The sequence below is a fragment of the Exiguobacterium sp. Helios genome (genome assembly GCF_014524545.1).
In the GTDB taxonomy this organism is placed as follows: domain Bacteria; phylum Bacillota; class Bacilli; order Exiguobacteriales; family Exiguobacteriaceae; genus Exiguobacterium_A.
Genome location: NZ_CP053557.1, coordinates 743,529 through 801,199, shown reverse-complemented (window position 1 = coordinate 801,199; position 57,671 = coordinate 743,529). Strand labels below are relative to the sequence as shown.

Annotated in this window: 51 protein-coding genes, 2 tRNA genes and 1 riboswitch (1 of these 54 only partly in view); of the genes, 17 read left to right on the top strand and 36 right to left on the bottom strand. The window is 46.4% G+C overall.

Annotation, left to right across the window (positions count from 1 at the left end):
• Positions 1-201: 201 nt before the first annotated feature.
• Positions 202-1,224, top strand: a complete 1,023-nt coding sequence (locus tag HNY42_RS04125) for a PTS sugar transporter subunit IIC (RefSeq protein ID WP_041261459.1) — start codon at positions 202-204, stop codon at positions 1,222-1,224.
• A 92-nt stretch (positions 1,225-1,316) separates the two neighbouring features.
• Here HNY42_RS04125 and HNY42_RS04120 read toward each other — a convergent pair.
• Positions 1,317-1,389 (bottom strand) — tRNA-Val (locus tag HNY42_RS04120).
• 177 nt (positions 1,390-1,566) lie between these two features.
• Between HNY42_RS04120 and HNY42_RS04115 the strand changes: the two genes are divergently transcribed.
• The gene (locus tag HNY42_RS04115; protein WP_188005153.1) at positions 1,567-4,680 is read left to right on the top strand and encodes an efflux RND transporter permease subunit; all 3,114 of its coding nucleotides are present in this window, start codon (positions 1,567-1,569) and stop codon (positions 4,678-4,680) included.
• Between the two features lie 42 nt (positions 4,681-4,722).
• On the opposite strand, the gene HNY42_RS04110 is transcribed toward HNY42_RS04115, so the two are convergent.
• On the bottom strand, positions 4,723-5,199 hold the full coding sequence (locus tag HNY42_RS04110) for a DUF456 domain-containing protein (protein ID WP_131973652.1): 477 nt from the start codon (positions 5,197-5,199) through the stop codon (positions 4,723-4,725).
• 93 nt (positions 5,200-5,292) lie between these two features.
• Positions 5,293-6,105 carry a D-alanyl-D-alanine carboxypeptidase family protein gene (locus HNY42_RS04105; RefSeq protein WP_188005152.1) on the bottom strand — a complete coding sequence of 271 codons (813 nt, stop codon included), beginning with the start codon at positions 6,103-6,105 and terminating at the stop codon, positions 5,293-5,295.
• Between the two features lie 235 nt (positions 6,106-6,340).
• Here HNY42_RS04105 and HNY42_RS04100 point away from each other — a divergent pair, with 235 nt between their 5' ends.
• Positions 6,341-6,886: a methyltransferase family protein gene (locus HNY42_RS04100; RefSeq protein WP_131504282.1), complete on the top strand. Its 546-nt coding sequence runs from the start codon at positions 6,341-6,343 to the stop codon at positions 6,884-6,886.
• A gap of 22 nt (positions 6,887-6,908) precedes the next feature.
• Positions 6,909-8,393 carry a phytoene desaturase family protein gene (locus HNY42_RS04095; protein WP_131504283.1) on the top strand — a complete coding sequence of 495 codons (1,485 nt, stop codon included), beginning with the start codon at positions 6,909-6,911 and terminating at the stop codon, positions 8,391-8,393.
• 47 nt (positions 8,394-8,440) lie between these two features.
• Here the strand turns inward: HNY42_RS04095 and HNY42_RS04090 are convergent, their stop codons facing one another.
• The 3 genes from HNY42_RS04090 to HNY42_RS04080 are packed head-to-tail and all read right to left on the bottom strand — an operon-like array spanning position 8,441 to position 11,061.
• Complete coding sequence (locus HNY42_RS04090) at positions 8,441-9,001, bottom strand: histidine phosphatase family protein (RefSeq protein WP_012369422.1); 561 nt, start codon at positions 8,999-9,001, stop codon at positions 8,441-8,443.
• A gap of 13 nt (positions 9,002-9,014) precedes the next feature.
• Positions 9,015-9,695 (bottom strand): response regulator transcription factor, encoded by a 681-nt coding sequence (locus tag HNY42_RS04085; RefSeq protein WP_131504284.1) that lies wholly within the window; start codon positions 9,693-9,695, stop codon positions 9,015-9,017.
• Positions 9,696-9,699: 4 nt separating this feature from the next.
• Complete coding sequence (locus tag HNY42_RS04080; protein ID WP_131504285.1) at positions 9,700-11,061, bottom strand: sensor histidine kinase; 1,362 nt, start codon at positions 11,059-11,061, stop codon at positions 9,700-9,702.
• Positions 11,062-11,213: 152 nt separating this feature from the next.
• Here HNY42_RS04080 and HNY42_RS04075 point away from each other — a divergent pair, with 152 nt between their 5' ends.
• A complete protein-coding gene (locus HNY42_RS04075) occupies positions 11,214-11,780 on the top strand; it encodes a YdhK family protein (RefSeq protein ID WP_131973656.1) in 567 nt (188 codons plus the stop codon).
• Positions 11,781-11,823: 43 nt separating this feature from the next.
• Here the strand turns inward: HNY42_RS04075 and HNY42_RS04070 are convergent.
• Both HNY42_RS04070 and HNY42_RS04065 read right to left on the bottom strand, forming a co-directional pair.
• Positions 11,824-11,896 (bottom strand) — tRNA-Val (locus HNY42_RS04070).
• A gap of 142 nt (positions 11,897-12,038) precedes the next feature.
• On the bottom strand, positions 12,039-12,665 hold the full coding sequence (locus HNY42_RS04065) for a nitroreductase family protein (RefSeq protein WP_131504287.1): 627 nt from the start codon (positions 12,663-12,665) through the stop codon (positions 12,039-12,041).
• Between the two features lie 194 nt (positions 12,666-12,859).
• Between HNY42_RS04065 and yhfH the strand changes: the two genes are divergently transcribed.
• From yhfH to HNY42_RS04045, 4 genes are all read left to right on the top strand, one after another.
• Positions 12,860-13,006, top strand: a complete 147-nt coding sequence (gene yhfH, locus HNY42_RS04060) for a protein YhfH (RefSeq protein WP_251135546.1) — start codon at positions 12,860-12,862, stop codon at positions 13,004-13,006.
• A gap of 204 nt (positions 13,007-13,210) precedes the next feature.
• Positions 13,211-14,059 carry a polysaccharide deacetylase family protein gene (locus HNY42_RS04055; RefSeq protein WP_188005151.1) on the top strand — a complete coding sequence of 283 codons (849 nt, stop codon included), beginning with the start codon at positions 13,211-13,213 and terminating at the stop codon, positions 14,057-14,059.
• 12 nt (positions 14,060-14,071) lie between these two features.
• A complete protein-coding gene (locus HNY42_RS04050; protein ID WP_188005150.1) occupies positions 14,072-14,722 on the top strand; it encodes a YkyA family protein in 651 nt (216 codons plus the stop codon).
• 93 nt (positions 14,723-14,815) lie between these two features.
• Positions 14,816-15,721 carry an EamA family transporter gene (locus HNY42_RS04045; RefSeq protein ID WP_131504290.1) on the top strand — a complete coding sequence of 302 codons (906 nt, stop codon included), beginning with the start codon at positions 14,816-14,818 and terminating at the stop codon, positions 15,719-15,721.
• Positions 15,722-15,749: 28 nt separating this feature from the next.
• Here the strand turns inward: HNY42_RS04045 and nagE are convergent, their stop codons facing one another.
• From nagE to HNY42_RS04030, 3 genes are all read right to left on the bottom strand, one after another.
• Positions 15,750-17,258 (bottom strand): N-acetylglucosamine-specific PTS transporter subunit IIBC, encoded by a 1,509-nt coding sequence (gene nagE / locus HNY42_RS04040; RefSeq protein ID WP_131973660.1) that lies wholly within the window; start codon positions 17,256-17,258, stop codon positions 15,750-15,752.
• Between the two features lie 160 nt (positions 17,259-17,418).
• Complete coding sequence (locus HNY42_RS04035) at positions 17,419-17,616, bottom strand: CsbD family protein (RefSeq protein ID WP_114596916.1); 198 nt, start codon at positions 17,614-17,616, stop codon at positions 17,419-17,421.
• Between the two features lie 144 nt (positions 17,617-17,760).
• The gene (locus tag HNY42_RS04030) at positions 17,761-18,963 is read right to left on the bottom strand and encodes an ornithine--oxo-acid transaminase (RefSeq protein ID WP_131504292.1); all 1,203 of its coding nucleotides are present in this window, start codon (positions 18,961-18,963) and stop codon (positions 17,761-17,763) included.
• 174 nt (positions 18,964-19,137) lie between these two features.
• Between HNY42_RS04030 and HNY42_RS04025 the strand changes: the two genes are divergently transcribed.
• Positions 19,138-21,177, top strand: coding sequence for a bifunctional diguanylate cyclase/phosphodiesterase (locus HNY42_RS04025; RefSeq protein ID WP_188005149.1), 2,040 nt, complete (start codon positions 19,138-19,140; stop codon positions 21,175-21,177).
• 98 nt (positions 21,178-21,275) lie between these two features.
• Here HNY42_RS04025 and HNY42_RS04020 read toward each other — a convergent pair whose 3' ends face one another.
• Positions 21,276-22,670, bottom strand: coding sequence for a basic amino acid/polyamine antiporter (locus HNY42_RS04020; RefSeq protein WP_188005148.1), 1,395 nt, complete (start codon positions 22,668-22,670; stop codon positions 21,276-21,278).
• A gap of 118 nt (positions 22,671-22,788) precedes the next feature.
• Between HNY42_RS04020 and HNY42_RS04015 the strand changes: the two genes are divergently transcribed.
• A complete protein-coding gene (locus HNY42_RS04015; protein ID WP_131504295.1) occupies positions 22,789-23,472 on the top strand; it encodes an MgtC/SapB family protein in 684 nt (227 codons plus the stop codon).
• Between the two features lie 108 nt (positions 23,473-23,580).
• Entirely contained in the window at positions 23,581-25,215 is a 1,635-nt protein-coding gene (locus HNY42_RS04010) for a peptide ABC transporter substrate-binding protein (RefSeq protein ID WP_131504296.1), read from the top strand.
• An 87-nt stretch (positions 25,216-25,302) separates the two neighbouring features.
• Here the strand turns inward: HNY42_RS04010 and HNY42_RS04005 are convergent, their stop codons facing one another.
• Positions 25,303-25,560, bottom strand: coding sequence for a hypothetical protein (locus HNY42_RS04005; RefSeq protein WP_131504297.1), 258 nt, complete (start codon positions 25,558-25,560; stop codon positions 25,303-25,305).
• A gap of 187 nt (positions 25,561-25,747) precedes the next feature.
• Positions 25,748-27,478 (bottom strand): adenine deaminase, encoded by a 1,731-nt coding sequence (gene ade, locus HNY42_RS04000; protein WP_131504298.1) that lies wholly within the window; start codon positions 27,476-27,478, stop codon positions 25,748-25,750.
• A 124-nt stretch (positions 27,479-27,602) separates the two neighbouring features.
• On the opposite strand from ade, the gene HNY42_RS03995 reads away from it, so the two are divergent.
• Positions 27,603-28,142 carry a gamma carbonic anhydrase family protein gene (locus HNY42_RS03995; protein WP_131504299.1) on the top strand — a complete coding sequence of 180 codons (540 nt, stop codon included), beginning with the start codon at positions 27,603-27,605 and terminating at the stop codon, positions 28,140-28,142.
• Positions 28,143-28,250: 108 nt separating this feature from the next.
• Entirely contained in the window at positions 28,251-28,448 is a 198-nt protein-coding gene (locus tag HNY42_RS03990; protein ID WP_012369402.1) for a hypothetical protein, read from the top strand.
• Between the two features lie 149 nt (positions 28,449-28,597).
• On the opposite strand, the gene HNY42_RS03985 is transcribed toward HNY42_RS03990, so the two are convergent.
• Both HNY42_RS03985 and HNY42_RS03980 read right to left on the bottom strand, forming a co-directional pair.
• Positions 28,598-30,181: an ABC transporter permease/substrate-binding protein gene (locus tag HNY42_RS03985; protein ID WP_131504300.1), complete on the bottom strand. Its 1,584-nt coding sequence runs from the start codon at positions 30,179-30,181 to the stop codon at positions 28,598-28,600.
• Positions 30,178-31,305 carry an ABC transporter ATP-binding protein gene (locus tag HNY42_RS03980; RefSeq protein ID WP_114596923.1) on the bottom strand — a complete coding sequence of 376 codons (1,128 nt, stop codon included), beginning with the start codon at positions 31,303-31,305 and terminating at the stop codon, positions 30,178-30,180. The genes HNY42_RS03985 and HNY42_RS03980 overlap by 4 nt, the downstream gene beginning before the upstream one ends.
• A 206-nt stretch (positions 31,306-31,511) precedes the next feature.
• Between HNY42_RS03980 and HNY42_RS03975 the strand changes: the two genes are divergently transcribed.
• Positions 31,512-32,531, top strand: coding sequence for a LysM peptidoglycan-binding domain-containing protein (locus HNY42_RS03975; RefSeq protein ID WP_188005147.1), 1,020 nt, complete (start codon positions 31,512-31,514; stop codon positions 32,529-32,531).
• 58 nt (positions 32,532-32,589) lie between these two features.
• On the opposite strand, the gene HNY42_RS03970 is transcribed toward HNY42_RS03975, so the two are convergent.
• From HNY42_RS03970 to HNY42_RS03910, 13 genes are all read right to left on the bottom strand, one after another.
• A protein-coding gene (locus HNY42_RS03970) for an IS3 family transposase (RefSeq protein ID WP_370528923.1) occupies positions 32,590-33,935 on the bottom strand; the annotation gives its coding sequence in 2 pieces (ribosomal slippage) (positions 32,590-33,500 and positions 33,500-33,935; 1,347 coding nt in all).
• A 52-nt stretch (positions 33,936-33,987) separates the two neighbouring features.
• On the bottom strand, positions 33,988-35,337 hold the full coding sequence (lysA, locus tag HNY42_RS03965) for a diaminopimelate decarboxylase (RefSeq protein WP_188005146.1): 1,350 nt from the start codon (positions 35,335-35,337) through the stop codon (positions 33,988-33,990).
• Positions 35,338-35,349: 12 nt separating this feature from the next.
• On the bottom strand, positions 35,350-36,408 hold the full coding sequence (gene alr / locus HNY42_RS03960; protein ID WP_131973668.1) for an alanine racemase: 1,059 nt from the start codon (positions 36,406-36,408) through the stop codon (positions 35,350-35,352).
• Positions 36,408-37,340: a branched-chain amino acid transaminase gene (locus HNY42_RS03955; protein WP_131504474.1), complete on the bottom strand. Its 933-nt coding sequence runs from the start codon at positions 37,338-37,340 to the stop codon at positions 36,408-36,410. The genes alr and HNY42_RS03955 overlap by 1 nt, the downstream gene beginning before the upstream one ends.
• A gap of 25 nt (positions 37,341-37,365) precedes the next feature.
• Positions 37,366-38,073 (bottom strand): 2,3,4,5-tetrahydropyridine-2,6-dicarboxylate N-acetyltransferase, encoded by a 708-nt coding sequence (dapD, locus tag HNY42_RS03950; protein WP_188005145.1) that lies wholly within the window; start codon positions 38,071-38,073, stop codon positions 37,366-37,368.
• On the bottom strand, positions 38,060-38,806 hold the full coding sequence (dapB, locus tag HNY42_RS03945; protein WP_131973669.1) for a 4-hydroxy-tetrahydrodipicolinate reductase: 747 nt from the start codon (positions 38,804-38,806) through the stop codon (positions 38,060-38,062). The genes dapD and dapB overlap by 14 nt, the downstream gene beginning before the upstream one ends.
• Complete coding sequence (gene dapA, locus HNY42_RS03940; protein ID WP_131973670.1) at positions 38,803-39,684, bottom strand: 4-hydroxy-tetrahydrodipicolinate synthase; 882 nt, start codon at positions 39,682-39,684, stop codon at positions 38,803-38,805. The genes dapB and dapA overlap by 4 nt, the downstream gene beginning before the upstream one ends.
• Positions 39,685-39,703: 19 nt before the next feature.
• Positions 39,704-40,696: an aspartate-semialdehyde dehydrogenase gene (locus HNY42_RS03935; RefSeq protein ID WP_131973671.1), complete on the bottom strand. Its 993-nt coding sequence runs from the start codon at positions 40,694-40,696 to the stop codon at positions 39,704-39,706.
• A 12-nt stretch (positions 40,697-40,708) separates the two neighbouring features.
• Complete coding sequence (locus HNY42_RS03930) at positions 40,709-41,908, bottom strand: aspartate kinase (RefSeq protein ID WP_026829277.1); 1,200 nt, start codon at positions 41,906-41,908, stop codon at positions 40,709-40,711.
• A gap of 113 nt (positions 41,909-42,021) precedes the next feature.
• Positions 42,022-42,199: riboswitch (Lysine riboswitch) on the bottom strand.
• 70 nt (positions 42,200-42,269) lie between these two features.
• On the bottom strand, positions 42,270-43,640 hold the full coding sequence (gene argH, locus HNY42_RS03925) for an argininosuccinate lyase (RefSeq protein ID WP_131973672.1): 1,371 nt from the start codon (positions 43,638-43,640) through the stop codon (positions 42,270-42,272).
• On the bottom strand, positions 43,637-44,842 hold the full coding sequence (locus tag HNY42_RS03920; RefSeq protein ID WP_026829279.1) for an argininosuccinate synthase: 1,206 nt from the start codon (positions 44,840-44,842) through the stop codon (positions 43,637-43,639). Before HNY42_RS03920 ends, argH begins: the two co-directional genes overlap by 4 nt.
• 120 nt (positions 44,843-44,962) lie before the next feature.
• Positions 44,963-45,391 carry a GNAT family N-acetyltransferase gene (locus HNY42_RS03915; RefSeq protein WP_188005144.1) on the bottom strand — a complete coding sequence of 143 codons (429 nt, stop codon included), beginning with the start codon at positions 45,389-45,391 and terminating at the stop codon, positions 44,963-44,965.
• Positions 45,388-46,539 (bottom strand): alanyl-tRNA editing protein, encoded by a 1,152-nt coding sequence (locus tag HNY42_RS03910; RefSeq protein ID WP_131973673.1) that lies wholly within the window; start codon positions 46,537-46,539, stop codon positions 45,388-45,390. The genes HNY42_RS03915 and HNY42_RS03910 overlap by 4 nt, the downstream gene beginning before the upstream one ends.
• Positions 46,540-46,667: 128 nt before the next feature.
• Between HNY42_RS03910 and phnF the strand changes: the two genes are divergently transcribed.
• Entirely contained in the window at positions 46,668-47,402 is a 735-nt protein-coding gene (phnF, locus tag HNY42_RS03905; protein ID WP_012369386.1) for a phosphonate metabolism transcriptional regulator PhnF, read from the top strand.
• A 123-nt stretch (positions 47,403-47,525) separates the two neighbouring features.
• On the opposite strand, the gene HNY42_RS03900 is transcribed toward phnF, so the two are convergent.
• From HNY42_RS03900 to HNY42_RS03880, 5 genes are all read right to left on the bottom strand, one after another.
• On the bottom strand, positions 47,526-48,623 hold the full coding sequence (locus HNY42_RS03900; protein WP_131973674.1) for an LCP family protein: 1,098 nt from the start codon (positions 48,621-48,623) through the stop codon (positions 47,526-47,528).
• Between the two features lie 212 nt (positions 48,624-48,835).
• The gene (nagB, locus tag HNY42_RS03895; protein ID WP_131504467.1) at positions 48,836-49,594 is read right to left on the bottom strand and encodes a glucosamine-6-phosphate deaminase; all 759 of its coding nucleotides are present in this window, start codon (positions 49,592-49,594) and stop codon (positions 48,836-48,838) included.
• Between the two features lie 6 nt (positions 49,595-49,600).
• Positions 49,601-50,746, bottom strand: coding sequence for an N-acetylglucosamine-6-phosphate deacetylase (gene nagA, locus HNY42_RS03890; protein ID WP_131973675.1), 1,146 nt, complete (start codon positions 50,744-50,746; stop codon positions 49,601-49,603).
• Positions 50,747-50,894: 148 nt separating this feature from the next.
• Complete coding sequence (gene mprF, locus HNY42_RS03885; RefSeq protein ID WP_131504465.1) at positions 50,895-53,453, bottom strand: bifunctional lysylphosphatidylglycerol flippase/synthetase MprF; 2,559 nt, start codon at positions 53,451-53,453, stop codon at positions 50,895-50,897.
• The gene (locus tag HNY42_RS03880; RefSeq protein ID WP_131973676.1) at positions 53,450-54,805 is read right to left on the bottom strand and encodes an MATE family efflux transporter; all 1,356 of its coding nucleotides are present in this window, start codon (positions 54,803-54,805) and stop codon (positions 53,450-53,452) included. Before HNY42_RS03880 ends, mprF begins: the two co-directional genes overlap by 4 nt.
• A gap of 96 nt (positions 54,806-54,901) precedes the next feature.
• On the opposite strand from HNY42_RS03880, the gene HNY42_RS03875 reads away from it, so the two are divergent.
• Positions 54,902-55,684, top strand: coding sequence for a CHAD domain-containing protein (locus tag HNY42_RS03875; protein WP_188005143.1), 783 nt, complete (start codon positions 54,902-54,904; stop codon positions 55,682-55,684).
• Here the strand turns inward: HNY42_RS03875 and glsA are convergent.
• Both glsA and clpB read right to left on the bottom strand, forming a co-directional pair.
• Complete coding sequence (gene glsA / locus HNY42_RS03870) at positions 55,681-56,613, bottom strand: glutaminase A (protein ID WP_012369379.1); 933 nt, start codon at positions 56,611-56,613, stop codon at positions 55,681-55,683. The genes HNY42_RS03875 and glsA overlap by 4 nt on opposite strands.
• Positions 56,614-56,760: 147 nt before the next feature.
• Positions 56,761-57,671, bottom strand: the end of a protein-coding gene (gene clpB, locus HNY42_RS03865) for an ATP-dependent chaperone ClpB (protein ID WP_188005142.1). The gene runs 1,663 nt beyond the window's last position; 911 of the gene's 2,574 nt are visible here — the last part of the coding sequence; its start codon lies off the right edge, out of view — the gene reads right to left on this strand; it ends in the stop codon at positions 56,761-56,763.

The following is a 57,671-nucleotide window of genomic DNA, read 5'->3' as shown; positions in this document are numbered from 1 at the left end:
AGGGGAATCACTTTATGTATGTACACCAACTTGCTGGCCGACTGATTATTCTATGCTCGAGGGACTGAAACCTTTTCCGCTGATTTTCGGAATTGATTTTGGGCCCTCCTTTCGATGCATCGAATGAGGCGCCCGCAGGAATAATGGCGCCTATCCGATACCGGATAGGTTTTTTTAATGGCAAAACGAAATAGAGAGAGGATGAGTGAGTTGAAAGAATATGCGATGGATCGAATGGTGAAAGTATCTGCCGGGATGGCAAATGCAGTGTTAGTGACGTTAGGAGTAGGATTATTGATTGAGACGTTCGGAAACCTCTTACATATTGAAATGTTACTGACAATCGGCGGAGTCGCCAAAGTCTTACTCGCCCCCGCACTCGGAGCCGGAATTGCTTATCAGCTTGGCGGAAACACATTAGTCTTATTCAGTGCAATGATTGCTGCTACGATTGGCGGTGCCGCACTTCAGCCGACGGATGCCGGTCTTGTCCTCGTACCGGGGCAACCAATCAGTGCGTTACTCGCAGCTGCTGTGGCCGTCTTCGTCGGAAAACGAATGACAGGGAAAACAAAATTCGACATGATGGTCATCCCGGTCAGTGCTGTTCTCGCCGGCGGTTTTACAGGTCTTGGTGCCGCTGCCGTCACAACACCTCTCCTCACACGATTCAGCGCAATGGTTACTGCGTCCGTCGAGTCTTCACCGATTGCGACATCACTTGTTATTGCTCTTATCTTTAGTGTCTTATTGATGTCACCCGCTTCATCGGCTGCACTCGCAATCGCCCTTCAACTCGACCCGGTCGCCAGTGCCGCTGCTTTAATCGGTTGTTCGGCTCAGTTTGTCGGCTTTACATTGATGGCATATCGTCAAACGGATCCCGGCGGTTTGATCGCTTCGTTCTTCGTCACACCAAAGGTTCAGTTTCCAAATATCGTTAAAAATCCGCGCCTTGTCGTCGCACCCTTCCTGGCCGCGATGATTTCCGCACCCATCGCCACACTTGTTCTTTCACTTGAAGTCCCTTATGAACTTGCAGGTCTCGGATTAAATTCAATGATTGCCCCACTCAACATCTTCGTTAATCAGGGTTTTAATGCGTTCCTGATCTTTTTTGCAACCGGCGTCGTCCTTCCCGGTGTCTTGACGCTCGTCTTTTACCGCATGACGACGATGGCCGGTTGGACAAAGATGGGCGACCTTCGATTAGAAATTCAATAAGTGCTCACGTTGCTGTTCCCTCATATAATGAAGGAACAGCTTTTTTATACGAAAAAACTCCCGTTCATCGTGTGATGAACGGGAGTTCGGTATGATTCTGACTGGGCTCGAACCAGCGACCTCTACCCTGTCAAGGTAGCGCTCTCCCAGCTGAGCTACAGAATCATGATCGTGTGTCCTGGGTATATGTTTATTATAGCAACATATTGAAAACTGTAAAGACTTTTCTCTGATTTTTTCATTATATTTTTTTGCTTTCTGCTCTACAGTTCAAAGTTGCAGGGTTTCGTTTCGTCCTCTACTATGTAAATAAGCACATATAAAATAAAGGAGGGGTAACTGTTGAATTTTTTAACAAGGTTTAGTTTAAAGAACTCTGTCGCTGTATTTATTATTGCCATTTTATTAGTTTTGGGCGGCGTATATTCGTTTTCTCAGCTTAAAGTGGATCAGTTTCCTGAAATTGAATTTCCTCAAATTTCAGTAGAAGCTGTGTATCCGGGCGCATCTCCGGATGATGTCGATAAACAGGTCGTCTCAAAACTCGAGACAGCATTGAAAGGAATCGAGGGCTCGACAAAAATCACGAGCTCTGCTTATGAAAGTATCGGGATCATCAATATCGAATTCCCATTTGATACCGATATGGACAAGGTCGAACAACAAATCGATGCTGCGATCCAGGATGCTAACCTTCCGGAAGAAGCAACAACGAAGTTGAACCGCTTCTCATTTGGATCGTTCCCGATCTACAACATTTCCTTCTTTAGTAAAGACGGAAAAGAGATTGAGTCCCTTCTAAAAAATGAAATCGAACCGGAACTGAATAAAATTCCGGGCATCAACAGTGTATCGGTTGGTGGCTACAAAGATGACTTGGTCCAAATTACTGTCGACAATAAAAAAGCGACAGCTGCCGGTTTATCTTTATCAAGCATTAAAGAACAAATCAATGCCAAGTATGTTTCCTTCCCGTCTGGTCAACTCGCAGAAGGTGATTCGAAGATTCCAATCCGTGTCGAAGAAAAACTGGAAAACTTGGATAAACTAAAAAATCTCCAACTCACGTCAAATGTTGTTTCAGGCGCTGCTTCCGGCAACCAGGGTCAACCTGCTCAATCAGGACCTCCCGCTGGTGCAACAGGTGCTACCGGTGTTCCGGCAGAAGAAACGCAACCAGCTGAACCGGTTCGTCTTTCAGACATTGCTACCATTGAAGCCGTCTCGAAGCAAAGTGAAAAAACACGTTATGATTTAAAAGATTCTCTCTCGATGGCCATCACAAAAAAACAAGACGCCAATACGGTTGAAATCGCTGACGGCGTCACAAAAATCTTAAACAAATATGATGACCAAATTGATTATACGATTGGCATTGATTCTGCGAAAGATATCGAAGAATCCGTCGCTACGCTTGTCAAAGAAGGATTACTCGGTGCCCTGTTCGCTTCACTGGCTGTCCTTCTGTTCCTAAGGAATATCCGGGCGACGATCATCGCAATCGTCTCGATTCCGCTGTCACTCTTGATTGCGGCCATCTTCTTGAACTGGCAGGATATTTCATTAAATATCATGACACTCGGTGGTATGGCAGTGGCTGTCGGTCGGGTTGTCGATGACAGTATCGTCGTCATTGAAAACATTTTCCGGCGGGTCCGTAAATCAGATGGCGGTATGACAAATGAAATCATCGAACAATCAACGAAAGAGATTTTAAAAGCTATCACGTCTTCGACGCTTACGACCGTCGTCGTCTTCTTGCCGATCGGCTTTGTCGGCGGTATCACAGGTAAATTCTTCTTACCGTTCGCGTTGACCATCATCTTCTCATTACTCGCTTCCCTGCTTGTCGCGATTACGATTGTACCGATCTTAGCGAAATTCGCCTTTAAAAAGGTACCAGCGGAAGAAAAAGAAGGTGTCTTACAACGTTGGTACGGCAAACTGATTGAAAAATCATTGTCACATAAAGCGATCATCTTAGTCGTTTCCTTCTTGTTACTCGGTGGTTCGCTTGCGATCGTACCGCAACTCGGCTTTACGTTCATTCCGAATGAAGCTTCAAAAACATTAACCGCTTCACTCGAACTTCCTGCTGCAACATCGCTTGAGAAAACGAGTGATGTTTCGCTCAACATGGAAAAAATGTTCGATCAGGAAAACGCCATTGCTGATGTCACGACATCCGTCGGAGCACGTGACTTCACGACCGGGTTACGACTCGATAACAAAGCCAGCTACTTCTTGAACTTAAAAGATGGAGCAGATGTCGAAAAAACGATCAAATCCCTTGAAACCAAAATGGATGATATCGCAAAAGAAGATGGTGTCGACGTCAAAATCAGCGTTGCTGAGTTGTCGACAGGGGGTCCACCATCCAATAATAATGTGGATGTTGATTTGTTCTCGACTGATTTAGAAGCGCTCCAAAAAGCAGCTAAACTGGTGGAAGACAATATGAACAAAAACAACGATTTGAAATATGTTACGAATAACTTTAGCGAGAAACAAAAACAATTCCTCGTTGAAATTGATTCTGAAAAAGCCAGTGATCGTGGTTTATCCGGCTTCCAGATTCTTGGTACGGTCAACGACCAAACTAAACCGGTCACGGTCGGTACACTGAATCTCGATGACAAAGATCAGGACGTTCAATTGTCTTACAAGGAAGACTTAACGTCGAAAGCAGACCTTGAAAATGTCCAACTCTTCTCGGCTGCCGGTCCTGTCGCCTTAAAAGATGTCGCAACCGTCAATGAAGTCGATACGTTCACATCGATTCAAAAGCTGGACGGTAAAGTCTACGCTCGCGTTTCGGGTCAAGTCAAAGGCGATAACGTCCAAACGGTCTCAAGTGACGTCAAAGCTGCTGTCGAAAAAATCGATTTGCCGGACGGCGTTTCCTTAACAAGTGGCGGCGGAAATGATGACACGGTTGAAATCTTCCAATCTCTTGGAATCGCCATCGTCGTTGCCATCGGTCTCGTCTACTTGACGATGTTAATCACGTTCGGAAAAGCACGGATTCCGTTCATCATCTTATCATCGCTCATCTTCGTTCCGATCGGTTCGCTCGTTACGCTGTTCCTAGCTAACGAACCATTGTCTGTCAGTGTCATGATCGGATTCCTCATGTTGATCGGAATCGTAACGACCAACGCGATTGTGCTTGTTGACCGGATTGGTCAGAATATCACACGTGGACTTCCGATTCGGGAATCTTTGATTGAAGCCGGTAAGACACGACTTCGTCCAATCCTGATGACGGCATTCGCTACTATCATGGCGCTTGTCCCGCTCGCGCTGACAACGTCATCCGGTACCCTGATTTCAAAAGGTCTCGCCTTGACTGTCATCGGTGGATTGACGACGTCAACACTCTTGACGCTCATCATCGTCCCGGTCGTCTACGAACTCTTCTTCTTCAAAAAAGTAAAAAAAGAACGTCAATCTTAACCTAAAAAATCCTCCCCTCTTGATGAGGGAAGGATTTTTTGATTATTTTTCGAGCAATTCATCTGTCCGATCAATCGTTCCATTATGTTTCGCGACCAGTCCATCCAGTACGGATGGTTCGAATTCTTCCCCGATTGCAATGATTCCTGTCTTGCCGGGTGGAATCACACCAAGTGTCCGTTTGAATGTTTCTTGAACAGCTTGATTCTCTTTTAAGTCTTTCGATCCGCCAATCAGCATCCCGGTCATCGAACCTAATAAAATACCGAACGGTCCCCCGAGAATCCCGACTGCCATACCGATTAAAGAACCTTTAAAGGCTTTGTTGGAACCGCTCAAGTCGACGGCATCTTCAAAGGAAAAGGCTCCGCTTGCATTTCGTTTAATGACAGCGATCTGTTCAAAATCGACTTGACCATTCGCATGGTATTTCTTTAATTCACTGAATACCTGATACGAGGTCGCTTCTTCTTCAAATGTAAAGGTCATGATATGGTGCTTATCTTCTTTTTTCGCCACAACTTTCCACCTCTTTCGAAAAAGACAGACTGCTGCTGCTGACGATGAGGAATACACCATTTATTTACCATTTAAAGCTTGAAGCAAAACCTGTTATGGCGTACTTGGTTTACCCGGTGCTAATTGATAATATTCTTCCATTGTCAATCCGGTCATTTTCAGCTGCGCCGCAAGCGTTGCTCCGACATAACGGTAATGCCAGCTTTCATATGTGTAGCCTGTCCATGATTCTTTTCCGAGCGGGTAACGGAGATGGAATCCGTAACGGTGTGCATTGGCAGCCAGCCATTTTGCTTCTTTTGTACTTGAAAAGCTGAACTTTGCATATTTTGATGAATCGGCGCCTCCGATATCAAAACCCAGTCCTGTTTGATGTTCACTTTTTCCCGGTTGAGCACTGTACGTGCTGGCTTTCTCAAACCCATCCCGTGCCACATATTTTTCAAATAAGGCTTTTTGATACGCGTACGAACGGTATGTACTGAATGCGACCAGCGTAATCTTTTCCGCTTTGGCAGCCCGTTTCATTTTTTCAAATGCGGCTCGCGCAACCGTACTTTCTCCCGGCGCATACGTCGAACGTAACGGAAGATTTGGATTAACGATTAATGTCTTGCCGATGCGTAATCCGCCGATTTGTTGATCCGTCAGTAAATATTTTGTACTGGCATACCCTGTCTGTGTTCCATAACGAACTTTCGACCATGTCCCAAGTCGGCTGATTTCATTGACATAGACAGTAGTCGGGATCACTGCGACGACCGCTTTCGTTGCCGAAGCTCCGCTTCGCAGATTGAGCGGTGTTTTCGCCTGGCGGTAACTGGATGCTTCTGCGGCCAGTGAAAAACTGACGAGTGAGAGGAGAATCGCCAGTAACCCGATCACCGTTTGCTTTATTTTTTTCATATCTCTTAAAACTCCTTTTTTCCAAAACAGGGTAATTAGTCTTTAATTTTAGAATAACATTCATTTCAAAACGCCACCATTTTTTGTACAGGTGTAATCAAAATGAATTAATTGTCCGGTTTCCGAAAGAGGTCATATGGTCAGATATGAGGATTGAACATTTGTTCTTTCGGGTAAACATTTCTTGTATGCGTTTTCTTTAAATAATGATTGGCATTAGTCAGGGGCGAATCTTATGACCATTTTAGACAAAGTGTTCATCGCCGGCTCTCTTCTTTGGTTACTCGAATTGTTTCTGTTCCGAAACCGTAAGAAGGAACCTTCTCCGCTGGAAGAACGGCGAAGTTTTTATTGGATTTTAGCTACGTTAGTCGCCACCATTCTTTTTTCCATTCTCTTCAGTGGTTCAAACTCTTTTTCCTTCTATCGCGAAATTGGATTGCTTCTGTTAAGTGCAGGTGTCGCGCTACGGTACTGGGGAATCTATCATCTTAAGCATCAGTTCACCCGCCATGTCGCTGTCAATCCGGGTGATCAGCTTGTCAGCACGGGTCCTTATCGGTCCTTACGCCACCCTCTCTATACCGGTCTGTTTTTCATCACGTTAGGTTTCCCGTTATACTTCGGGAACTTACTTGTCACGTTATGCGCCGGCGTCCTGATGTTTCTCACCTTGCTTCACCGCATTCGAATCGAGGAGCGGATGTTGACAGAAGGATTTGGTCCTGCTTATACTGCCTGGGCCCGCAGAAGAAAACGTTTGATTCCGTTTATCTACTAAGACATAAGGAGATGTGATTTTTTTGAAGAAACAAGCAGTCGTCATTGGAGCAGGTTTAGCAGGTATGTCAGCCGCAATTCGTCTCGCTGGGGACGGTTATGAAGTCACGATGCTTGAACAAAACGGAAACGTTGGCGGTAAATTAAATCAACGCAGTGGTCAAGGATTTACGTTTGATACCGGCCCCTCGATCTTGACGATGCCTTGGGTACTCGAGCAATTATTTACGAGCGTTCACCGTCGACTCGACGACTATCTAGAAATCGAGCGGATCGAACCGCAATGGCGGACTTTCTTTGAAGACGGTACACAACTTGACGTCAAAGGCGATCTTCCAGGTATGTTGGAAGAATTTAAAAAAGTCTCCGACCAAGCTGACTTCGTCGAATTGTTCAGCTATTCCAAAAAAATGTATGACCTGTGTTTGGACAGTTTCTATAAATACAGTCTCGAAGATTTGAAGGACTTAAAAAAATACCATACGATGTCTGAATTACTTAAAATGGATCCACTCAATACAGTAGCAAGCGGTACAAAAAAACATTTGAACAACAAATACCTGGAGCAACTGTTTAACTATATGGTCATGTATGTCGGATCCAACCCATATGAAGCTCCTGCTGTCTTCAATCAAATGATTTATGTTCAGATGGGTCTCGGCATCTATTATGTCAAAGGTGGTATGTACAATATCGCCCGTGCCATGAAGACTGTGCTTGACGAACTCCGGGTGACCATTCACGTCAACACACCTGTCGAACGTGTCGTCACAGAAGGCAAGCGTGCAATCGGCGTGGAAACGACAGACGGTACATTTTATCCGGCTGATGTCGTCGTCTCGAACCTTGAGGTCATTCCGACCTATCAACATCTCATTTCAGAGAAAAAAGGACCAAAACATGCTAAAAAATTAAATCAGTCATTCGTGCCTTCCGTTTCCGGTCTTGTTCTGTTACTTGGGGTTAACCGTGAATACAAAGACTTGAAACACCATAACTTCTTCTTCTCTGATGATCCGGAACGGGAATTTGCCCAAATGTTCAAGGATGGGGTTCCGCCAGAAGATCCAACGATTTATGTCGGTGTTTCTTCTAAATCCGATGCGTCACAGGCTCCTGAAGGAAAAGATAATTTGTTCGTCTTGACACACGTGCCACCACTGACGAAACAAGATGGAAAAACCGATTGGGATGCGTACCGTGAAGTCGTCCTCGATAAATTGGAACGGATGGGACTGACTGATTTACGCGAATCGATTGAATTTGAATACCGCTTTACACCAGAAGACTTGAAATCCCTATATGGTCCGAACGGTGGCTCGATTTATGGTGTGGCAGCCGATCGGAAAAAGAACGGTGGATTTAAGATTCCATCGAAGAGTGATCTCTACGAAGGTCTCTATTTCGTCGGTGGTTCCACACATCCAGGTGGTGGTGTCCCGATGGTCACCTTATCAGGTCAGCTGACAGCTGATTTAATCCAAAAACATGAAAAGGTAAAAGCATAATCAAAACAGGAGAAGGTCCCTTATCGAAGGGACAATCTCCTGTTTTTTTAGTTATGCTGACAAACTTCTTCAATCTGAAGGAAGGTTTCGTCTTTAAATGTCATTTGATACACAGCCGGCATCTTTAGCGTTTTCCAGAACGCATATCCATATGCCGGATCAAAATGTTGCATTAATAACACCATGATATTCCCGTGTGTTCCGATGACGACGGTTTGATCTTTATGTTTTTCTAGTAATCGTTTGATCTCAGGCACGATACGCCGTTGTGCCGTAACATTTGATTCACCTCCATACGGATTTTCATCCGGATGTTCCCATACATAACCGACAGCCTGTTGAAAATCCGGCAGTTCTTCGGGCGCCAATAACCGTTCTTGAAAAGCCGCTGCTTCTTGAATGACTAATCCGTATTGTTCTGCTAAAGGCTGGACCGTCTCAATCGCTCGCCGATACGGACTCGCGTAAATCTGGTCCGGTTTAATCCCTTCAAAAAGAGTCGTCAGTTGTTCCGCATCGTATCTCCCTTGTTCTGATAAAGGACGCGCTTTTTCGTCTGTAGAATAGGTCGAATGCGCATGACGGACCAAATAAATTGTCGTTGTCATTTCAATTCTCCTTTTAGCTGTCTTTTGTCTGCTCCAGCAAACGATAACCCACACCTCGGACAGTCTCCAAATACTCATCGATTGGAAAACCGGAACGGCGCAATTTCTCACGAAGATGACGCATATGAGAATCAATCGTTCGTGGTTCAATCGATTGATCATCGCCCCACAGCGACAAAACCAATTGTTCTCTTGATAAGACGCCATTCACGGACGTCAAGAGTTTTCCTAAAAGTTGAAACTCTGTTTTCGTCAGTAAGATTTTTTGTCCGTCGAATGTACAATGATATCCTGCGACGTCATACTGTAGTCCATGAAATGCATACTGCTCCCGCTTTTCTCGACCAATCAACAGTTCGATTCGTCCTAATAATTCTCCTTCATGAATCGGCTTTGCCACATAATCATCTGCACCGACTTTGCGCCCCCGTAGCACATCTTCCATTTGATTCCGCGCTGTCACCATAATGATTGGAAAATCAGCCATTCGTCTTATATTTCCACACAACGTCCATCCATCCATATCGGGCATCATGACATCGAGTAAAGCCAAATCGATGGGAACGGTCTTGACGATGGCGAGCGCTTTTTCGGCCGTGTCGGCTAAATGACATGTATGACCATAGGGTACCAGATATAACTTCATTAATTGAAGCATCCGTTGTTCATCATCAACGATTAAAATTCGAGCCATTTCTTCACACCTTCCATTGAATCATCACACTCGTCCCGGCATTCTTTTCACTCTTGATATCTAATGTCGCATCGTGTGCTTGAACGATTGCCAAGGCAATCGTCAAACCAAGCCCTGATCCGCCCCGGCTTCGTGATCGTGACGGTTCACTGCGGTACAGACGTTTTGTCACATGGGGTAAACTTTCTTGGCTGATGCCGCTTCCTGTATCACGTACTTGAAAATACGGTCCTGTTTCATTCCTGCCGTATCGGACGACGATTTCACCGGTTGCTGTATATTTTTTTGCGTTATCCAATACATTTATCAGCACTTGCTTGAGCCGAATTTCATCTCCTGCTATCTCTACCGGTTCCCCTGATACATGCAAATGCAGCCCTTTTTCTTCAATTGCAGGTCGCATTTTCTCTGTCGTCGAGACAATCAATTGATCGAGCGCAAGCGGCACTCGTTCGACTGAGAATGCATTCGTATCGGAACGTGCCAGTAACATCAGCTGTTCAATCAATGTGCTCAAATGATCGCTTTCTTCTTTGATAATCGACAGATAAGCTGTTTTTTCAGATTCCGGCAAGTTTGGACGATGTAATATATCCGCATAACCCTTCATGTAGGTCAGCGGAGTTCGAAGTTCGTGCGAGATATTTGCTAAAAATTCTGTCCGTTCACGATTCAAAAAATCGAGATCTTTTGCCAACTGTGTGATGGAGCGTGCCAGTGCCCCAAGCTCATCCGAGCGGTTTACCGGTAAATCCACGTCAAGGTTTCCTTCTTTCAACTTGGCCGTCGCACGCTCCATCTCAATGAGCGGTCTTGAAATCAATCGTGTACACAGCACGACAGTCGCAAGCGACAGAAGAACGGCAATGATACCAACTTGAATGAATTGTTGTCTTAATGGGTTAACGACTTGTTGAATTAACGTTTCCGGAGCAAACATGAAGACATGCCCACGATGAACACCTGAAATCGTGATTGGACTATCTGTCATTAAAAAATCCTTCGTTTCCGCTTGAGCTCTTAAAATCCGATCTTTTCGTTGTGTTTGAAATTCCGTATGGATAAGCTCTACTTTCATTTTAGGAGTAAGTGGATGCGAAGCCTTTAAAATTTTTCCTTTTTGATCCGTGATAACGACTGTAAATTCGGATGCTGATTCCATCAAACTGACATGTTCCAATGTTTCCGCATGAAATGATTCCTCGAGGACATCGCGGTGCGTGTTCCCTCGGTTCAGCAAACCGAGGACCACTTCATTCGTCCTTTGATTCACAAGGTTTAAATAGAGGGTACTGAACAGAATGCCGCCGATGAAAAGAATGGCAGTCAAAAAAAGTAGACCAATGTAGTACGAAATATGCCGCATGCCCTGCTCCTCCTTTTTCTTCACTATTACGATACACTTTTCCAATGACTCGTTCAGTCAGGTAATTGAATTGTCACTCTTTCTGCACGGTTTCTGCACGAAACACGGGTATAGTAGTCACATAACCAAATTACTACAGGAGGTATTTTTTTATGAAAAAACAACTACTCGTTACATCACTCGCTCTTTCTGCTGTCCTAAGTTTAGGTGCCTGCGGATCTGATTCCAATTCCTCTACTTCACACGATATGCATGATAATAAGAACGATTCCCATGCAGGGATGATGCATTCAAGTGACGGGAAAATTCCCGCTGGACTGAAACAAGCTGAAAATCCGAAGTTTAAAGACGGATCAGACGTCCTTCTGTCCTCTGATCATATGAAAGGGATGGATGGCGCAAAAGCAACAATCGTCGATTCATTTGATACAACAGTATATGAAGTCAGCTATACACCAACGAACGGTGGTAAAAAAGTCAGCAATCATAAATGGGTGATTCAGGAAGAACTTAACCCGGTTCCGGCTTCACCGTTACAAGCAGGTGATGAGGTGACTTTAGCTGCTGATCACATGAAAGGTATGGATGGTGCAAAAGCGACCATTGATCAAGCAGATCAGACAACCGTGTATATGGTCGATTTTAAACCGACAACCGGTGGAAAAACGATTAAAAATCATAAATGGGTGACAGAAGATGAACTTCAAGCCAATGATTAAAACAAAAAAACCCGCTCATCCAAAGATGAACGGGTTTTTGGTATGATTCTGACTGGGCTCGAACCAGCGACCTCTACCCTGTCAAGGTAGCGCTCTCCCAGCTGAGCTACAGAATCATGATGCAGTACGTTATGTACTTGCTAGGACATGTATTAATATAGCAAGAAACTAACCATCTGACAAGTACTTTTCTAAAAAAATATGAAAAATAAAAATGAAGGGGCTGAACTTTATTTTAAGTCAGCCCCTCCCTTTTACTTATAGAATGGTCGTCACTTGATCGACCGGTAAACGGAGCGCCGGACGTTTTTTCGCGTCTTCGACTGCTTTCCCGACAGCAATCAACATGACCGGGACATAACGTTCGTCTGTAATGAACGTTTCTGTAAAGAGTTGATGATTGAATCCGCCCATCGCGAGTGTCGAGAGTCCTTTTGCTTCAGCAACTAGCATCAGTTGCATCGCAGCTAAACTTGCGTTTGACATGGCTGCATCTCTCGCGTAAGCCTCGCTTTGATATGCCCCTTCTACTTGTCCTTTGATCGAGTCAAACAAGTCTTCCGTCATGCCTCCTGCTTCTACGGCTGGTCCATAAACCGGATTATAGTTTCGGTTTGCCTGTAAATCCCCTAGTACGGCAATGACGACGGAAGAAGAACTGATGGCCGGCTGATTGTAAGCGATTGGAGCTAATCGTTGTTTCGCTTCTTCCGAATGGAAGGCAACGAAATGCCAATGTTGCAAGTTCCAGGCACTTGGTGCAGCTGTCGTCAATTCAACCAATTCTTGGACTTCTTCTTGTGAAAGCGTGAATGTCTCATCGTAATGACGAACTGACCGGCGTTCTGTCAAAATTGATAGTGTGTCAGATAGTGTTTGATTCATAATGATCCCCCTCTAAGTACATCTGTTTACTTTGTTATCGTATCATCCTCTACGCTACCTGTCATATGACAAGACTCGCTAAAGACTCTTCTGTTATAAAACAAAGATTGACATATCAAATCTGTACTAGTACAATAAAATAAATTCAGTGTTATTTGCTGGTACATCCATATACTAAGAGGAGGAATACAATCATGGAACAACCCCTTTACCAAGAGACCTCTCCCGAGTTTTACCGTCAACTTCCGGTCAAAACCTGCTCTCATTGCGGAAAAGAAATGGATGAACAATGCGAATCGTATAAAACAGAATGTGATGAGTGTGCTGTTACAGAACACTAATCGTAAAGTTGCTTGAAGAAAGAAGTCTCCGGTAGCGGATGGACTTCTTTTTTGTTTGAAAATATAACACTATTTCTATCTTAATCAACTTTTTTTGAATTATAGGTTCCGTAGTCATCTTTTTGTAATATTTTTGTTACAAATGAAACAGACAAAATGTTACATTTAACTCATAAGATTTTCCGTAAAGGAGCTCAGACATCAATGGATTCATACAACTCAGGCAATCTAATCGGCCTTGGACCAAGACACCGAAAACCAAAACGAAAGTATTTCGCTAAGCTTTTGATCGTACTGGCGATGATTCTTCTTCCGATTGGCGGTTATATCGTTTATCAGTACCTTGCTTCGACACAACAACAAGCGAGCGTAAAACCCGTCCAATCTTTGCGGGAAGTTCCGACTCCGAACCTGGATAAGGCACGCGTCGAGAAATGGAACGGGATTACTAAAAAAGTGGCGTATCTGACATTTGAAGACGGACCGACTGCATTGACTCCGGACATCTTGAAATCGTTACAAGACCAAGAAGTTAAAGCGACTTTCTTTTTGATCGGAAGTAACATCGATGAACAACCGGATGTCGTCCGCTCGATAGCAATGGCTGGACATTATATCGGACCACACAGTGAAACTCATGATTATGACACCCTGTATAAGAAAAAACAGTATGTTCCCGAGATGCTTCAAGTCCAAAAACAAATCAAACAACTGACGAATCACAGTCCGTTGCTGACACGTCCTCCTTATGGATCAACACCTGGTATTAACAAGTCGATTGCAAAAGAAATCGAACAGGCGAAACTTCGGGTGTGGGATTGGTCGATCGATTCGATGGACTGGTACTACAAAGATAGTGCCAAGGAAGTTGCCAAAACTGTCATCAGCCGTGCAGAAGACCCGGTCGAAATCATCCTGTTGCATGAACAACCACAAACATTGCGGGCATTACCGGCAATTGTTGCTGGATTAAAGAAAAAAGGCTATCAGTTTTCCATCTATGATGAAGATTTTCATGTCCCGTATAATTTCGCAAAATTCTCTAATTTATAAGGAGTTCCTTTCATGATTAATAAACGGATGATCCTCACCAGTTGTTTGACCTGTCTCGGCCTCTTGGTTCTCAGTGCCTGCTCGAGTGACCCGGCCGCTTCGATATACGAGCAGTTGGAAGAACAAGCGAAGTCCGAACAAAAAGCAGCAGTCGTCGCCGAGCAACGGACGCGTCAAGATGAAATTTCCGTCAATACCTATCAAGCCGTCCTCGAAGCTGGGGCCGATGATATTAAACGGGCGCAAAATGAACGGGATGAATTGACCGCTCTGAATCAAAATCGTGTCAAATTGTTAAAACAAGAACAAAAAATCCGTACCCGTGCTTTTGATGAGTTAGACCTTGCGGAATTAACGAGTACCTTATCTTCGTTGTCTGCCGCTAAAAAAGACGGCACAGCCCTTATCGATGTCTTTAAAGAGCGTGAGAAGGCTTTTGATACGTTTTTGAAACGTTATGCGGCGACGATTGCTTCAGAAAAGAAAGTGCTTTCCTACTTGACCGAAAAACCGAACTTCGTTAAGATTGATGAAGCAACAGCTGATTTAAACCGGACTTCCCGTCAAGCAACAGAGGCACTCAAAACCTTTAATCAATTGACCGTCCGCTACAATGAATTAAAGCCAACCTTTTACAAAAAGGCTGGACTCAACATTAAATAACTCACACAGGTTGCAACCAAACCCTGTCCAAAAAACCTGGACAAGGCCCCGTTGCAACCTTTTTTGTGCGTTCTAAAACATGGAGGAATCTGTATGAATCGTTCAAAAGCAACACTTTTCGTCTTAATCGGCGCCATTAGTTACGGCGTCCTGTCGACAATCGTCAAACTGGCTTACGAGGCAGGATTTAATTCGGCCGCTGTTTCAGGAAGCCAATTCTTCTTCGGGTGGCTGATGATTTTCATCTTAGCTCTGCTGTCGAAAAATCTTCGTCTTCATCCTAAAACTGCTTTTACTTTGATGGCAATCGGGATTTCAAGCGGAACGACCGGCTACCTGTATTACCAAAGCCTGCAAACTGTTTCTGCTTCTGTCGCCATCATTCTCCTCTTCCAATTCACATGGATTGGTGTCGTGATTGATTCGATTCTTGCAAGAAGATTGCCTTCACGCCCCCATTTTTTATCTGCCATCCTGTTAATTGGTGGTGCTATTTTAGCCAGCGCGGCTTACACCAGCGCTCTTGACGTGCGCGGTACGTTGTTTGGACTTGGAGCAGCCGTCAGTTTCTCGATCTTCCTGCTTGCCAGTGGTCGGGTCGCAAATCATGTACCTGTCATTAAAAAAAGTTTTTATATGATGACGGGTGGACTTCTGTTCGTCATGATCATGTATCCACCTACGACATTCTTGACTGCAGCGAATTTCGAACAAGGACTGATCTGGTATGCCCTTCCGCTTGGTCTGTTTGCCTTAATTTTACCACCGCTGTTGTTCGCAGCAGGAGCTCCACACCTAAGTCCTGCCAGCGTCTCACTGCTTGGTGCAGCAGAACTGCCGACTGCGGTCATCTGTTCGGTCCTCATACTCGGTGAGCATCTTTCCGGTTCACAGTGGATTGGGATCATCATCATACTGATTGGGATTTTCTATCCGATTTATGTCAGCAGTTTGAAACAGTCGACCAGCTCTGCCCCACGTCAAAACGACCTCTCCTGATTAATCAGGAAAGGTCGTTTTTTTGACATTATTTTTGACGTTTCATCGCATCAGCGACAAATTCAACATCCGTCCCAATGATGATTTGGACATTTTTTGCCCCCATCTTCATGACACCTTTTGCGCCTGCCGCTTTAATCGCTGCTTCATCAATGATAGTCGAATCTTTCACTTGGAGACGGAGACGTGTCGCACAGTTATCAATCGATGTGACGTTTTCCGTTCCTTGTAATCCCGCAAAAATCCGGGCTGCTTGTTGCTCATACTTATCGTCCGATACCCCTGTGACCGGTCCTGCATCCGTCACAAGTGTTTCATCTTCACGCCCTGGCGTCTTCAAATCAAATTTCGTGATCATGAAGTAGAACAGGAAGTAATAGATGACCGCGAACACCAGACCGACGACCAGTAAAAGTAACGGTTTTGTCGCGATTCCGAAGTTCAGGACATAATCGATGAATCCGGCCGAGAAGGAGAATCCGTGCAGTATACCGAGCAGGTTGACGACTGCCATGGAAACACCCGTCAATACGGCATGAATAACATATAATACCGGAGATAAGAACATGAACGAAAACTCAATCGGTTCCGTAATTCCCGTCAGGAACGACGTTAATCCCAAACCGATCATCGCTCCCGCGACTGCTTTCCGATTTTCTTTGCGTGCTGCCATGACCATCGCTGCGGCCGCTGCCGGTAAAGCGAACATCATGATTGGGAAAAATCCTGCTTGATAAATACCGGCTGTTGGATCTCCTGCGAAGAACCGTGCGATATCGCCATTCGCAATCGTTCCATCCGCTTTTTCGTATGAACCGAAGACGAACCAGAAAATATTGTTCAAGACATGGTGAAGACCGACAGGAATCAACAGACGGTTGAAGAATCCAAACAGTGCGGCTCCTCCCGCCCCAAGGCTGACCATCCATTCTCCCGCATTATTGATGCCATCTTCAATGAACGGCCATAAGTAACCAAAGATGAATGCCAGGATCAGCATGGCAGCCGAAGTGATGATTGGAACAAAACGGCGTCCACCGAAGAACGCTAACCAATCCGGTAATTTAATATTGTAAAATCGATTGTATAACAAACCGGCGACAATACCGGCAATGATCCCGCCGAACACAGCCATATTGACCATCGAACCTAAAGTTGCCTGATTGGCAATGGAACTTAAGGTCGCCCCATCCACTTTCGTCGAGGAGTCATTGACAATGGCGGCGATTGCATCGTACTTAGCCTGAATTTGAGCGTTCGAATAATCCTTGTTCATGGAGTCGACACCCGTTTTTAAGACCAGATACCCGACTGCCCCTGCCAAGCCGGCAGCGCCACTTGCATCAATCGATAATCCGATCGCGACACCAATCGCAAAAATCAGTGGAAGATTATCAAAAATCGCACCACCTGCTGCCACCATCAATGGAACATCCAACATGTCGGCTGAACCGAGTCGAAGGACAATTCCTGCGGCTGGTAAAACGGCGATCGGTAGCATTAAGGCCTTACCGATTCGTTGAAGAAACTGCAACATATACTTCACCCTTTCTTAAATAAAAACAAATAATGACATGACGATGAAAACGCTTTAACATTTATTATTATTCCACATACACATATAAATGACTAGACCTTTATACATATTTTTTCATAAAAAAAGATCCCTCTACACAAGGGACCTTAATGGGTACAGATTAACGACGATTTGTATCTTCGAGATTCTGTTGAACATTTCCAACCGTTTTTTTAGCATCGCCTTTAAGCTGATCTTTTTTGCCTTCACGTTCTGTTGATTTATCTCCTGTTGCTTTTCCAAGCGCTTCTTTCGCTTTTCCGGCAACTTTATCAACTAAACCATCCGTTTTTTTGCTTAATCCGCTATCGTTTGACATGTTCATTACCCCCTATTTTTTTAACGCATAATAATATGTTCCCACCTGAAACAGATTCAAACATCGTTCTGCTCTCATTTGTCCTAAATCCAAAAATCAGTCGATTAAAAAACTCCCTATCGCTTTCCGATAGGGAGTAGTTTATTACTGTGCAACCGAGACGCCGAGGACTTGTTCAATCCGTTCGAATGCCCAGTCTAATTCTTCTTTTGTGATGACGAGTGGTGGTGCAAAACGAATGACTGTCTCATGTGTTTCCTTGCAGAGCAATCCTTTTTCTTTTAATGCTTCGCAATACGGACGAGCAGCTTCTGTCAATTCGACACCGATGAACAGTCCACGTCCACGAACTTCTTTAATCATCGGATTGTCGATTTCTTTTAGACGGTTCATAAAGTATGTTCCGAGCTCAAGTGAACGTTCTGGCAACTTCTCTTCTTCCAAAACTTCGAGTGAAGCGACAGATACCGCACAGGCCAATGGATTCCCACCGAATGTCGAACCATGCGATCCCGGATTAAAGACACTCAGGATATCGTGGTTGGCAGCCACACAAGAAATCGGGAACACGCCGCCACCCAGTGCTTTTCCTAAGATGTACATATCTGGTGTTACATTGTCCCAGTCCGAAGCAAACCATTTACCCGAACGGCCCAGTCCTGATTGGATTTCATCCGAGACGAGTAGTACGTTTTGTTCCTTACAGACGTCTTGAGCATCTTTCAAGAATCCTTCGTACGGAATCAGGATACCCGCTTCACCTTGGATCGGCTCAACGATGAAGGCAGCTGTATTTTCCGTGATGGCACCTTTCAGTGCTTCCAAATCCCCGTACGGAATCGTTTTGATGCCCGGTAAGAGTGGTCCGAATCCGCGTTGATATTCGGCTTCTGTTGACATCGAAACAGCCGTCATCGTCCGACCATGGAAGTTTCCTTCGCAGACGATGATTTCGGCATCTCCCGGAATTTGTTTGACTTCGTACGCCCAGCGACGTGCTGCCTTGACTGCCGTCTCGACCGCTTCCGCTCCCGTATTCATCGGCAGGACCATATCTTTTCCTGTCAATTGCGCGACCTTTTCATAAAAGAATCCGAGCTGGTCATTGTGAAAGGCGCGGGATGTCAGCGTAATTTTATCCGCTTGCCGTTTTAAGGCTTCGATGATTTTCGGATGACGGTGTCCTTGGTTTACAGCTGAATAGGCACTAAGCATATCCATATACTCGCGGCCTTCCGGATCTTTAACGAAAACCCCTTCTGCCTCCGAGATGACGATTGGGAGTGGATGATAATTGTGTGCCCCGAATTTCTCTGTCTGTGAAATAATTTTCTCTGTTTGATTCATGATAAATCCCCCTTTTTTCGCTTAGAGAACGCTTTCATTCTGATTATAACAGATTCAAACAGATAATCTTCAATCGAAATACAGGATTTATCCGCATGAAAATTGAATATACTGGGAATAGACAAGACAAGTGAACCGTCATCTCTGATCATTTAAAAGGAGTGTGCGTCCGTAATGGATCGTTCGACCATTAATTCCTATGAAACTGTCATGCAAGGATTTCCCTTACCTGCATTTATTCTGCACGTCGATTTAACTGTTCATTCCTGGAATGAGGCTGCCGAATCCTGCTGGGGCTGGTCGGCACAAGAAGTTATCGGACAATTGATTCCGCTCCTTGATCCGGAAGATGCTGCGTTCAGTCGGCAAATCTGGCATTCATTTTTAAAAAAACGACAATCGATCCAATTACCCAATACAACATTTCTGCATAAGTCAGGTGAACATTCAGCAGCGACGTTACTCGTCTCACCGCTCTTTGATGACAAAAATGAGCCGTTTGGTGCTTTTTTCTGTCAGTTGCCTTCTTCTACTCAACAAAATGCAAGCAAACCGTTATTCCAGGGATTGATGGATTTACGATATGCGTTTGATCAAATCGCTTGTGTCGCCATCTTCGACGCACGGGGAACGATTCAATATGCCAATGCCAACTTGACAGACGTTACAGGATTTTGTCCAAATGCGTTGCTTGGTCAAGCTTGGACGATCCTCCTCGATTCGTCGGAAGAGGTTCTTTCGACGATCCGCTCCCAAATCAAAAGAAAAAAGGCCTGGTCCGGAAAACTATCGATTTCGACCCAGGATGATTCTAAAAAAGTCCTTCGTGCCACCCTGATTCCAGTGTATGACGTAAATGGTGTCCGTTTCCAACATATTTTCATTGGTACCGATATTACGGAAACCGAACATCTCGAACAGGAACTTGATTTTTTAGTCCATCATAATGAATTGACCCATCTGCTGAATAAACGAGGCTTCCTTCGTGAAGGTCAGGTCTTATTCTCCAAAGCATCTGATGATTTCCCGATCTCACTCATCTTATTTGATATTGATCGTTTTAAAGTCATCAACGATTCTTTCGGTACACATGTAGGCGACCAACTGTTACAAGCGTTAGCCAAACGTTTGTCTCAACATGCAAAACAGCTGTTAACGTTCCATCCGACGAGTGACTTGTTTGGTTTATTGCTAAAAGTCACCGACCGGAATGCCCTGTTCCAGTATGCCCGGAAACTGCAACAAGTATTGCAACGTCCCTATTATATTAATGGGCATTCCTTAATCATCTCCTGTACGTTCGGAATTACCGTCTATCCTTCGGAAGCCAAATCACTTGAAGATTTGTACCGCCGTTCGGAAATGGCCTTGTATGCCGGAAAATCAATCGGTACAGGAACGATTCAATATTTAACCCATGAAATGGATGAGCAGTTCACCCGGAAATTACAGCTCGAACGCTCATTATTTACGGCTTTAGAGGATCAAGCCCTTCATTTGGTCTATCAACCAATCATCAACTTGAAAACCAAGCATGTCGATGGTTTTGAAGCGCTGTTGCGTTGGAATCATACGGCACTCGGGAGCATTCCTCCTGATGAATTCATTCCACTTGCGGAAGAAGCCGCTTTGATCACACCCATTAACAACTGGGTCGTCATCGAGGCCTGTGAGCGGCTCGCCATTTGGCAGAAACGGATTGCGGCTGATTTGACGATGGCCATCAATATTTCACCGCACCAGTTCCAAAGTGACTCGTTCGTCCGGACGCTGCAACACGTCGTGACCCAGAAAATAATTAATCCGCAATTCGTCACCCTTGAATTGACGGAGAACATCGCAATTTTACAAACACAGCGGACAATTGAACGGATGCAACTGATCAAAGCGCTTGGCTTCCGATTATCGATTGATGATTTTGGAACAGGTTATTCTTCCTTACAATATTTGCGTGCTTTTCCGATTGATGAACTCAAGATCGATAAAGTCTTCATTGACGGCATCGATTTAGGAGAAAACGGGTTGCTCGACTCAATCATTCAACTTGGTCAAAACTTAAAGCTGAACCTCGTCGCAGAAGGTGTCGAAACGGCAACCGCCTTACATTATTTACAAGAGACGCCTTGCCAACAAATGCAAGGATTCATTTTCTCTGAACCACTGTCTGTTGATGCAGTTGAACACCGCTTCGGCTCAGCAAATTCTGAAGACTGAGATAGATACCAGACAACAAAAAAACAGGAGCCGGATGCTGATTCGGTTCCTGTTTTGTCTATCAAGACGGATATTAACGTCCCTCTTGCTTTTTTGTCTTACAATTGAATTTGACCTCCGACCATTCCGTAAATCGCAACGGCAGCTAAGATAATTAAAATTCCGCTTGCAATCATTTCGTAACGCGACATGCCGCCCCGTTTCTGTTCCCGTTCTGCCATCAGGTAGGCAATGATACCCGGTGCATAGACGAGGGCTGCGATGACGATATACCAAATCCCTGAAGCGTAGACGAGCCACAGTGAATAGGCAGCAGCAATCGTCGAGAAGATTAACATCTTCGTATTACGTTCTGCTCGTGAAAAACGGACACTGTATACGGCAGACAACAGATACGGCAACAAAGCACAAATTCCGGCAATACTGGATAAGACTAAATACGTCTGTGCAGAAAATAAGGCGATACCCGCAACGAACTGGGTCGCAATTTGAGTGATCAGCAACGCACCGACCGGCGCCCCTTTACGGTTCGTTTTTGCAAAGAACTTTGGAAACGCACCGTCTTTCGCGACAAGGTAGGAAATTTCAGATGCAAGAATCGTCCATCCGAGCAATGCTCCTGATAACGAAATGATCAATCCGATCATAATCAATGTGGCTCCAAACGGACCAATGGCAGCTTCGAGCACATAAGCCATTGTCGGTTCTTGTAATCCTGCTAATTGCTCCTGGTTCAAAACACCGAGCGATAAGACGGAAATCAGGATGTAGATGACAAGTACTCCGACAAGTCCTACGACTGTCGCCTTCCCGACATCACTCCGTTTGTTGGCGCGTGTCGACAAGACGACAGCCCCTTCAATCCCGACGAAGGCCCAAAGCGTTACAAGCATCGTTCCTTTGACTTGCGTAAAGATACTGCCTAATTCTGTTCCTTCTCCCCAAAAATTGAGGTTAAACGTCTTCACATTAAACGCAATTGCTACCAGTAAAATAAAGATCAAAATCGGAACGAGCTTGGCGATCGTCGTAATCAGGTTGACAAGTGTCGCTTCTTTAATCCCGCTCGAGACGATGAAAAAAAGTCCCCAGACGACGAAAATACTCATTATCAACAAAAATACACGATTTTCTGATGAGAAAATCGGGAAAAAGTAACTGAGTGCATTAAAGACCAACGTTATGTTGGCAACTGTCCCGATCCAGGCCGAGACCCAATATCCCCAGGCGCTGTTAAAACCGACAAATCGTCCGAATCCTTCACGGGCATACGCGTAAATGCCGCCCTCAAGTTCCGGTTTACTGTTTGCTAAGTGCTGAAATACCAGTGCCAGCATAATCATACCAAGACCAGTAATTCCCCATCCGATCAAAATTGGACCTGCACTTGCTTTTTGAGCCATCGCTCCCGGCAGATTAAAGGCACCTCCACCGACCATCGATCCAATGACCATTGCGGCTAAAGCAAAAAAGCCGATCTTTTGTTGATTCATTCTCTAACACGTCCTTTATTTCTTGTATATCTATTCATATCAAACGTATATTCATTCGAAAGACACAAAATTCATTATAACAAAATCAAAGCCGTTGTAAAGAAAGGATTTGATAAACATGAATTGGATCCATTCGTTCCAACTAGAAGATTTTTTAAAATTAATGATTTCTGCTATTTTTGGAATTATTTTAGGATTTGAGCGTGAAATCAAAAACAAACCTGTTGGTATACGTACTAGCCTCGTAATTACCCTGATTAGCTGTCTGTTAACCATTGTTTCCATTAAGTCTGTCCTTCTTTACAGCGAGATTGCGCCAAATATTCAGATGGACCCAATGCGACTTGTCGCTCAAGTCATTGCAGGTATCGGTTTTATTGGAGCCGGTGTCATTTTAAGACGACCTCATGATATCGTCAGCGGCTTGACAACAGCTGCCATCATTTGGAGTTCAAGCGGGATAGGCATAGCAATCGGGGCGGGATTTATTTATGAAGCCGCTTTTCTAGTAATTTTTCTGTTTCTTTCTTTAGAAATAATCACGAGAATAATGAAACGTTTTAACAATAGTCGTTTCGAAGCCAACGTCATGGTTGCTCATTTGATACTATCCAGTGAAACAAACGCTCAATATGTAAAAGAAGCTTTGGAACAACAAGGAGTTCGTATCACTAATATGCGCCTGCATAGTAACGGTCGACAATTAACTTTACGGATGTATTCCCCTCATAAACTGACAATATTCATACTTTATGACTACTTGAAAACACTCGGAATTGAGCATATAGACCTTGATCAATAAGAATTGTCAGAAAATTTATGTTGCATTTTTACTCGCTTTCACTTAAATTTACATTATGTTCACACTTTTCTGAAATCATTTCAATCTAATCGGGGGGTCATCTTTCACATGAAGAAACAAACTAAAATTGCCTTTGCTGGACTATCCAGCATGGCGCTGCTCGCAGTAGCAGCTTGTGGCCAAAGCAATGAATCAGATGGAAACTCTTCTTCCTCAAAAGAAAAGAAACAAGAGGTGACACTCATCTCGACTACGGATGTGCCACAACTTGATCCAACAAAAACAACGGACTCAACATCCATCATCGTTACGAACAACGTCTTTGAAGGTCTCTACCGTCTTGACGGCGACAACAAACCGACTGCCGGAATCGCAGAAAGTGTCGAAGTATCAGATGATAAGAAAACATATACATTTAAACTCCGTAAAGATGCCAAGTGGTCAGATGGTTCAGCTGTTACGGCAGACGACTTCATCTACTCTTGGAAACGTGCACTCGATCCAAAAACAGGAGCAGAGTACGCATACATCCTTCAGGATTTAAAAAATGCTAACAAAATCTTAGCCGGTGAAGCAGAACTCGACTCGCTCGGTGTCAAGAAAGTAGACGATCAAACTCTTGAAGTGCAATTGGAAGCTCCGGCTCCATACTTCCTCGGATTGACAAGTTTCCCTACTTACTTACCACTCAAGCAATCGTTTGTCGAAGAAAAAGGCGACAAGTTTGCGACAAACGTCGACTCGATGCTCTTCAACGGACCATTCATTTTGGATAAGTGGCAATCTAATTCCGGTTGGACATATAAGAAAAACCCGGATTACTGGGATAAAGCAAACGTCAAAATGGAAAAAATCGATGTAAAAGTCGTTAAAGAAATTTCGACTGGTGTCAACTTGTTCGAGTCGAAAGACGTCGACTTCGCACCTATCACATCGGAGTTCGTCTCACAATACGAAAAATCCGACAACTACAAGACACGTCCAGATGCACGGATCAACTTCCTCCGATTCAACCAAAAAAATAAAGCACTTAAAAACGAAAACATCCGTAAAGCGCTTGCACTTGGTTTTGAAAAACAAGGAATTACAGACGTCATCTTAAATGACGGTTCAAAACCGGCTAACTTCATCGTCGCAAAAGACTTTACATTCACACCGGATGGGGAAGATTTCCGTGCCAAATATCCAGATCTCCAAAGCTTTGATGCAACAGAAGCGAAAAAAGCATGGGATGCCGGCCTAAAAGAACTCGGTGTCAAAACAGTAGAACTCGATATGTTGTCACGTGATGAAGATGCCTTCAAGAAAGTTTCTGAATTCTTAAAAGGTGATCTCGAGAAAAACTTACCGGGTCTTACGGTCAACATCAAGCAACAACCGTTCAAAAACTTCCTGGACCTCGAGTCTAAAGGCGATTACGACATCTCTGCTGCCGGTTGGGGCCCTGACTACCAGGATCCAATGACGTTCCTCGATATGTGGTTAACAGGCGGAAGCTTTAACCGTATGGAATACTCGAACAAAGAGTTCGATAAGATGATTAAAGAAGCAAAAGCAGAGCCGGATGAAGCAAAACGTTGGTCGACGCTTCAAGAAGCTGAAAAAATGCTCTTGGCAGAAGACTATGCGATTGCTCCAATCTACCAAAAAGGTGAAGCATACTTGCAACGTGCGAACATCGACAAACTATATCGTCACCCATTCGGAGCAGACATGAGCTTCAAATGGATGGAAGTAAAATAAGTATCCTCCTACCGGTTACCAGGCTTCCCTTGGTGACCGGTTTTTGTATACAACAAAGACCCCTTCTGCCGGAGCCGATCGGGGTCTTTACTGTGCGATTTGTTTATAAAATTCGATTTCTTCCCGCTGTCCTTCTTCGACAGCACGGAAAAATTCAGCAAAAAATGCGTATAAGATGGTTCGTTCCTGATAGGTCGGACCAGCCTGTCGAATCACTGAAAACGCAAGATTTCGTAACTGACGTTTTGTACGCCGGTTGTTTGGTAACTCATGAAACTGGTCGATAAACGAACGGTATACATCAGCAATCAACTTTTCATGACCTTCAAAATATGACTTATCCATTGAATCTGTCCTTTCTGATTGTTCTCTTCTTTTCTACGGAGTATCCTCCTGAAAAGTTTCATTAAGCTACACTTTTCACAAAGATATAAGACCTACTATAACAAGGATCAAATAATGATTCAACCGGAAAACTATTAAGAAAAGGTAAAGTCCACGTCATCACCTTTCGTGGACTTTACCTTTTCATTTAAGCTTGTACTGCAATATGTTGGAACGTTTTAACGTCAAACAATCCGCTGTCCGTTAACTTCAGATTCGGGATGACAGGCAAACAGAGGAACGACATCGTCAAGTACGGATTAAAGGAACGGTCGGCTTCTAATACATCAAGTGCATCATTGAGCGCTTCGAGTGTATCTCCGACTTCCTGGAAAGGACGACTCGTCATCAATCCAGCGATTTCAAGCGGCAACTCCGCCAGAACTTCTGTCCCATTGACCGCAATGACACCTCCACCCGCCTTAATCAGACGCTCTGCCGCAAGTTTCATCTCGGCATCCGATGTTCCGACGATGACAAGGTTATGCGAATCATGGGCGACCGTCGCCGCAATGGCACCTCGCTTCATGCCAAACCCTTTAACGATGCCGACTGCTGAGAAGTTGGTCGCATTATGACGCTCGATGACGGCGATTTTCAATAAGTCCTGTTGCGGGACGGGGACAAATTTCCCGTCCTGTAAAGGCACATCCAAAATCAAATGTTCCGTGACAATGCTTTTCGGGATGATTCCGATGACATGCGCTTTCGGTTTTTCTAATACTAATTCAAAAACTTGATCCGTGATCGGCTTCGTTTTCAGTTCGCCGCGCAATGTCGACGGTACCGCTATCTTTTGGGATGAGATGATTGTTTTACCGGCTCGGGCGACCGGCTCTCCACTGACAAACACTTCATCAATGATCACTTGATCGGCATCCTGCAAGATGACAAAGTCCGCACGACGTCCCGGTACGATTGCTCCACGGTCATTTAGTTGATACGCATTAGCTGCATGAAGAGAAGCCATTGCATAGGCCGTTTCACGCTTAATACCGTGCTGTATGGCATAGCGGATATTATAGTCGATCGTTCCTTCACGTAACGTGTCGTCCAGGTGCTTATCGTCCGTACAGAAAAGGAATCGACCGGCATTGCTTTCTGTGACTGCGTCGAGCACTTCCTTGAGATTCCGGGCAGCCGATCCTTCCCGGACTTCGACGTATAATCCGCGACGTGCCCGCTCAATTGCCTCTTGTTTACTGACTGCTTCGTGATCCGTCCGAATACCTGCTACACCATAGATATTCAATTCACGTGCGCCAAGTCCTGCGGCATGACCATCGACCAGTTTACCAGCACTCTCGATTTGTTCAATTTTTTTCAGCATATCACGATCAGCCCGTTCGACAGCAGGATAGTCCATGACTTCCCCTAAGCCATGCACTCCCGGATGATTAACAAAAGGTTCGAGTGCCGCTGCATCGAGCGACGCTCCGGCATGTTCAAATGACGTCGCCGGAACACAGCTTGGTAACATCATTCGCACGTCAAGCGATAGTCCTTCTGCATCGTCCAACATGAACTGGAGCCCTTCCGCTCCCTTTACGTTTGCAATCTCATGTGGGTCGGCGATGACGGTCGTTACACCGAGCGGTAAAATCGCTTGCTCGTATTCACTTGGTGTCACCATCGATGACTCGATATGGACGTGTCCGTCGATGAAGCTCGGCGCAATGAATTTACCTGTTCCGTCAATCGTTTCGATTCCTTCATATCCGTCGCCGACTGCGGCAATGTAACCGGAATCCACTGCGACATCCGCTTGATACGTCTCGCGGGTCATCACATCGATGACTTGAATCCCCTTGTAGACGACCGCCGCTTTTTCTTTTTTGGCGGCGATTGTAATAAGTCGTGCCCGAACTGTCTGATTCATCCTGTTTCCTCCTGTTGTGAACGGTATTTTTACCATCTTACAATTAGTTTGGAAGCAGTTGCAATTTATTTTTCAAGCCGCCAAGATGAAAACGTACAGTTCAAAATGAAATGGAGGAACAGATATGAAATATCGTGTAGGTCAATTGGTTCCAAACGTCGACCCAAGTGTCTATATCGCGGACGGCGCTAAGGTCATCGGGGAAGTTGAAATCGGTAAGGATTCGACCGTTTGGTTCAACACTGTCATCCGCGGAGATGAGGGACCGATTAAAATCGGCGAACGTGTCAATATCCAGGACGGATCGATGATTCATCAGTATGAAGGCTATCCGACGATCATTGAAGATGATGTCACGATTGGACATATGGCGATGATCCACGGGGGAATCATTCGTCAAGGTGCCTTGATCGGAATGTCGGCGACGGTTTTGGATGAAGCCGAAATTGGACAAGGTGCATTCGTTGCAGCAGGAAGTCTCGTTCCACCTAAAATGGTCGTTCCTCCGAACTCGATGGTCATGGGTGTTCCGGCAAAAATCGTTCGTGAGATCAACGACCATGACCGGTTCATCATGGAACGGACCATTCGGAAATACGTCAAACGTGGTCAACAGTATGCTACTGACTGTGAGCCGGTAAAAGAAGATTTGACGACAATGTGAAAACGCTTACAAAGTTCACCTGTTTTTAACAATTCTCTTCTATCCTGTTTACATCTTTCCCTTACACTGTAGATGTAAGGCAGGAATCACGACGGAGGAGGATTTAAAATGACACCATTGTTCGAAGAACGGTTAATGGCTGACTTGTTTTCATCCACAAATAATCCAAGTTACGGTTTGCCGACTTTACCCGTATATGAAACAGATGGGTTGACGAAAGAGTTACAAGCACGTATTGTTAACGATGCCGAGCAAAAGTCCTTGAGTTTAGGAATAATTCAATCAAGAGAGGAAGAACATGTATGATTCAGCAAAATACAGTTCGCGCTTGGCTCGCTAGTCGAATCAAAAAATAATGATCTACCACCAGGATTACCTATTTTCCAAAACGATATAGCGCGTCAGCGCGCATGATAAAGAGCCGAAGCGGATTCCCGCCTCGGCTCTCTTTTGTTTTACTTTTTAATTAATCCTTCTTCAATCAAGAATTCACGTGCCACATCTTCCGGGCGTTCTTTTTCAACATCGGCTTTAAAGTTCAATTCCTGCATCTTTTTATCCGTAATCTTATCTTTCAACAGGTTCAGGACTTCTTTTAGTTCCGGATGTTCTTCGAGCGTTTCTTGACGTACAATCGGGACTGCATAGTACGGTGGGAAAAATTCTTTATCATCTTCAAGAACTGTCAGATCAAACTTTTTCAATAAGCCGTCTGTCGAGAAGCTGTCGATGACATTTGTTTTTCCATTTGTCAATGCAGTATAACGAAGACCACCATCGACAGGCTGAACATCTTTGAATTTCATATCAGGATATTTCTCTTTCAATCCGAGGTATCCATCTTCGCGGTTCGCAAACTCAATCGTCGATCCTAAAATGAGGCGATTACTGACACCCGCCATATCAGAGACCGTTTTTAAATCATATTTTTTGATATCTTCTTTTGTCATCGCAAGAGCGTACGTGTTGTTAAAGCCGATTGGCTCCAGAACATCAACCTGGCTCTTTTCCGGAATCATTTTTCCGACCTTCTTATAGACGGCTTCCGGATCGGTTTCCAGTTTTTGTTTCAGGACATCAATCAATAATGTACCGGTATATTCGACATAGGCATCGATTTCACCCGTTTCAAGCGCTCCATAGGCAACTTTTGTGCCTCCGAGATTGAGCTGGCGTTCAACTTCCAAATCGGTTTTATCTTCAATTAAATCGGCTAACATATTTCCTAAAATCAATTGTTCCGTAAAGTTTTTTGAACCGATGACGATTTTATCCGTTTTTAAGAACGAATAGGCAACGGTTCCGCCAATCAATAGGAAAACAATCGCTGCAATTGCAATTTTCTTTCCGGCCGACATTGCTTTCCGGCGTTTACGGGCTCTGCTTTTCACCCGACCGTCCGCAAGCGGAATTCCGTTCGGCGCGACCGAATACTCAATCCGGCTAACGATGAAATCAATCGCTAATGCTAAGATGCCTGCAGGAATGGCACCGGCAAGAATCTGATTGTTATCAACAGTTTGAATACCGGAGAAGACCAGATACCCCAGTCCACCTGCACCGATGAAGGCAGAGATCGTCATCAGACCGACAGCCGTCACGGCAGAGATCCGAATTCCGGCCATCATGATCGGTAACGCCAGTGGAATTTGAACTTTACCCAAAATCTGACGATCCGTTAACCCGATTCCTTTCGCTGCTTCCAGCATGTCTCCCGGAATACTTGATAACCCGGTGTACGTGTTTTTGACAATCGGAAGCAGTGAGTAGAGAACGACCATGATAATAGCAGGTGTTGAACCGATTCCGATGAACGGAATCAGGAATCCGAGCAAGGCAAGACTTGGAACAGCTTGGACGACACTTGTCAATGCAAGGATCGGCTTCGCAAAACGTTGATACCGCGTGATGAGAATACCGATTGGAATTCCTAGTACAACGGCAATGACGACTGCCAACACAGTCAACTGTAAGTGTTCGAGCAATAAGTCAAAAATTTGACCGGTATTATTTTGAACATAATCTAAAAATCCATTCATTGAACTTCCTCCTCCTGAATGAACTGCTCACTCAAGACGGAAAGCAAGCTACTTCTTGTAATTAATCCACGTAATTGTCCTGATTTATTTGTTACCGGCAGATACCCTGTCTCTTCATGGTTCATGACTTCAAGTACATCAAGCAAGGAGTCCTGCTCATCAACAGCAACCAGCTCCCCTTCCATGACGTCTTCAATCCGGACACCTTTATCAGGAGCCGTTTGAATGTTCTTCAGTTTGACGATTCCCTGGAGGATACGATCGCGGTCTGTGATCAACAGGCTGTCGACTTTACGTCCCCGCATGATTTCAATCCCCTGCAACAGAGTCCGTTTCCCACTGATCGAGACAGGATCTTCAATCATGATGTCCTCTGCTTTAATGAACGCCGGACTGCTCCAAATCTTATTTTTCCCAATAAAGGATTCGACGTATTCGTCTTTCGGATGACGTAAGATTTCTTCCGGTGTATCAAACTGAACGATTTCCCCATCGCGCATGATACAAATCCGATCAGCCAGCTTGATCGCCTCATCCATATCATGTGTGACGAAAACAATCGTCTTCTTGACTTCTTCCTGGAGGTTGAATAATTCTTCTTGGAGGTCATTTCGTGTGACGGGATCAAGCGCACTGAACGGTTCATCCATCAGGATGACGTCCGGGTCATTCATTAAGGCACGGGCAAACCCGACGCGTTGCTGTTGTCCACCACTGAGTTCACTCGGGTAACGGTCAATGAATTGTTTTGGATCAAGACCGACCATTTGCAGCAACTCTTCCGTTCGAATATCCATCTGATCGTGGTCTTTCCCTTCAAGTCCGGCAATCAATTGGATGTTCTCCCGGACAGTCATGTGCGGAAAAAGACCGGTCTGTTGGATGACATATCCCATATGCCGGCGTAATTCAATCGTATCGGTCTTCATGATGTCTTTTCCATTCACTAAAATCGTCCCCGACGAGGGTTCAATCAAACGATTGATCATTTTTAAGGATGTCGTTTTTCCACATCCACTCGGTCCGATGAATACAACCAGCTCGCCCTCTTTGATTTCGAGCGTCAAGCCCTTTAAGACAACGTTGTCTTTAAATTGCTTACCGACGTTTTTAAATTCAATCATCCGTTTCCACTCCTTTTACTATTTTCATATATTATATGTTCCCCATTTATTTGGTCATCAAACAAGTTTTTGAGCTTATTTCGTTTAAGATCATAAAAATTCGGGAATATTTTCTTTCTTTTTTAGTTTTTTTACTCAAAAAGGGTAATAGATAAGTAGAGACAAGTGAGACGCAGTCATCCTGGAAAAAGGAGGCGACGTACAACATGCACGGGAAATGGATTCGGATCATCATGATAGTGTTAATATCGCTTTTTCCTTTCTTTAGTTATGGTTTGACCGCAGATGCAGCCAGTTCAACGTTTGTCATAAAAGGATCGACGACGAGTAAAGTCGTCGCGTTGACGTTTGATGACGGAGCAGATGGTGGAAACATCACTAAGATTTTGAGCATCTTAAAAAGTAACAATGTCAAAGCGACTTTTTTCCTGACAGGTACCGGTGCTAAAAACCACCCGCAATTGATCAAGAACATCGCTACTGCAACTCCAACGCATCAGCTTGGAAATCACTCTTACACGCACCCTGACTTTACGAAATTGACTGCCACGCAAATGACGAGCGAACTATCAAAAACCGAAACGCTAATCAAGTCATTGACCGGGCGGACGACTAAACCAATTTTCCGCGCACCGTTTGGCGCGAGCAACAGCGCTGTCCTTGCAGCTGTCGGTAATGCCGGATATACGAAAACAATTCAATGGAACATCGATACCACTGACTGGAAAGGCATCAGTTCAAAAGCTATTTTAGCGCGTGTCGTTCCAAACATTGTCCCCGGGTCCATCGTACTGATGCATACAGGGGCGGGAGCACCTGGCACACCGGTTGCACTTCCTTCAATGATTTCCCAGCTCAAAACCAAAGGATACAAATTCGTCACGATTTCTGAATTGTTGAAGCTTCCTTCGACCATCAGCAAAACTTATACCGTCAAAGCTGGAGACACCTTGTACTCCATCGCTAAAAGATATGGCGTCACCGTTACTGCTCTCGTTAGAGCAAATAACATTTCCAACAACCTGATTAAAATCGGCCAAGTCCTGATTATTCCCGGAACTACATCTCCTCCGACGACAACCGTCACCTATACTGTCAAAGCCGGTGACACGTTATATTCCATTGCAACGAAGTATGGCGTGACGGTCACCGCTCTTGCCAGTGCCAATAAAATCACTAACGTCAATTTGATTTCCGTCGGGCAAGTCCTTGTCATTCCGAAGTAACACAAAAGCGTCCCGGTCTTTTGAACTGAACCAAAAAAGTTAGACAATAAATAATTCGTCAGGCGACCTTGAGGACCTGAGTCCGGTATTCCACCGGGCTCAGGTTTTTTAGTCGTCTCTTAATACGACGATGGTTATAGTACTCGATATAACGCTTGAGCTCACATTTGAAGTGGTCCATGTCATCGAACTCCTTGAGATATAGGAGCTCTGACTTGAGCACGGCGAAGAAGCTTTCGATGGCTGCGTTGTCGAGACAGTTTCCCTTACGGGACATACTTTGCGTGATGCCGTGCTCGTGGAGCGTATCGATGAACGCTCGGTATTGATAATGCCAACCTTGGTCGGAATGGAGGATTGGTTGGGCTTCTCCATCGAGCCTTCTGATTGCCTGGTCCAACATTTCGCCGACGAATTGGTATGTGGGACGGTCCGACATGGTATAGGCAATGATCTCACGGTTTCCCAAGTCCATCATCGGCGAGAGGTAGAGCTTCTCCCCGAAGAGGTGAAACTCAGTGACGTCGGTCACCCATTTCTGGTTCAGGCCGGAGGCCTTGAAGTCCCGTTGGAGAAGGTTAGGCGCGACCTTCCCGACTCGCCCCTTATAGGAGCGGTATCGCTTCATGCGGACGAGGCACTTAAGCCCGAGCTCTTTCATGAGACGGCGTATGGTCTTCGGGTCGTGCCGGAAGCCCTGGCGTTCGAGGAGTGCGTGGATGCGACGATAGCCACATCGCCCCTCGTGTTCGTGGAAGAGGGTATGGATGGCTGCCTTCACCTCCGCATACTTGTCTTCGCCCGTCAGGCGCGTCCGCCAGTAGTAGTAGACGCTTCGGGCCATACCGAGCACGCGGAGGAGTCCCGGGACGGGATAGATCGCCCGCAACTCGTCGATCACTTGCGCCTTGATCCGGTTCGTCGCGCGTTCTCTTCTTGAACCAAGGCTCTCAATTTTTTTAACGCAGCGTTCTCTATCTCTAGGTACTCGATTCGCTCCTTGAGCTTCTCAACCTCTGTCATCTCTTCAGGATTCTTTTTGCGTCTCGCCATCGGGGCACGTCCTTTCGGTCTGGCGACCAGACCCTCGACCCCTTCCCGTTCATACGTTGATCGCCAGTTCGAGATCATCCCTGGGGAGGAGATTCGGTATTTTATAGCCGCCTCTATGCGGGACAGCCCGTTGGTCGCCATGTCATTTAATACCTCCAGTTTAAATGTCGGCGAGTGGGTTGTATAGGAAGGATCGAAGATCGTCTCCCCCCAACTTTCATAGGGACGCGACCAGTCACGGATCAGTTGACGCGCTATCCCGAATTCTTTCGCCACACCTTGGTATCCGTCTCGTCCCGTCAGATAACGTTCAGCGACCTGGATTTTAAACGCCTTCGTATATTTGACCATAAAAAACACCCCATAAAAGTTGGATTTTCATGTCCAACTTTTATGGGGCAGTTCAATTTCGCGGATGCTTTTTGAATGATTTCAGTTCTGAAGACGACGGAATATTTTTCAGACCAAGATCACATTGAATCAAATCGTCGTACGTCTGGCGACGGACGACTTCGCGCGATTCACCTTGATTAACAAAAACGACAGCCGGTCGTAAAAATTGGTTATAGTTGCTTGCCATCGAATAGTTGTAAGCTCCTGTCCCGAAGACCGCTAATGTATCTCCACTGACGGGTTCGGCCAGATCAGCCGATTCGGCAACTAAATCCCCTGATTCGCACGCTGCACCGACAACGGTCACATGACGTGTTTCTCCTTCGATCCGATTCGCGATGACGGTTTCATACACCGCCCCGTATAAAGCAGGACGGATATTGTCCGCCATTCCGCCGTCAACGGATAGATACGTTCTCACACCTTGCACTTCCTTGATGGCACCGACCGTATAAAGCGTCGTCCCGGCATTTGCGACGACCCACCGCCCCGGTTCAATCCCGATTCGCGGACGATCGATCGCAAGACGTGTCGTCTCTTCATCGATGATCGACATAACCCGCTCCATCGTTTGTTCAAAATCAAGCGGTTGATCGTCTTGCATATAGGCAATCCCGAATCCGCCGCCAAGATTGACTTCACTTGCGATGAAGGATGTCCGTTCACGAATCGTTTCGACAAATCCCATCATCGTCCGGGCTGTCCGTTCAAACAGTTCAATTTCTTGGATTTGTGAACCAACATGGCAATGAATACCGAGTAACACTAGATGTTCCGCCGCTAAAACAGCTTCGACGGCTTCCAAATACGAATCATCATGCGTCGAGAACCCGAACTTCGTATCGACACCGCCCGTCTGAATTTTCGTATGTGCACCACCGATGACTTGCGGCACAATCCGAATCAATACCTGAACGGTTTGACACGCTTCTGCGGCAATTTGATTGAGTTGGGCAATTTCTCCGTAATGGTCGATGACAATCTTACCGACACCTTCTTCGACGGCATAACGTAAATCCTGTGTCGACTTGTTCGAGCCGTGGAAATAAATCCGTTCCGCCGGCACACCGGCTTTGCGGGCAATAAACAGTTCACCGCCCGTTACGACATCGATTCCAAGACCGTGTTTGACGACTTGCTGATATACGGCACCAATCGTCAAGGCTTTAGAAGCAAACGAGGCATACGTATTCGGGTATTTTTCTAAAAAGGCATCGCGTACAGTCGCCAGACGGTCCGTCAATTCACGTTCTGCCATGATATAGAGTGGCGTCCCGTATTGTTCGGCGAGCTTTGTTGCTTCCATCCCGTCAATCTGTAGTGCATTGTTTTGTTCCGTCAAATATCGGCTTCCGTACATCTGAATTCCCCCTTATAAATAACGATGTGTCAAACGCCACGAACGGGCACACATCTGCTCCGAATTATTAGCTGTCCCGGTCCGGGTGATATCATCGATTTCAATACCATCGCCATATAACACCACTTTATCTCCGATTTCAACCGTCGAATCCACGGCAATGAACGTATGACTCATGAATAACTTACTGATGATCGGATAACGTTTCCCGTTGATGATGACGGGCAGTGAAGATCGTCCGCGAACGACCCCGTCCCCGTAGCCGACCGGCAGAACGGCGACACGAATCGCTGTCGGTGCCGTATACGACGTACCGTAGCCGACGTGTTCGCCTGCTTCCACTTGACGAATCTCAACGACTTCCGTCGTCATCCGAAGCGAGGGCACGAGCCAGTCCATTTTTTCAATCGGTGAGTAACCGAACAGGAAGATGCCGGGCCGGACATAATTACAGCAGGCCAGCCGCGGATCATGTTTGACGATCGTCGCGCTGTTTTCGGCATGAATGTACGTGAATGTGTGTTTCTCCTGTAACGGATTCCCGATTTTGAGGAATCGTTCGACTTGACCGTCATGATCGGCTCCCGGCTCATCGGCTAGCGGGAAATGCGTATAGAGACCCGTCAATATCAGTTCCTGTTCCTGTACGGTTTCAAGAACTGCTAGCGCTTCCTCAAGCGAACTGACACCAAAACGGTTCATCCCGACATTTATTTTTAGATGAAGTTCAATTCCCGATAAATCCGCCTGATGGCGTTGCAGCCAGTCGAGCGAAGGAATTCCGAGCGCTACTCCGTGCAATCGGACTTCTTTGAAGTGCGATGCCGGATTCATCGCCAGGACATAACTGTCTGGAAAATTCGTTTTGATTTCAATTGCTTCGTAGACTTCTGCCACTGCGAAATGCCGGACACCGGCTTCCATCAATGTGGCAACCATTTCAATCATTCCTAAGTTGTAAGCATTGTTTTTGACGACGGCAAAAATCTGCTTATTGGACCGGGCGAAAACCGATGCGACATTATGCCGCACCGCTTCCCGATCGATGGTAACAATAGTTCGTGAACTCATTATTCTGCGATGGCTGGTGTCACGTAAGTCAACCACGATGCATATTGTGGCAGTTGACCCGAAACTGCTTGACGGTAAAGATCAAGTAACTCATCTGCGACAGCCCGTGTTCCGCCGTTGATGACGATATGATCAATTTCACCGACACTTGTGATTTCTGCAGCCGTACCTGTTAAGAAGATTTCGTCTGCAACGTATAACTCATCACGGCCGATATGACGCTCGACGACCGGATAGCCTTGATCCTGTGCCAAACGCATGATGACTTGGCGTGTGATTCCGTCTAATACTGAACAATCGAGTGAAGGCGTGTAGATTGTCCCGTTTTTCAACATGAACAAGTTGGCAACACTCGCTTCGCTGACGTTTCCGTTCATATCAAGAGCAATCGCCTCGTCAAATCCGTCGCGAAGTGCTTCTCCTTTTAAGAGTTGCGAGTTCATGTAGTTGGCGGCAGCTTTTGCCTGCATCGGCATCATTGTCGACGAAACGCGGCGATACGAAGCAACTTTTGCCCGGATACCGGCACCTTTGTCGAAGTATTCACCAAGTTCCCAACAAGAAATCCCGACGTGTACCGTCGTATCTTTTGCCATCAATGCCTGCCACGGTGTACCGAGGAAAACAAACGGGCGGATGTAACAAGACTCAAAGCCGTTTTTGGCGACCAGATCAATCGTCGCTTGAACAAGTTCTTCCACTGTATAAGGAATCGTCACGTGATAGAACGCGCAACTGCGGAACAGACGTTCAATGTGTTCCGTCAATTGGAAAATCGCCGGACCATCCGGTGTCGCATACGCACGGATGCCTTCAAAAAATCCGCTTCCGTAATGAATCGCATGGGACATGACGCTCGTATTTGCCTCTTTTGGATCATGAAAAACCCCGTCTAACCAAATTGCTTCTCCATACTGTGTATCCACTGCCATGTGTTTTCCTCCTCTTCGACGTCAATCAGAGTGAACGTAAATCATCCACCAGTTGCGTCTTCTCTGCTGTTTTTGCATCTTTCTGTTTGATGACACGTGCTGGCGTACCAGCCACTACGCTGCCTGCAGGAACGTCTTCTGTGACGACACTGCCTGCTGCGACGACCGCATCTTTTCCGACACGAACACCTTCTAGGATGACGGCATTCGCTCCGATTAAGACACCATCTTCAATGATGACCGGTGTTTTTGAAGGTGGTTCAAGAACCCCTGCGACCACGGCACCGGCGCCGACATGAACGTTTTTGCCGATTGTGCCACGTGCTCCGACAACAGCGTTCATATCAATCATTGTACCATCTCCGATTGATGCACCGATATTAATGATTGCGCCCATCATGATGACCGCGTTATCGCCGATGACGACATGATCGCGAATCCATGAACCCGGTTCGATCCGGGCATTCAAATGACGTGTATCAAGCATCGGCACGGCACTGTTGCGGCGGTCATATTCGACATGCACTTCAGTAATCCGGTCTGCATATTCTTCTAAGAAAGTTGAAGCAAGTCCTGCATCAGCGAAGAAAATTTTTGATTGATCCGTTCCGAATGCCGTCGCTCCTTCAATCGTCAGTCCTGCCAAGTCACCATTGACGTACAGTTTAACCGGTGTTTTTTTTTTAGCATCTTTAATGAATTTTGCAATTTCATAAGCATCAGTTAATAACATGTGAATCCTCCTGTGTGTAAAGCGTCTCCAGTGTATAGAGTCCCGCTGATTTTTGAATGAGCGCTTCCGCCGCTTTGATGGCACCTGAAGCGAATACTTTTTTTGATAACGCCGTGTGTTTGATTTCAATCAATTCATCGACGCCCGCAAACAATACTTCATGTTCGCCGAAAATCGTTCCCCCACGCATCGAGTGCATTCCGATTTCGTTTGGCTCCCGCTTCTCACGCGTCGACTCCCGTTCGTAGACCGGTTGGACATCTCGTAAATCCTGGATGGTCCGGAGCAACAGCTCCGCCGTCCCGCTCGGTGCATCGACTTTTTGATTGTGGTGTTTCTCAAGCAGTTCGATGTCGAATGCTCCGGCGAGCGGAACGAGTGTTTTTAACAGCTGTTGCATCATCGCGATTCCAAACGACATGTTATACGATTGGAAAATCGGAATTTGTGTCGAAGCATCGCGAATCGTCTGCAGTTCCGCTTCCGAGAAACCCGTCGTCGCAATGACGAGTGGTGTCTTCGTTTTAATCCCATAAGCAAGCAAGTCCGGCAAAAGACTCGGATGCGAAAAATCAATGATCGCATCGACCGACTCCGTCATTTCGGCAAGCGTACCGTAAGACGGGACCTGATCCGCCGTTTTCGTTTTATCGATGACGGCGACGACATCATCCGGTGCCAGTTCGTGGACGAAATGTCCGGTTGCCCCGTATCCGTGAATGGCGAGTTTCATCCAACCACTCCTTTGTAACTCCGCATCATCTCAAGCAGATGCGCATGTCCCGCTTCCGACTGACGGACGAGCGGCAGACGCGGTGCTCCGACCGCCAGTCCGATTTCTTCGAGCGCTGCTTTGACGGGAATCGGATTGACATCGCTGAACAACGCGGAGATGACAGGCATCAAATCACTTTGAATCCGTCGTGCCGTAACATAGTCGTTTGCCAGTAACGCTTCTGCAAGCGCCTGCGTTTCTGCCGGGTATGGATTCGACAAGACGGAAATCACGCCTTGTGCCCCCCATGCCATATAAGGAAGAATTTGATCATCGTTGCCACAGAAGACCGCAAAGTCAGCGGGTAAGGCCGTCATCAATTCGCCCATGAAACTGACGTCACCGCTTGCTTCTTTAAACGCTTGGATGTTCGGATGTTTGGCAAGTGTGACGGCTGTTTCGATGGAAATCGCGACCCCTGTCCGTGACGGAACATTGTAGAGCATGATTGGCAAATCAACTGCATCCGCAACCGCCGTGAAGTGGGCGACGAGTCCTGCTTGTGATGTCTTATTGTAGTAAGGTGTGACAAGCATTGCCGCATCAGCACCAAGTCGGGCTGCCGTCTGTGTTTTTTCAATCGTCTGTGCCGTATTGTTCGTTCCGGTCCCGGCAATGACCGGTACACGTCCGGCTGTCACACGGACTGCCGTTTCCAGTAATGTTTCAAACTCTTCATTCGTCAACGTTGACCCTTCTCCGGTCGTCCCTCCGACGACTAACGCTTGAATATTCGCTGCGAGTTGTTGTTCGATCAGTTGTTCAAATACCGCTAAATCCAGCTCACCGGTTGATGTAAATGGTGTAGCCAGTGCTGTTCCTGCTCCTTTAAACATATCGATTCCTCCCCGTTTTTTAAGAATGGATTGAACTTTCAAGTGCTTGACGCGCTACCTGGACAGCGTTCGAAGCGGCCCCTTTACGGATGTTATCGGCGACACACCAGATGTGGAATGTATTGGCAAGACTTTTATCCTGACGAATCCGTCCGACATAGACGTCATCTGTTCCGCTTGCATCAAGCGGCATCGGATATTGGTTTTGACTGACATCATCGACGAGAATGACGCCTGGTGCTTCCGCTAATGAGGCACGGATGGCGGCAACGCTTGTCTCCTGCTCGAATGTCACGTTGATGGCGACAGAATGCGAATTCGTGACCGGAACCCGGACACATGTCGCACTGACCGGTAACTCCGGTAGCTGGAAGATTTTTCGTGTTTCGTCAATCATTTTCTGTTCTTCTTTCGTGTAACCGTCTGGTAAGAACACATCGATATGCGGCAGAATGTTATCGTGAATCGGATGCGGATAATTGACCGGTTCTTCGCCGCGGCTGCCGCGGGCTAAATCCTCGATTCCTTTTTGACCGGAACCGGACACGGCTTGATACGTCGTATAGTTAACACGTTTCAAACCAAATTGTTGAAGCGGCGCCAGGGCGACGACCGATTGAATCGTCGAACAGTTCGGGTTGGCAATCAAACGGTCATTTGGTCCGATTGCTTGCGGATTCACTTCCGGTACGACAAGCGGGATATCGGCCTGCATCCGGAAGGCGCTTGAATTGTCGACGACCAGTGTGCCTGCTGCAGCCAGTAACGGTGCATACTGCTCACTGATGGTGCCGCCTGCTGCAAACAGCGCCACATCGATGCCGTCTTCCGTAATCTGCTCCGATAATGCTTGAATCGTGACGTCCTGTCCTTTGAACTGGACGGTTTTCCCGGCAGAACGGGCTGAAGCGTACGCTGAAATCTGACGAACCGGAAAGTCGAGTTCCGCCAGGACTTGTAACATTTTTTGACCAACGGCGCCGGTTGCGCCAATGACTGCGACATGATACATATGATTTCCTCCTTACAGGTCGAATGCTTGAGCAATTGCTGCGACGGTCCGTTCGATGTCAGCTTGGGCAATCGTATATGAGATGCTGATCTCTGATGTTGTAACCTGATAAAACGTGATGTTTTCGGCCCGGAAAATCGCAAATAATTTCGAAGCGACGCCGGTTGCGTCCCGCATGCCGATTCCGACGACCGATAATTTGGCATGTTGGTTATGACGATCGACTTTGACGGTCGGGAAACGATTGATGATATCCTGCAAGGCCTCTTCCAAAAACTCTTCTTCGTCTAACGGACAAGAGAAGGAAAGGAAGATGTCACTGTCAAACGTCGTCTGACTGATCATATCAATGTTGACGTGGCGACCTGACAACAGTTCAAAGATATCCGCGACCGCTGAATTCGTCTGTGGAACGTGTTTGATTGATACCGTCAGGACGTTTTTCGTCACACTGACACTCGTTACTGCTTTCTGTTCCATCGTTTCCGTTGCCTCCATAATCCAAGTCCCTCTTTTCGATTCTAGTGTTTTTCCGACGAAGATGTGGACGCCGTATTTTTTACCGAGTTCGACACTGCGCATCTCCATGACTTTTGAGCCAAGAGCACTCATTTCCATCATCTCATCGTATGAAATGTGCGGAATCGGCTGCGCTGCAGCATGAATCCGTGGATCTGCCGTATAGACACCGTCAACATCCGTATAGATCTCACAACGTTTATCAAGGACGGCTGCTAAGGCAACGGCTGTCGTATCTGATCCGCCGCGTCCGAGTGTCGTGACATCCCCCAGTTCATTGACCCCTTGGAAACCGGCGACGATGATCACATCGTAGGTTTCAAGTTTTTTCCGGAGCAGTTCACCGTCGATTTGTTTGATTTTACTTTTCGTATGCAGCCCCATCGTACTGATGCCGGCTTGGGCTCCCGTTTGCGACAAGGCTTTTGTCCCGAGTGAATTCAGCGCGATGCTGAGTAACGAAATCGTCTGTTCTTCTCCGATTGCAAGCAGACGATCCAGTTCGCGCCGTTCCGGCCGGTCGGTAATCGCTTGTGCTTGGGCAATCAATGAATCCGTCATTTTCCCCATCGCTGATACGACGACGACTAATTTCTCCCCTTGATCCGTCCGATTCTTCAAATAATTCGCAATTGACTGAATCTGTTCGACAGTCGCAACCGAACTACCACCAAATTTAAGTACAGTTGTCACAATCCTATCTCCTTTTGTCCCGAAACAGAAAAAAACGACGGGCCGGTAGGAGCGTTCCTACGGCCCGTCGTTATCACGATCGGACAAACGATGACAGTGTCATTCGTTCTTTTACGTAAGATAGCGCTCCGAAACGTGGGTTTCGGCAGTACAACGGATCTTAACCGTTGTACCAGCAATCAGGAAAAAGCATTTTCCTGTTCACTTCGGCGGATTTCCCCTTTCACATCACTTGGCATGCTTGCCTTTGTAAGTGTTGCTACTGATGTCATCCGCGCCTCTATCTGTCGGTTGTTAGTTACAGTTATAGCAAACATTTTTTGTTAAATCCAGTGATTTGCCAAACTTTTTTTGAATTTTATCATTTTTCAAGGTACTTCTTCGCTAATGTGAGTTGTTCCCGGACGGCTGTAAAACCGGTCCCGCCGTAACTTCCCCGTCGTGCGACGGCTTGAACCGGATCGAGCAACGGATATACATCTTCCGCAATGACCGGATGGAACGTCTGATACGTCGACAGCGTCAAATCTTTTAAGAAACATCCGCTCTGCACACAATGTAGGACGGCTTTCCCAACGATTTCATGCGCTTCCCGGAACGGAATCCCTTTTGTGACCAGATAATCTGCCAGTTCCGTTGCATTCGAGAAGTCTTGCATCGTCGCCTTCTTGAGCGCTTCTGTCTTAAACGTAGCGGATTCGATCATGCCTGTAAAAATTTGAACGGATTGTAACACCGTATCAGCGGTATCAAAGACACCCTCTTTATCTTCTTGCATATCTTTATTGTAAGCGAGCGGAAGAGCCTTCATCGTCGTCAGGAAGCCCATCAGGTTACCATAGACACGTCCTGTTTTACCGCGAATCAGTTCTGCGAAATCCGGATTTTTTTTCTGTGGCATCATACTCGATCCCGTTGAAAACGCGTCGGATAATTCGATGAATGAAAACTCCTGTGAAGCCCAGATGATGATTTCTTCGCAAAAGCGTGACAAGTGCATCATCACTGTTGAGGCGATACCGAGATACTCGATGACGAAGTCCCGGTCCGAGACCGCATCCAGACTATTCGGATAGACCTGTTCAAAACCAAGCAGCTCGGCTGACTTGAACCGGTCAATCGGGAAAGTCGTTCCCGCCAGTGCCCCTGCACCGAGCGGCGACATCCGGATCCGCTTTAAGTTATCCGTCAACCGATCGGCATCCCGTTCAAACATCCAAAAGTAAGCGAGCAAGTGATGTGCCAGTGAAATCGGCTGTGCCCGCTGCAGATGGGTGTAACCCGGCATGACCGTCTCGACATGTTGCTCCGCTTGTTCCGTAATGACGGATTGCAGATTACGGATGCTGGTCAGGAGTTCGAGAACATGTTGTTCCATCCAGAGATGCAAATCAGTCGCGACCTGATCGTTTCGACTGCGCGCCGTGTGCAGCTTCCCGGCAACGGGACCAATCTGTTCCGTCAGCAACCGTTCAAGATTCATGTGGATATCTTCGTCAACCGTCGTGTAGACGTGCTGATCGAGTGTCGTTTGTAACTGTTTCAGCCCGGCTTCGATTTGTTGCCACTCGGTTTTCTCAAGAATCCCTTGTTCATACAACATCTGTGCATGCGCAAGACTCCCTTGCAAATCAACGGCGGCTAATTTCTGATCAAATGAAATCGATGCGCCGAAGGCTTCCGCTTGAGCGGAAGCACTTTCCGTAAAACGTCCGCCCCATAGTTTCGTCATTTTTTCACGCCTTCCTGACGATGGACACTGGCATGTGTCGCAATCGCAAGACCATGCAATTTAATGAATCCTTTCGCTGCTTCGTGATCAAAGGCATCTTCTTTTGTGTAGGTCGCGAGTTTCTCGTCGTACAATGAAACGGCTGACTGACGTCCTGTAACGGTTGCATTCCCTTTATAGAGTTTGACACGGACTTCGCCGGTCACGTCCTGTTGCGTTGCCGTCAAGAAGGCCTTGAGCCCTTTCGTCAGCGGAGCATGGAACAATCCGTTGTAAATCGTTTCTGCATATTGTTTGCTGAGAATCGGTTTAAAGTGTGCGACATCTTTCGTCAATGTGATGGTCTCAAGGGCTGCATGTGCTTTCAGTAAGACCGTTGCACCCGGGCACTCATAGACTTCACGTGACTTGATTCCGACCAAACGGTTTTCGACATGATCAATCCGTCCGACGCCATGTGCACCGGCGATAATATTCAGTTCGGTAATCAGTTTTGCCAGCGGATACGCTGTACCATTGATTGAAACCGGGACACCTGCTTCAAAACCGATGATGACTTCTTCCGCTTGATCCGGCGCGTCTTCCGGTGCAACTGTCAGGGCATAGGCATCTTGCGGTGGCTCTGTCCATGGATTTTCAAGAACGCCACATTCATTACTGCGTCCCCATAAGTTCATGTCGATTGAATATGGACTGTCGAGATTGATTGGAATCGGCACATCATTTTCTTTCGCATAAGCGATCTCTTCTTCACGTGACCATTTCCATTCACGAACCGGCGCGATGACTTCGAGTGACGGATCGAGTGCTGCAACCGAAACTTCGAACCGGACTTGGTCGTTTCCTTTTCCGGTACAGCCGTGGGCGACTGCTGTGGCACCGTGGGCATGAGCCACTTCGACCAGTTTTTCAGCAATCAATGGACGAGATAAGGCGGAAATCAGAGGATAGGCTCCTTCATAATGCGCACCGTACTGAAGGGCCGGCAAAACAAAGTCATTTGCGAATTCGTCTTTGACATCAAGAACGATGGATTCGATTGCTCCGACAAGTAACGCTTTTTCTTTGATGACTGACAAATCTTTTCCTTCGCCGACGTCCATGCATAATGCGACGACGTCATAATCCTTGCTCAACCATTTGATGGCGACTGAAGTATCGAGTCCACCCGAATACGCTAAAATCAATTTTTGTTTTGTCATTCTTATTTCCTCCTTGAATTCGACTGTATCTGTCTGTATAAAAATTCACTATGAATTATATATATACATAGACTTTCAAAAAAAGAAACCCTTTTTTCAGGATTTCTTAAAAAATCAGCGTTAAATTTTTTTCTCCATCGTCCGGTGCGGGATGCCGGCATCGTCAAATTCATCGGAAACAATTGCATAACCAAGCCCTTGATAAAACGGCATTGCCTGGACCTGGGCACCGAGTGTCAAAATCGTCCGCCCTTCACGGCGAGCAATCCGTTCCATCGCCTGCATCAGTTCGCCACCGTATCCTTTTCCTCTTGTCGCCGCAAGTGTCGCGACGCGTTCGACCTTCATCCGTTGCTCATCATACGGACGCGTCCGCCCCGTTGCGACAGGACGATTCTGCTCATCGAGGACGAGCAGATGAATCGCTGTTTCATCGTGTGTATCATATTCCAAATGGCGGGGAACCCCTTGTTCCTCGACGAAAACCCGTTCCCGGATCATTCGGACTGCTTGTTGCTGTTCGGCTGTTTTCACTTGAATCACTGTCATGTATGTAATTCCTCCTTTAATGCTTCTACATAAGCTTGTGCCTCTTCATACGTTTGGAATAATGCCTGGGCATTGTTTTCACTTCCGCCGCCACGTCCATTAAACTGCTTAAGATGAGTTTTGGCAAATTGCCCGAGATGAATGGAACCGGCACTGCACATGAATAATTTTTTAGCTGTCTCGTTCCAGACGAATCCTGTCCGTCCTGCTTCGGCTACGGCTTTCAGCAGTTTTTCCGAGAAACGGATGTCTTCCTTATCATGTCGCACAGTCAGGACCGGTTCGTCCGTCGCCAGAAGTTCTTTTAAGACCGCTTTGACATGAGCATCTTCAGCCTGTCCGATTTGACGGTTCAGACGCACCTGCTCCTGTTTCAGTTCCTCGACGACGAGATGAACCTGATCTTTTTTAGCTGATAATGCACGGGCCGTTTCTGCTAAAACACGTCGTTCCGTCGTCAGTAATCCAAATGCCCGGTCTTTCGCTACATATGCCAAGCGGATATTTCCTCGAACCTTTTCCAGTCCTGTGAATAAAATCAGTTCCAGTTCCGACGTCAAGGCCAGATGTGTCCCTCCGCAGGCACTGTAATCGAGTTCACCGATTTGAACGACGCGGATTTTCCCGGTTACTTGAGGGGTCTTTCGTAAAGGTAACCGGAGTGCCGCTTCTTCTGTATACTCTGTCGCCGTGATTAGGAGGTTGGCTTGAATCACCGTCCGCAACCGTTCCTCCAGTCGACTTTGAAGGGCGTCGTCCCATGCGTCAAAATCGAGATCAAGCGTCGATTCTTCCGTACCGGTCCGAAAGCTGATCGTCTTGATTTGGAACTCGTCCTGAAGAATCGCAGAAATGACGTGTTGCGCCGTATGTTGCGCTGCATGGTCCGTTCGAATGACATCATCGACTTCACCTTGCACTTCGGATTTAAGAAGTGGACTTTCGAGGCGATGCCAGACCTGTCCGTCTTCAAGCTGAACATCCAATACGGGAATACCGTTCAGCGTGCCCCGATCGGCAGGCTGTCCCCCACTCTCCGGATAAAAGTAACTTTGTTGCAGCGTCACCCAGTGTCCCTGCTCTTCTTTCGTACCCGTCACGATTGATTCGAATGTCCGGACGTCCGGATAAATTTGCTCTGAACGCATCTTCATTCCACCTTTTTTGTACTGAATTTGCTTCTATTATGACACAAATCACTTACAATCGTTTGTCGACATCTTCATTTCCTAGTACACTAGATGAAAGACTATCGACCGCGAAGGGACGAAATGCCGTGATTCAGCACATCAATAAAAATTCACCACTTCCAATCTACTACCAAATTGAGGCTGCCTTAAAGCAACAAATCGAAGAAGGTCTATTACAACCGGGCGATTTGATTCCCTCAGAACGCGAATTCGCCGAGGCCCATCAAATCAGCCGGATGACTGTCCGTCAAGCCATCTCGAACCTCGTCAACGCCGGTTATCTGATTCGTCAAAAAGGACGCGGTACATTCGTTGCCAATAAAAAAATCGTCATGCAACTGTCTGGTTTGACCAGTTTTTCTGAAGAGATGGAACATCTTGGATTGGAACCGGCAAGTGAATTGTTGTCCTACCAGACGATTGCTGCTGAAATGACAATCGCGAATAAACTTGGTATTCGTGAAGGAGCCAAAATCTATGAATTAAAACGGTTACGGATCGCAAACGAACAACCGCTTGCGCTCGAAACGGTCTACATCCCGGAACAGTTGTTGCCGGGATTGAATCAGGACGTCGCTATCACGTCTCTTTATGCCTTTGCTGAAGCCAGTGGACTCAACCTTGGCCGTGCCAGTCAGACTTTCGAATCACGCCTCGCGACAAAAGAAGAAGCGCAACATCTCGGTCTGTCGGTCAGTTCACCGGTGTTGTCCGTCGAGCAGCTGACTTTCCTTGCCACCGATCAACCGTTTGAATATGTCATCTCTGCTTATCGCGGCGACCGGTATACGTTCACGGTCGAAATGGAAAGGCAACGCTGAGTCTGATTTGAAGTCAGGAGAAGTCCACTTTCTTTTTTTCGAGCAAAAAAGCACACATTTCAGGATACTTTTCAAGAAAGTATCTGAAACGTGTGCTTTTTTAGGTTCATCCGTCTGAAACAGTTATTGAACGGGTTGCTCGACTGTCGGCGAATCCGTTTCCTCCGGTGTGCTTGTCTCTTCTTTTATGGGTGAAACTTCTTGTCCTTGCATCGCCTTGGTCAAATTGGCTTTGACACGATCAAGTTGATTTGGGTCCAGATGATATTCCCATTTCCCGCTGATGCCGATGTATCCTTCACCTGCGAGCTGGTATTCTGTCGTATTACGTAAAGCCGTCGTAAAATCAGCTAAACGAAGATAATCATTTGGTCCTAAGTTCGTTTCGACATTGTCTCCGACAGCGTCTAAGATATCACGGTACGCACCAAGCGAACGGAAGCTTGCGGCTTCTTTCGCAACAGCCTGAATGACCTGCATCTGCTTTTGCCCTCGACCAATATCACCGAGTGGATCATCATGGCGATTCCGGACATAAGCGAGTGCTTGTTCCCCAGTCAAATGTTGCATGCCTTTCGGAACGGTAATCGTTCCGGCTTTACGGGCTGAATCCTGTTCTTTGAACGCATAACGCACATCGATATCAACTCCGTCCAGCGCATCGATCAACTGAACGAATCCTTGAAAATTGACTTTAACGACATGGTTGATTTCAATACCAAGCAGATTTTCCGTTGTCTCACGGGCGAGTTTGATTCCGTTGTATGAACTCGATTTGTCCATCGAACCAAAATAATGCGCATGGGTGATTTTATCCTGCTCGACACCCGTTTTCCCGTACGGCACATCGTATTTGGAGTAATCGATATTGACGAGTGAATCCCGCGGAATACTGGTCAGTACCAATTGCTCCGTCTTTTTATTCAAGACACCGACAATCATGACATCTGATCGTGCCGGTTCCTTGCGTTCTTTACTGGCTTTCGTCTCATCCGTTCCTAAAATCAAAAAAGATTCGGACGGGACATCATCATATTTCGAACTGACTTTCGAACCCGGAATGTTGATTTGTGTTCTCGCCAGTGTTTCCTGTGTTTTTATGAAAACCGCTCCCGCATAACCGGAACCGATGACGGTCAAAAGTAATAACAAGGCGGCAATCACTTTGATGAACATCTTGCCAGCACTCGGTTGCCTCTTTCTTGCTGATCTCGTCTGCATCTGTAAGCCCTCATTTTCATGTAAATTTTCTGTAAAGTTCACTATTCTCCATTATCCCGACTTTTATTAAAATGTCAATTTACGATTCGATTAAGATCATGTGTCTTCACTGCTTTTGCAATGGAACAGCTAAACCGAAATTCAATACAAAACTCGCCTCTTGAGAAGAACGGTCTAAAGCAGTCCGGTCTCATCAAAGACGAGTTGTTGTTTCATTTCATGAAGTTGGTATAGGCAGCTCTGCCTGTACGTTTTGCTTCGTCCGATAACAAGCTTGCGGCTTCTTCGTCAAGAACAACCATCACATCGGCATGACGTTGTAAAATCGTCGCCGGGCAAGCAGTCGTTGCCGGACCTTCCATCATGTCGCGAATCGCCTCTGCTTTTCGCTCGCTTGAAGCGACTAATAAAATCTTCTTCGCTTCCATGATCGTTCCGATTCCCATCGTGATCGCTTCAGTCGGAACATCCTCCAACCGATCGAAAAAACGTTGGTTGGCAATCCGGGTCGACTCGGTCAGCTCAGTCACATGGGTTGTCGCATCAAACGGTGTACCGGGTTCATTGAATGCGATATGACCGTTCGAACCGATGCCGAGCAATTGAATGTCGATTCCCAATTTCCGAACCAGTTCTTCGTACCGCGCACTCTCTTGACTCGGATTGATCGTGTTTCCAATCGGTACATAGGATTCTTTAAAGTCGACCGCATCAAACAAATGTTCTTGCATGAACGTATGATAACTGTGCGGATGATCCGGGCTCAGTCCGACGTATTCGTCCAAGTTGACGGTCGTCACATGCCGGCAATCCACTTGATCCTTGCGCCATTCTTCATACACACCGAGCGGAGAACTGCCGGTCGCCAGTCCAATCGTCAATCCTTCCGGGTGTCTTAAAATCTCCTGTTTGAGCAGTTGGTACGAGACATTTGCCAATTCTTCTGCTTTTTCTACAATCATCCATTTCATTAGTTGTTACCCCTTTCCGTTTGTAAATCGGTGCACTTTCCCGCGGTGAACGGTTTGTTCGACTTCCAAGTCTGTCGTCAATACAACAAAGTCCGCATCCTTGCCCCGCTCGAGTCGCCCTTTATGTGTTAAGCCAAATTCTTCTGCCTGATTGATCGAAGTCATTTGTACCGCTTGTTCGAGTGAACAGCCGGTAAAAGTGATGATATTGCGTAACGCCTGATCCATCGTCAGGACACTGCCTGCCAAGTTCCCGCTTTCAAGACGCGCGGCTCCGTCCTTGACGTGCACCGTCTGTCCACCAAGTTCATATTCTCCGTCCGACAATCCCTTCGCTCGCATCGCATCGGTGATGACCGTCAAACGGTCTGACCCTTTCATCCGATAAGCGAATTCGACCATCTCTTTTGAACTATGAATCCCGTCCGGAATGATTTCCGCGTATACCGATCGTTCGAGAAGACAATACCCGACCGTCCCTGGTTCCCTGTGATGCAAGGCGCGCATTTGATTATAGAGATGCGTCCCGTGGGTGACATTACCTAAATGATTTTGATCGAATGTCGCATCGGTATGTCCGGCAGACGGAATCGCACCCGTCTCTCGGACCACCGCTTCAAAGTTTCGGGCACCGGGCTGTTCCGGAGCGTACGTGACCAGTTTGATCTGATTTCCGGATGCCTGTTGCCATATTAAAAATTGATTCGCATCCGGTTCGACGATGTATTCCAACGGTTGGGCTCCGGCATAGTCCGGATTAATGAACGGTCCTTCCAGATGAATCCCTTCAATCGTGGTCTGCCGGGAATTGATGACGTCCCGTGTGACTTCTAGTGCCCGCGTGATTTGGTCCCAGTCTTGGGTAATCGTCGTCGCAAAAAAAGACGTGACACCTTCCGCAAGCATCGCTTTACTCAACCGGTGCATCGCTTCCGCGTTCGCATCCATCGTGTCGACATCATATCCACCGTGGATATGAACATCAATCATTCCTGGAATCAGTCGTTTTCCTTTAAGATCGATGACGACTTCGTCGCGCGGTGTATAATCTGACATCTTCCCGATTTCCTGGATGGTCTCTTCAAAGCGGATGAATCCGTCTTGAATGACAGTATGTCCCGTATAAATTTCTGCATGAATCATGCTTGGCATCTTGTTTCTTCCTTTCTCTTTTTGATTCCGACAAGTGTTGGTTCTTCACCATTAGTATACCGCTGTTGTTTCTAGTTGTATAGACCTTTATACATTTAACTGATTATGAAAAAGAAGATTCCGGAGTCTAGTCCAGAATCTTCTTTGATTACGGTAATAAAATCCGGTCCTTTTTCTTCGAAATCAGACGTGTCACTTTTAAAATCGCAATTGTTAATGATTGACGTTTGCGATATGCGAGGTAACGTCCTTCCCACTTCGGATCATATTTTTCTTTATAGCGTCTCAACCCGGTAAAGCTGTACATGTACCGGATGTTGTTGAATACGTCGGCAGCTACACGTTCCTGCCAAAATGATGTTTCGTCCTCACCAACGGATGAGAGAGGAGCCATTCCCATATTAAAGGTGTGGTAGCCTTGCTCAGTCGCATAGTCAAACAAGCGGATAAACATGGCATCCATGATCCCGTTCGGACCATCCGGACGAAAACGCATCAAATCAATCGAGAGAACACCTTCCTGATACGCCGGCATGAATGTCATGAATCCAAGCATCTGCTGATTGGCATCACGCATGATGCCGATCGGCGCTTGATTCAAATAAGACTCGTTGAAATAGCCTAATGAAAATCCTTTTTCGGATTTCCCTCCTAACCATTCATCCGAGATGTCACGTAATTGATTCAGCAACGCTTCACTAAATGGAGGCGATACGACTTCAAACGTCATCCCTTCCCGTTCAAAACGATTTTTAATGGAACGTAAGCCGGCCCGTTTTTTCCCGGAAACGGTAAAGGTCGTCATGTCGACAATCGCCTCTTCACCAAGCTTAAAGAAATTAAAGCCGAAATCATGATACAACGACATGTTCTGTGCCTGAATCTGATAGATGTTCGGGATATAACCTAAATCCTCAACACGCCGTAAGAAACAGGCAATCAACTGGGAATGCTCTTCCGGATTTCCGCTCGGATCACCAAGCATCATAATCCGGTTTCCGGTCTGACTGAACTGAATAAATGAACGTCCGGACTCGGAGAAGAAAAAGCGTTTATCTCCGAGAAAAGCCAGGTGACTTAAATAATTTCCCCCTTCTTCCGTCAAGACATCCTTAACTTTTTGCAGATCTAACTTTTCACCCAAGACCGGCTGATTAAAGGTATTGAATAAACGAATGAAGACGAGTGTGTAGACAAGTGCAAAAATCGATGCACTCGCGGCAAACATGAAGATCTCATGGGCAGGATAAACCTTTGTTCCGTCAGCCGAACCGAGTGTGTAAAAGGCATATCCGAAGAAGATGAATCCACCGATGTATAAAAAACCGGCAAAAGCGGCCCTAATCAGTCGAGTCGTCGTGATCAACGTCCGTTCACGATGAAAGGCACTCCGTGACATCGTCACTAAAACCAGCACGATCAACACGACAGACAAGGAGATCAAGTTAAATCCGCGCAGTGCCATCCCGATTAAAGCAAAAGCCGAAACACCATAAATCATATACAGCGAACGTTTAGTCCGTCGGTACAGAGACGGTGCAAGCAGTACATACAACAAGCCGGCCATCAAAAAGAAACTGTTCGCAAGCAACAACAATTCATGCGGCAGACGGGCTTCCAAATATTCATACTGTGTCGAGTTTGGCGGCAAAATCGCCAGACCCCAAATCGCGATGCCGGCGAGTAACGTAATCAAGGCCAATGTAAAATGTCGGACTTTACTTAAAAAACGTAACTGAAGCCGCCAGATGACGCCGCCGACCTCAACCGACGGGCCGACAATCGGTTTATCCTCAATCATTTTGACGACCGGACCGCTGAACTCACGTGCCGAGAAAATGACCCCGATCACAAAAGGAATCAAATAATATACAAGACGATAAATCAACAATCCGGTAAGGACGATCCCTTCTTCGACGCCGGCACGCTGCATACCGATCAAAAAGACCAAGTCAAACGAACCGAATCCTCCCGGTACCATCGAAATCAGACCGGCTGTCGCGGCGATGATGAAGACGCCGATGACTTTAGAAAAACTGACATCCGTTCCGAGGGCCGCCAAAATAAAATAGACGACGACTCCCGCACTGAACCATTCCGCAAGCGATACAAGCGAATAGAGGGCGATCGACGACGGACGGATACTGCTGCTCCCCCGTCGGAAAGTAAACAACAGATAGACCGGGAAGAAGAAGGCAACACCGATGATGACCGGCCATAACCATTTCTTTAAATCCAACACTTCAAATGCCGGAAAGACGTTTAATAAGGATAATGCCGATAAAATCGATAATCCGCTGATCAGTGTCGGTGCCATCCAACCGATGGCTTTCAATAACCGGGTTCCTTCGACGAACGGTCGATAGAGGGCGGTTCTGACCCCCATTCCGGCAAGTCCGCCGAAACCGATGATGCCGTTAAACGAGTTGGCAATCCAGGATGCCCGGAAAATCAATCCGATCGGAACCTTCACTTGAAGCGAACGCAATAAAAAGAAATCATAAAAGAACATCGTCGCGACCGCTGCAAGCCCCGATACAATCAATAAAATAAACTTCCAGGACGGAATTTGCTGAATCGCCCGAATCGATTCCTTTAACGACAGACTTCTTAATTCGTTTTGACCCTGATAAAAAATGAATGCAATCAAGATAATCGGCAAAATGATTTTCGCCACTGTCAACACACGTTGTTTATTGAATCTCATTTCACGACCTCCTTTGATTTTCTGACAAGATGCATCAGGCGGAGCAAGAGAAGACTGGCTCCGACGGCAAGTCCGATGATCAATCCCCACCAATACCCATCCGGTCCAAGTTCCGTAAACCGCTCAAAATAAAATCCGAGTGGTAGTCCGATGACCCAGTACGCGGTAATCGTCAAAATAAACGTGACGTTGACATCTTTGAATCCGCGAAGTGCCCCTTGAGTGGGTGCCGCGACTGCATCGGATAATTGAAAGAAAATCGCTAAAATCATGAAATGAGCCGCCATTTTGATGACTGCCGGATCGTTGCTGTAAAGTGCCGCAATCCGTTCATTTTGAACGTACAGCAGTCCACCTGAAAACAAGGAAACGACCAGACACAGCAACAAGCCGATCCACACGTACTGGACGGCGTCCTTGACCCGCTTGGCTCCCATCTCGAACCCGACCGTAATCGTCAGGGCTGATGCGGCCGAGAGTGGAATCATATAAACGAACGAAGCAAAGTTAATCGCTGCCTGATAGGCTCCAATGACGACATCGCCGTAGGCGCCAAGCAGCAAAGTCACGGCTGAAAAGATACTGACTTCCGAAAAGATTGCTAATCCAATCGGTGCACCGAGCAATACCAATTCTTTGATTCGTGTTACATCCGGTTTATAAAAACGACGGAGAATCCCGAGCCGTTGAAACAGTTCACCTTTCAAGACTACCCCAACAACCGCGATACATAAAATCCAGTATGTGATAGCTGTTGCCACTCCTGCTCCAATCCCGCCCAGTTCCGGAAAACCAAACTTTCCGAAGATAAACAGATAATTGAAAGCCACATTAATGGGTAAAGAGAATAATAATAACGTCATTGTGATGTTCGATTTGCCTAACGAATCAATTAAGGTGCGCAGGACAAAGAAGACGAACATCGGAATGATTCCAAAACCTAACATGACGAGATAGATGCGGGCAACATGACGTGCCTGATCCGATAATTCCATTTGGTTCAAAATCGGATTCACGAGCACGAGTCCAAGCAGAACCGTCAAAACGATGATGACGACGGAGACATACAATGCCTGAATCACGATCCGCTTCACTTCCCGCTCTTTTCGTGCCCCCATTGCTTGGGAGACAAGCGGTGCCACGGCTAATAAAATACCCGTCAATCCTGTGTAAACCGGTGCCCACAGACTGGCTCCGACGCCGACGCCCGCTAAATCAGCCGACCCATATCGTCCGGCCATGACCGTATCAAAAAAACTAATTAAGTAAAACGCTACCTGTGTGACCAGAATCGGAAAGAAAATCTTCATGAACTGTTGAATCTTTCCCGATAGCGTAGTTGTCTCTAACATTGTTCCACCACATTCCAGGGCAACCTGCACCCTATTTTTATTGAAGCATTCAAGTTTGCTATTTGTTCTACGTAAATTATTTAAGGAGGGATTCATTTGAATCATCGTGATGCGGAAAATTTAACTTTTGAATTACTCGAGACCTGGTCGACATTTAATCATTATGCCGAGGAAGCCCAAACATTTAAAAACCCGGAAGACGTTCACCAGGCGCGGATCCGTTTACGTAAATTAATCACCTTCGCGAAGTTAGTCGATCAAACGGAGGAACCAATCTATCTCATCTGGAAACGATTGATGGCTGCGTTCGGTCAAGTCCGGGATCTTGATGTTCAACTCAGTCAACAAGGTGTCACTTCTCCGATTGAGCAGTTATTCGCGGAACACCTCGCCTTACAACTGCAAGGCAAACGGGCCACGTTACTCGAAACGATGCATCTGTTGATTTCCGACGAACTCGACCGCTCCGTCCGTCGATTTTTAGCCGGTCGCTTGACGAAACAATTAAAACGGATTGATGAAAAAGATCTTCTTCAGACAGCTGAAAAACGATTCGACAAAAAGAAACTTCATTATGAAAAAGTTCAGCATAAGGAAGGGAAGAAGCGTATTCAGATGATGCATGAGTTACGGCTTGAAACGAAGTTCTACCGCTATACGGTCGAGTATTTACGTCCGTATACCGATTTCCCGAAATCGTCCGTCGACCGGTTAAAACGGATTCAAACCCAATTAGGTGACATCAATGATACGTATAACCGCCTCGAACGCTGGCGTCTTTTCAGCGTTCCTGACGACCAGCTTGCGCAACAACAAAAAGAAATCACCCGTCTTGAGAAAAAGCTTTCGAAACTGCTCGATCAACTGTCGTTTGATTAAGGATGACGCTGGACGAGCAACTCCAGCATCTTCGTTCCGGCAATCGAATTTCCTTTCAGGTCAAGTGCCGGTCCGAAGATACCGATTCCAAGGTCCGCCATGTCGAAGTCACTGCGACCACAGGCCACGATGGCACCCGATACCCCGCTTTTTCCGGGTAACCCGACCTGGACTGAAAATTCACCGGACGCATCGTACATGCCGCATGTCGTCATGATCGCCCGGATGATCCGTGCATTCCGGCGGGAGATGACTTGATTCCCGGATGGTGTTTTTCCGGATTGACTTAAAATTTTCCCCATCATCGCGAGTCCTTTACAATTGGTCAAAATCGCACACTGTTTCGTATAAACATCGATAATTTCTTCCACATTTCCTTCGATGACTCCATGATACCGCATGAAGTACAGCAGAGCCCGGTTTAAGTCGGTCGTCTCGAATTCGGACTTCGCGACCTCTGCATCGTATTTGACCATATCGAGTTCGATATCCAGCAGATCGGCAATGAATTGGCGTAACCGGTTCAGCTTATCGGCTGCATCTTCCCCCGGTAACATGCTCGTCACAGCGAGTGCTCCGGCGTTGATCATCGGATTCAGGGGTTTCGTCGGAATCGTCTCTTCAAGCTTCGCAATCGAGTTGAACGCGTCTCCCGTCGGTTCCATACCGACCTTCGAGAACACGTAATCTTCACCAAATGTCTCGAGGACAAAGGCTAACGTGATGATTTTTGAAACACTTTGTAAGGTGAACATCGTTTCGGCGTCTCCCGCGGATACAAAACTGCCGTCTGCATTACAAACAGCGATTCCGAGTTGGGTCGGTTCCGATTTTGCCAGTTCTGGTATATAACTCGCCACCTGCCCGAGCACCGTATAGGGGCGGCATTCAGCGATTAATTCTTCTAGTTGTTGTTGCGTTACGTTCATCGGAGTCCCTCTTCCTGTCGTTTTCATTAGCTTATCATGCTTTTTCGTCACGAGGTATGCCGTTATTCTTTTTTAGTTTTCCTTCTCATTCAAAAGGTCGTCTCTCCCCTGACTGTCAGAGGATGAGACGACCTTTTAAACTATAGTTTAGCGGATAACGAGTTCTGTACCGTCTGTATCGATCGCCACATGCGAACCATCCTGGATGGATCCACTAATCAGAGCCCGTGCCAGTTTCGTTTCAATCGTCCGCTGGATATACCGGTTAATCGGACGGGCACCGTACTGTGGTTCAAACGCTTCATTGAAAATTAACGTTTTCGCCGCTTCTGTGACATCAATCGTAATTTCACGACCTGACAGACGTTCTGCCATCTTGCTGACGGCCTTGTCGATGATCCGTTCGATTTCCGCCCGGTGGAGAGGATGGAACAGAATCGTGTCATCAATCCGGTTCAGGAATTCCGGCCGGAAATACTTTTTCAGTTCTTGGCGGACCGCTTCTTCTTCGGCCGCATCAATATCACCGTCTTTTGCTGCTTCGAGTAAAATATGCGATCCAATGTTCGATGTCATGATGACAATCGTGTTCTTGAAATCGACCACCCGTCCTTGCGCATCGGTCAAACGGCCGTCGTCCAGTACTTGAAGTAAGATATTGAAGACGTCCCCGTGTGCTTTTTCGATTTCGTCAAACAACAGCACCGAATACGGACTCCGACGGACGGCTTCTGTTAATTGACCGCCTTCTTCATAACCGACATAACCGGGAGGTGCTCCGACCAGGCGGGAAACGTTGTGTTTCTCCATATACTCGGACATATCAATCCGGACGATGTGTTCTTCACTGTCAAACATGGCGGCTGCAAGAGCTTTCGCAAGCTCCGTTTTCCCGACTCCTGTCGGTCCAAGGAACAGGAACGAACCGATTGGACGATTCGGATCTTTGATTCCTGCACGCGCCCGGATGACAGCATCCGAGACCAGCCGGACTGCTTCATCCTGACCAAAAACACGTTCATGCAACGTATCTTCTAAATACAGTAACTTTTCGCGTT

Excerpts from the sequence above, each read along its gene's own strand:
- dapB (WP_131973669.1), bottom strand. The coding sequence starts at position 38,806 with ATGAAACTCGCCATTCACGGATACGGGGCAACCGGACATTTCGTCCAC.
- yhfH (WP_251135546.1), top strand. The coding sequence starts at position 12,860 with ATGGAACAACCCCTTTACCAAGAGACCTCTCCCGAGTTTTACCGTCAA.
- HNY42_RS04005 (WP_131504297.1), bottom strand. The coding sequence starts at position 25,560 with ATGGATAAGTCATATTTTGAAGGTCATGAAAAGTTGATTGCTGATGTA.
- lysA (WP_188005146.1), bottom strand. The coding sequence starts at position 35,337 with ATGTACGGAAGCCGATATTTGACGGAACAAAACAATGCACTACAGATT.
- dapA (WP_131973670.1), bottom strand. The coding sequence starts at position 39,684 with ATGTTTAAAGGAGCAGGAACAGCACTGGCTACACCATTTACATCAACC.
- HNY42_RS04015 (WP_131504295.1), top strand. The coding sequence starts at position 22,789 with ATGAATTGGATCCATTCGTTCCAACTAGAAGATTTTTTAAAATTAATG.
- HNY42_RS04085 (WP_131504284.1), bottom strand. The coding sequence starts at position 9,695 with ATGGCTCGAATTTTAATCGTTGATGATGAACAACGGATGCTTCAATTA.
- HNY42_RS03915 (WP_188005144.1), bottom strand. The coding sequence starts at position 45,391 with ATGACAGTGATTCAAGTGAAAACAGCCGAACAGCAACAAGCAGTCCGA.
- HNY42_RS04080 (WP_131504285.1), bottom strand. The coding sequence starts at position 11,061 with ATGCGGCATATTTCGTACTACATTGGTCTACTTTTTTTGACTGCCATT.
- HNY42_RS03990 (WP_012369402.1), top strand. The coding sequence starts at position 28,251 with ATGACACCATTGTTCGAAGAACGGTTAATGGCTGACTTGTTTTCATCC.
- dapD (WP_188005145.1), bottom strand. The coding sequence starts at position 38,073 with ATGTTATTAACTGATGCTTATGAAATTGCAAAATTCATTAAAGATGCT.
- HNY42_RS04100 (WP_131504282.1), top strand. The coding sequence starts at position 6,341 with ATGACCATTTTAGACAAAGTGTTCATCGCCGGCTCTCTTCTTTGGTTA.
- HNY42_RS04050 (WP_188005150.1), top strand. The coding sequence starts at position 14,072 with ATGATTAATAAACGGATGATCCTCACCAGTTGTTTGACCTGTCTCGGC.
- HNY42_RS03995 (WP_131504299.1), top strand. The coding sequence starts at position 27,603 with ATGAAATATCGTGTAGGTCAATTGGTTCCAAACGTCGACCCAAGTGTC.
- HNY42_RS03985 (WP_131504300.1), bottom strand. The coding sequence starts at position 30,181 with ATGAATGGATTTTTAGATTATGTTCAAAATAATACCGGTCAAATTTTT.
- alr (WP_131973668.1), bottom strand. The coding sequence starts at position 36,408 with ATGAGTTCACGAACTATTGTTACCATCGATCGGGAAGCGGTGCGGCAT.
- HNY42_RS04010 (WP_131504296.1), top strand. The coding sequence starts at position 23,581 with ATGAAGAAACAAACTAAAATTGCCTTTGCTGGACTATCCAGCATGGCG.
- HNY42_RS04055 (WP_188005151.1), top strand. The coding sequence starts at position 13,211 with ATGGATTCATACAACTCAGGCAATCTAATCGGCCTTGGACCAAGACAC.
- ade (WP_131504298.1), bottom strand. The coding sequence starts at position 27,478 with ATGAATCAGACAGTTCGGGCACGACTTATTACAATCGCCGCCAAAAAA.
- HNY42_RS04020 (WP_188005148.1), bottom strand. The coding sequence starts at position 22,670 with ATGAATCAACAAAAGATCGGCTTTTTTGCTTTAGCCGCAATGGTCATT.
- HNY42_RS03920 (WP_026829279.1), bottom strand. The coding sequence starts at position 44,842 with ATGACAAAACAAAAATTGATTTTAGCGTATTCGGGTGGACTCGATACT.
- glsA (WP_012369379.1), bottom strand. The coding sequence starts at position 56,613 with ATGAACGTAACGCAACAACAACTAGAAGAATTAATCGCTGAATGCCGC.
- HNY42_RS04045 (WP_131504290.1), top strand. The coding sequence starts at position 14,816 with ATGAATCGTTCAAAAGCAACACTTTTCGTCTTAATCGGCGCCATTAGT.
- HNY42_RS04090 (WP_012369422.1), bottom strand. The coding sequence starts at position 9,001 with ATGACAACGACAATTTATTTGGTCCGTCATGCGCATTCGACCTATTCT.
- HNY42_RS04025 (WP_188005149.1), top strand. The coding sequence starts at position 19,138 with ATGGATCGTTCGACCATTAATTCCTATGAAACTGTCATGCAAGGATTT.
- nagA (WP_131973675.1), bottom strand. The coding sequence starts at position 50,746 with ATGCCAAGCATGATTCATGCAGAAATTTATACGGGACATACTGTCATT.
- HNY42_RS03880 (WP_131973676.1), bottom strand. The coding sequence starts at position 54,805 with ATGTTAGAGACAACTACGCTATCGGGAAAGATTCAACAGTTCATGAAG.
- HNY42_RS03980 (WP_114596923.1), bottom strand. The coding sequence starts at position 31,305 with ATGATTGAATTTAAAAACGTCGGTAAGCAATTTAAAGACAACGTTGTC.
- HNY42_RS04030 (WP_131504292.1), bottom strand. The coding sequence starts at position 18,963 with ATGAATCAAACAGAGAAAATTATTTCACAGACAGAGAAATTCGGGGCA.
- HNY42_RS04125 (WP_041261459.1), top strand. The coding sequence starts at position 202 with ATGAGTGAGTTGAAAGAATATGCGATGGATCGAATGGTGAAAGTATCT.
- HNY42_RS03935 (WP_131973671.1), bottom strand. The coding sequence starts at position 40,696 with ATGTATCATGTCGCAGTCATTGGCGCAACCGGCGCCGTTGGTCAAAAA.
- HNY42_RS04065 (WP_131504287.1), bottom strand. The coding sequence starts at position 12,665 with ATGAATCAAACACTATCTGACACACTATCAATTTTGACAGAACGCCGG.
- HNY42_RS04105 (WP_188005152.1), bottom strand. The coding sequence starts at position 6,105 with ATGAAAAAAATAAAGCAAACGGTGATCGGGTTACTGGCGATTCTCCTC.
- mprF (WP_131504465.1), bottom strand. The coding sequence starts at position 53,453 with ATGAGATTCAATAAACAACGTGTGTTGACAGTGGCGAAAATCATTTTG.
- HNY42_RS03975 (WP_188005147.1), top strand. The coding sequence starts at position 31,512 with ATGCACGGGAAATGGATTCGGATCATCATGATAGTGTTAATATCGCTT.
- nagB (WP_131504467.1), bottom strand. The coding sequence starts at position 49,594 with ATGAAATGGATGATTGTAGAAAAAGCAGAAGAATTGGCAAATGTCTCG.
- HNY42_RS04035 (WP_114596916.1), bottom strand. The coding sequence starts at position 17,616 with ATGTCAAACGATAGCGGATTAAGCAAAAAAACGGATGGTTTAGTTGAT.
- argH (WP_131973672.1), bottom strand. The coding sequence starts at position 43,640 with ATGACGAAACTATGGGGCGGACGTTTTACGGAAAGTGCTTCCGCTCAA.
- HNY42_RS03910 (WP_131973673.1), bottom strand. The coding sequence starts at position 46,539 with ATGCGTTCAGAGCAAATTTATCCGGACGTCCGGACATTCGAATCAATC.
- HNY42_RS03955 (WP_131504474.1), bottom strand. The coding sequence starts at position 37,340 with ATGGCAGTGGATACACAGTATGGAGAAGCAATTTGGTTAGACGGGGTT.
- nagE (WP_131973660.1), bottom strand. The coding sequence starts at position 17,258 with ATGTTGCAGTTTCTTCAACGAATCGGTAAGGCCTTAATGCTACCGATC.
- HNY42_RS04075 (WP_131973656.1), top strand. The coding sequence starts at position 11,214 with ATGAAAAAACAACTACTCGTTACATCACTCGCTCTTTCTGCTGTCCTA.
- HNY42_RS03900 (WP_131973674.1), bottom strand. The coding sequence starts at position 48,623 with ATGCAGACGAGATCAGCAAGAAAGAGGCAACCGAGTGCTGGCAAGATG.